This window comes from Ralstonia sp. TCR112, from assembly GCF_007997035.1.
Lineage (GTDB): Bacteria > Pseudomonadota > Gammaproteobacteria > Burkholderiales > Burkholderiaceae > Ralstonia > Ralstonia edaphi.
Window position 1 is genome coordinate 1 of the sequence record NZ_VOSS01000007.1, and the last position, 57,671, is coordinate 57,671.

Sequence of the window (57,671 nt, forward strand, 5' to 3'; positions counted from 1 at the left end):
GTGCCGGCGGCCTGGTCAATGGCGGCAGCGGCGGCGGCTCGACGAATCCGTTGGCGCCGATCACGAGCGCGCTCGGCGGCGTGGGCGGCGGCAGCAATCCGCTGGCCCCGGTCACGAGCGCACTGAGCGGCGCAGCCGGCAGCGGCAACCCCCTCGCCCCGATTACGAATGCACTGGGTGGCGTCACGAACGCCGCCGGCGCTCCGGCAGCAATCCGCTGTCACCCCTGACCGGTGCGTTGAGCGCGCATTGATCCCTGCGCCGACATCATCGATCTGCCCTCACCGATTCTTTTGACTGACAACAAGGAGACTCCACGATGCAACATACCCCCCACGCTCTCGCGCGCCTGGCTGGCGCACTGGCCCTCGCAGTGGCAGCTGGCAGCGCCTTCGCGCAAGCCACTCCCGCCGGCACCTGGAAGACCATCGACGACAACACGGGCAAACAGAAAGGCGAAGTGACGATCGTCGACAACGGCGGCACGTTCACGGGCAAGGTCACCAAGATCCTGGTGCCCGGCGACGAGAACAAGACCTGCACCAAGTGCACGGACGACCGCAAGGATCAGCCGATCAAGGGCCTGACGATCCTGACCGGTCTGAAAGCGAACGGGAACAACAACTGGGATGGCGGCCAGATCCTGGACCCGGAAAACGGCAAGGTCTACAGCGCCAAGATGTCGCTGTCGGAAGACGGTCAGAAACTGAATGTGCGCGGCTTCCTGGGCATCAGCCTGCTGGGCCGTACGCAGACCTGGATTCGCGAGCAATGATCGCCCGCCGATAGCGAAACCCAGCAGACCTCCAACGCGCGGCGCGCCCCCTCCTTGTGGGTGGGGCGCCGTCTCTTCGGGCGCCGGTGCAAGCCGGCGCCTTCTTTTTGCGGAAATCCGCACACTGCGCGCCCGGCACCTCCATTAAAGAAGACCACTCCATCGCCGTTACACCGTTGCGGAGTGGTCAAACAATAAGTGGAGAAAACGCGACATGCGACAGTGGACACTCAAAGCAAAGCTGCGCCTGGCGCTGGCCGTCATGTGGCTGGGGCTGGTCGGCGTCGGCATCTGGAGCGCGATGGAGACACGCGCGACCATGCTCGACGAACGCAAGGTCGGGCTGCAGAACCTGGTGGACGCCGCCGAGGGCATCGCCAAGCTGTATCACGGCCGCGCGCAATCAGGCGCCATGAGCGAAGCCGACGCCAAGAAAGCCGCGCTGTCGACGCTCGCCTCGATGCGCTTTGGCACCACCGGCTATCTGTTCGTGGTCGATTCGCAGTTCATCCTGCTGATGCACCCGACGCTGGCGGACATGGTCGGCAAGAGCACCGCGGGCTTCAAGGACCCGACCGGCAAACTGGTCTACCCCACCATCGTCAATGCCGCCAAAGACAAGGGCTTCGGCTTTGCCGAATACCAGGGTCGCCTGCCCGGCAGCGAGACCGCATTGCCGAAGATCGGCTACGTGAAGCACTTTGCGCCGTGGGACTGGAACCTCTCCAGCGCCGTCTTCCTGCAGGAAGTGGATGCGGCGTATCGCCATTCGCTCTTCGCCAACCTGATCGTCATTCTGCTGGTGGGCGGCGCGGTGTCGCTGGCCATGTCGATCATCATCCGCAACGTGCAGCGCGGGCTGGGCGGCGAGCCGAGCTACGCCACCGAGGTCGCACGCCGCATTGCCGGCGGCGACCTGGCCGTGCACGTGCAAACCCGCCCCGGCGACCGCGACAGCATGCTGGTCGCCATGGCGCAGATGCAGCAGCAACTGACCGGCACCATCGGTCATATCAAGACATCGGCGGACTCGATTGCGAGTGCCACCAAGCAGATCGCCGCCGGCAATGCCGACCTGTCGCAACGCACGGAAGAGCAGGCTTCCTCGCTGGAAGAAACCGCTTCGAGCATGGAAGAGCTGACGAGCATCGTGCGCCAGAACGCCGACAACGCGCGCCAGGCGAGCACGCTCGCCGTCAGCGCGTCGGACATTGCTGCCAAGGGCGGCGAGGTGGTCGGCCGGGTGATCGACACCATGGCGGGCATCAACGAAAGCAGCAAGAAGATTGCGGACATCATCGGCGTGATCGAAGGCATCGCTTTCCAGACGAACATCCTCGCCCTCAACGCCGCAGTTGAAGCGGCGCGTGCCGGCGAACAGGGCCGCGGCTTTGCCGTGGTGGCCGGCGAGGTGCGCAACCTGGCGCAACGCTCGGCGGGGGCGGCCAAGGAGATCAAGGAACTCATCGGCGATTCGGTCGGCCGCGTGGAAAACGGCACCACATTGGTGGCCGAAGCGGGCAGCGTGATCGACGAGGTGGTGGTCGCGGTCAAGCGCGTGACCGACATCATGGGTGAGATCAGCTCGGCCTCCGAAGAGCAAAGCTCCGGCATCGAGCAGGTCAACCAGGCGGTGAACCAGATGGACGAGGTGACGCAGCAGAACGCCGCGCTGGTCGAGCAGGCTGCCGCGGCTGCGCTGTCGCTGGAAGAACAGGCACAGGTGCTGCGCGACGCTGTGGCGTCGTTCCGCACCGCCTGATCGCCGAGATTTCACGTCCTATTCCCCAACGAGGGGAGGGACGCCGCGCCGTTCTCTGGTGTGTCGCATGGTGCTATGCTGCGCGCCAGAGAATCGATAAAACCATGTTGGAATAGCCATGCCCGAGCGCAACCGGCCGCCATTCAGGGGCCCTTTTGGCGCGATTGCCGGGTCGACCACCAGCGCCTATGCCGCAGCAGGAGACACTGCCGGCGACGCCCATGAGCCGATGTCCGGCGGCCGCTCCAGTGCCGTGCGCGATGTCGCTGCACAAGATCTGGCCAGCGACACCGCGCTGTGGCGCTTTGCGCTGGCCGCAGAGCACGGCGGCCGCGCGCCTCACCCCGACGCCGTCTTGCGCGACGATCTTTCCGTCCTGCGCATCCTGCGCCACGCAGACGGCCTGCGCCTGCTCCGGCAAGGACTGCGCAGTGCGTTCCCGGGCTCGGCCCTGCGCCTGACCACCTTCTGGCCCGAAGAACAGCCGCACGCCTATCCGGCCCGCGCCGAAGCCCGCCCGGCGGAATTCGGCGACCTGCTCGTGCTGCTGCGCCTGCGCGGCGCGGTCCCGACCCTCGATTGCCGGGCGCTGTTTCTCACCAGCCGCCGCATCGACCAGCCCGGCGATGCGCTCGACAAACACCACCCGCTGCCGCAGATCAACCTGTACGAAGGCTGGCCCGACTTCAACGTCTATGCGCGCTCGCCGATCAAGTCGCGCAACGCCACCTTCCTGGGCAAGTTCGACCTGTCCGCCGAGCTGGACCCGCTGCGCCGCGTGGGCCGCGACCAGCGCCAGTGGCGCTACCTGACACCCTGCACGGGCCTGCAGCAGCATGCGCAATGGCCCGGCGCCCGGCCGGCTTCGCCGCTGCAATGGCGCTGGCCCTCCGGCCCGCACGCCGGCGGCGCGCCCACTTCGGGTTCATTCACCGGCCTGCTGCGCCAGCTCGCACGCCCGGAAGGCCCTGGCGAGGATTGCTCCGCCGGCACCGACGTGCCGACGTGGGGCCGCCTCATCAACAAGCTGCTCGACCACAGCTGGGAAGTCGCCCCGAGCCACGCGCTCAAGAGCGGCAACATCAGTTCGCTGGCGTTCTGGACGCGGCTGCGCGGGTTCCTGACGGCGGAATACCTGCTCGGTTCGCACTCGCTGCAGAAGGGCTTTGGCGCGTCGCTGCAGTTCGAGATGGCCAACGGCCTGCAGGACATCGCCCGCGACGACTGGACGGCCACCACCGGCTTCGACCCCGAAGACCTCGACGTGCCCGGCGTGCGCGGCACGCTGCAGCGTATTGCGGCGTCCAGGCTGGCCGTCTTCGGCATGAGCGCCGAAGACCCCGCGCCGCTCGCTGCCCCGCGCCCGCAGCGCGGTGTGACGCCGCGCCCCGACGGCGAACGCGAAGGCCAGCGCGTGTTGCTGATCGACGTGATTCGCCCCAGCGCAGCCGCCCTGTAAGGCTGCCAATTCGATAAAAAGCGACGCCCGCGCCGCCGAGAACGCAACGATTTCTCGGCGGTGCACGGCTATGCTGTGGCGTTCTCTGCCGCGCCTCCGCTGTCGCTCATGTCTTCCGCTGCTTCCGCCTCCGCCACTTCCACGACGACGACCTCCCCCTGGATGCCCATCCTTGCGCTGATGGGTTCGATGGCCTCGGTGTGCCTCGGCAACTCGTTTGCCAAGACGCTGTTTCCGGTGCTGGGCGCCGCGGGCACGGTCACGTATCGGGTGACGATCGGCGCGGTGATCCTGCTGGCGTTCTGGCGGCCGTGGCGCCTGCACCTGAGCCGCGCAGATGCCGGCCGCATCGCGCTGTACGGGGTCACGCTGGCGAGCATGAACCTGCTGTTCTACCTGTCGCTGCAGCGGCTGCCGATCGGCATTGCAATCGCCATCGAATTCACGGGGCCGCTTGTGCTGGCCGTGCTGCTGTCGCGCCGCGCGCTGGATTTCGTGTGGATCGGGCTGGCGGTGGTCGGCTTGCTGATGCTGACGGTGGCCGACAAGTCGGTCGGTCAGGTTGACCACCTGGGCGCCGTTTATGCGCTGGCCGCCGGCGTGTGCTGGGCGCTCTACATCCTGACGGGCAAGAACCTCGGTGGCCTGCATGCGGGCCAGGCGACGTCGATCGGCATGGTGGTCGGTGCGCTGTTTGCGATTCCGTTTGGCGTGGCGCAGGCGGGGTCGGCGCTGCTCGCACCTTCGCTCATTCTGGCGGGACTGGGCATCGGGCTGCTGTCGAGCGCGATCCCGTATTCGCTGGAGATGGTGGCGCTCAAGCATCTGCCGGGCAAGACGTTTTCCGTGCTGCTGAGCCTCGAGCCCGCCATCGGCGCGCTCGCGGGGGCGATCGTGCTGCAGGAGCAGCTGACCGGGCGCCAGTGGGTGGCGATCCTGGCCATCATCGCTGCGTCAGCAGGCTGCGCGCTGACGGTGCGCGCGCCCAAGCCCGTCCAAAGCTAGCCGGAAAACCGCGCCACGGCTTGCAATACAGCCATGCGCGTCTGCGCGTAGACCATGCCCTTCCATTCCGGCACGTCGCAATAGAACGCATCGCGTAGCGCTTGGCGGATGCCGACCCGCTGCGCGGCGCCCTGCTCCGGATGTCGATGCAGCCAGTGGTCCGCCCGGAGCGCCTGCAGCACGGCCAGCGGCGCGAGCGTGCCGAACTCCAGCGTGACGCAGGTCTTTTCGATGCCGGGCAGCAGTTCGTAGGCGATGCCGACCAGATCGCCCTTGACCACCGAAGAGACCGAACCGGCAGCGGCAATCGGCCGGACATCGGCGCCCCACGTGCGCATGGCGCGCTCAAGTTCGGCGGGATCTGGGCTGTTGAAGATCTTCTCGCCGTGGCCGTAGTGGCCGAGCCCGGTATGCAAATCGATCCACACCAAGTGCGACAGGCCGGCCGCATGCTGCGACACGATCCCGCGCATCTGCAGCGTGCTCCAGCACGGCGCGCTGCCGCCGTAGAACATGCCGTCCGGCACACGGTATTGGCCGCTCGTTGCGGCGTCCTGCAGGGCTTTTTCGCCGCGGGTGACCATGTAGTGCTGCAGCGCAGCCTGGTCGGCCTGGCTGGGCGGCCACGTGTGCGGCAGCAGGAGCGGATCGACTTCAAGGTAGGCCGGATTGGCGGAAGCGGCCTCCGCAAAGTCGACGCTGTTGCGGTTCAGGTCAACGTTGTCTTCATTCACGCGCCGCAGGTGCGCAAACCCGTACGGATTGACCGCGTGCACCAGCACCAGCGCGACCTTGCCGGCCGCCAGCCGCGCGAAAAGCTCGTCGTCTTGCAGCAAGCCGGTCTGGCAGCCGGAGCCGCAGAACCCTTCCACGCCATGGACGCCGGAGGTGACGATCAGCAGCGCTTCAGCCTGCGCCGGGGCAAACAACGCGGTGTCGATGGAAAGCTGCTCGCCGGACGGCCCGACCGCATCCGGATGCAGATGGCGCTCGATGCGGAGCCCCCGGGCCTGCGCAGCAGCGACGAACTTGCCGCGGGCTTCATCGTAGGTCTGCGAGAAGAAGGCTTCGACCGTCATGGCGGGATCCGGTGCAGTGATTGCCGCAGCCTGCCATGGCTGACAGGCGCGGCGCAATCGCACGCACGTGAATCGATCGCCCCAAAACGCAAACAGGCGACGCGTGGTGCGTCGCCTGTCTACGTTGATGCCGGGTCGAACGAGTGTCGAGCGGCTAGCCGTTCAGTGACACATAAGTTGAGATTCCGACCACAATAAAAACAAGGGGTTAGAAAAATCTCGGACAACTCGTGGGGATGATCATGACAGAAGAGATGAGATTCCTCGACGCCTGTGACACATGGTGTGAGATTCTGCGCAGACGCCAATTTCACGGGGAATCTCATCTCATCCGTCACAGTTCCCACCCCAAGCCGGCTAGCAGATGTATACATATAGAGCAGCGCGGTTCTGTTGAGACGACGAGCGGGGAACCTACAATCGTGTGGAGTCGCCCGTAGCGGAAGAGGTCATGCGCAAGTCCTGACCCAAAAGGGCAATGCGCGGCCGCCTTTAGCCAGTTGCACAGGAAGGCTCTCGCGCCAGACGTAAAAACCATGACTCCCTGGGTTGACGGAAAACGTATCCATGTGGCCTCCGTCCCCGTCTTCATCGCGCTAGGCCCCCGATACGCTCGGAACCGTCATGCGGCTCGACGATAGAGCACATGAGCAACCGCCAACATCACTCGTAATCGGACCCTTTGGACGGGCGGCACCTCGGTACGACGGCAATATGGCCAGAAGGGCTAGCCGTTATCCCTATGCACAACCCGGATTTGGAGGACTTCATGCGTGAATATCGAACCCGCACTATCAGCGAAGTGGTTGCAAGTACCTGCAATCGGTGTCAGCGTCGTCTGAGCTCAGATGAACCCGGTGAGTGGCAGGAACGACTGTCGTTTGACCACTTCTGCGGCTTCGATTCCGTGTTCGGCGACGGCAGTATGGTCAGCATCGATCTTTGCCAGCACTGTGTGCAGGAGGTACTAGGCCAGTGGTTGCGAATCACAAAGTAAGCCGACATCGGTGGAACCGATACGCTCGCACAGGTGCTAATGAACATGCCAAATGTCGGAAAAGATGCCGACTTTGTGCGCAACCCGCGCGATATGCCGCGCGAACCTAAGACGAAATACGAAACCCCTATCAAACCGGTAGATGCAGCGCAGAAGGCCCGCAAAGGGAAACAGAAGGCTCATGATTCCACAGATTTCGCGATGTTTTAGGCCCTGCGTCCACATCGGCCGCAGATATCCTTTAAGTCCCGGCTGGGCGGCGCCGCCCCGAAAGCTACCTCGATGCAGGCTGTGGGAGCAGGCGATCTGCCTTTTCGACGCTAATTCTGCAGCCGTCACAAAGGCCGCGTCTGGTTCGATCACTTGGCCTACTTTCGTTCAATCTTCCAGTCCGGGGGGGCCTGTAACTCGCCTGCCTCATGAAATTCTAGTTCTCCAGGCCTAGCACCCTGAACCGACCGGACACAGACACGAGCGCAACAACATCTGGTCGGGCCGGGACAGTGAAGTTGTCCGACAAAACAGGGGTCATTAAGGCCCAACCTGCGGAGCCGGAGATGTGGGCGAGGCCGAATGCGTGGCCTAGTTCGTTCGTGAGTATTGGAAGCAAGTTGATGCAACGCTCATCTCGGAGGAGGAGCTGTGCCGGATCTTTCACTACTCCTCTGAACCATCGTCCACTTCGACTTGCTGGGCGACCGTCGCGGCGTCGATCTTTGTCTTGATCGGGGTATAGAGGTCCGCATCCAGCTGCTCGCCCACCTCCAAGGATAGAACCAGCGCGTAGCGCACCTCGGTATCCCATTGACCTGCTTCCTTCCAATCCTTCCACCATCCACCGACCGGGAAAACTGCGATCTGCCCTTTCGAAGCCAATTCAGCAGCGGTCCCCGTCCAGACATCCAGATGAATCGACCCTTTGGTGCGCAGCTTCGGTCCGAACGTCCAGCCTTGAAGATCGGGATCCCCATGAGCGCGTTCATCATCATCGTCACGCTCTAGCGCGTTGACGCGCTCAACAAACTCCTGATCTGTTTCGGTTGCCCCCTTCAGCGCAAATCTGAGACCAAAAGAGCCGTAACGAAACTTGCTTTGCCACCCTCGCCGACTCGGGTTCGGCTCGACGAAATACGACAACGTCACTCGCAAGGAAACCTCAGTCTCCGCTAGATCTTGTAGCTCCTCGTCGGGCCAGGGCAATTCATGGAGCAGCATTTGGCCAAGCTTCGCGCTGCCATTAACCTCTCGATACGGAGTGATGGTCTCCTGGAGAACCACCGTGGACCGATAAGCCTCAGAAAAAGCGGAAATATTCGGCTGAATCAAGCCAAATCCATAGGTGCGCAGTAGGTTGTACTTGTCCTGCATCGTTGGTTGTACACGTAGCGAGCTTCGCATCGCACGCGTATAGCGAGCTCCATGCACGACAAGGGCACGTATGGTTTCGGGCCAAAAGTCGGGATACTTGTGTGAAAGTTGTCCGCACAAACGAGCCACCTCAGCTGTGGCCGCGCTTGTATCTCCCGTTTCAGCCAACAGCGTGCGAGGAATATTGTTTGACGTGGTGAGCATGCGAAGAGACTCGGGCCCAACTGTAACGTTGGCCGCAGTGTCCAGCGAGCCATTGCCACCTTCTGCGACCACGTCAGGTTTGTGAGGCCATTCTTTTTTCCACAAGATGGCTGTCCGCGAAGCAGGAGCCAACGCCCCTCTACGAGCGATGACACTCTGCCCCGGATACTCTGTAGCATCAATCTCCGTGAGATTCGTGCTCGCCCCAACTGCCAACGCATTCCATGCTTGGCTCGGATTCTCCGCGGGCGCCAACGCATTGATCGCCGGATAGCTAGCCCAATCCGGCCAAGCAACGTTTCCGGCGGCCAAAACGTACAGCCTCGGCGTGGCCTCTCCTCGATCGTCCTGATCATCGACACCGATCTCCAGTGCCGGCAAGCCGTACGCAAGCTGATCAATCGTTGCCGACCATTCGGAAGGCTCTCCATTGATACCGCCACGGGACGTCGTCATCATCGCAAAGACGCGACGCACCCGCGGAGCAGTCGCTTCGACCCGATATGCGGACTCCGCAGTAATGGCTCCATATATACGAGGTGGATTCTCGCCGTCCGGCGGCAAGATCTTGACAGATTCCAGTCGATGCGTCAGGTGGACGCGCTCGTTGTTTGCCAGGGGCGAAGTTAGATTTCCATACAACAGGAGGCCAGCCATTTCGCTGCCATGACCGTCGTGATCCGCTGCCCCCCACGTCGGGTCATACGTATGCATGTCTTCTTCCGCCAGGCCTGCTGCAAGTAGCGGATGGCCATTGTTCACACCAGTATCCAATAGCGTGATCCGATTTCTCCTCGACCCTTGCACATAGACTGAGCGCTCAACAAGCGAATCTACCCATTCGTTTTGTTCGTATGGTTTCAACTCCGACAGGAAGAACTCTGCCGTATCGGCAACCCCGCGAATCTCCGCAACCATGTCGAGTAGTTCAACTGCTTGTTGAATTGACTGTCGTGTTGCGCGTACGGCTACAACGACCCGCCCCGGGAACGTGACAAATCCCCTCTCAACTTCGAGACCGAGGCGCTCACCTAGCTCCTCGAATGCGTCGCGAACTACCTTCCCTCTGCGCCCATCGGCTCGCAACCAAACCTGGAACCACCTTTCATCCAGATCCTCAGGCGGGGAGTCCTCGTCTGTCCAAAAATCGTCGAACGCTGCTCGTCGGATGTTTTCTATAGCATTAACCAACGCAAGATTTTGCGGCTTCCCCGATTTCGCGTTCTTCTCCAGATAGGCTTGGATACGCTTTTCGAGAGCACCGATGTGACCATCGGGGACGTGGAGTACGACAATCTCTGAATCTGGATGCTCTATCGCGGAGAGCACCTCGAATCCGTCGTTCTTCCACTCAAGCCCCTTGAAATCGAGGGCACCTTTCGGTTTGATTTCAAGTGCGACAGCAATGCCTGCGCGTTCTGGCAGGCCATACTCCTGCCGGACCGCCACGATATCTGGGAGTTCTCGTACGAGCCGTCTAAGTTGCCGAATAAGCTTCGTGCCATGAGCCACGCGCGGCCGGGGAATACTTGGCCGGCGGCCTCCCCCATTATTTGGCGACTGGTACGGTGCCTCCCAGGTAAATCCACTAACAAGGAGGTGTGGCAGCTTCTGTTCTGGCATTTCAGGACTCCAAGTGACCTGCCGCCAAACTCTACTGCCTTTCAATTACTCCGTTTACCCCCTATTAGCACGGGCCCGTTCTTCCAAATGCTGGATAACGGCCTCCGAACTCACCTGACCCACTCCATCCATAACCGCATCCTTAATGGCGTCGACACAGGCACGCGATATCTCAGCATGGGATTGACCCTGCGCAGCCTTCACCAAACTTTCATACCGAAAACCCTTCGGCACGAAAGCACTCAATCTATTTTTGAGTAGGATCTTCACTTGCTCCAGCCCTGGAGCGTCGTAGCGAATTACGTCGTCAAATCGACGAAATAGGGCGACATCTAAGTCCTTGGCATGATTGGTTGCAGCCACGATCAAACTGTCCGAATGATCTTGGTCGAGCAGTTGCAAGAACATGTTGAGTGTTCTGCGCATTTCCGCCACGTCGTGCTGGCTGCCGCGCTGCAACCCCAACGAGTCGAATTCGTCGAAAAAATAGACGCCGCGATTGCTCTTTAGTGCGTCAAAGACAAGACGGAGCTTGGACGAGCTTTCGCCCATGAATTTCGTGATGAGGCTATCAAATCGCACAGTAAAGAGTGGGAGCTTGAGTTCCCCGGCGAGAACCGCAGCCGTCATCGTCTTGCCGGTGCCAGGCGGCCCCACAAGAAGTAGCTTGCGGCGAGGCGACAAGTCATGCGCACGCAGTCGATCTGCCTGGCGCTGCTCACGCAACACGCGACCGAGCTTGGCCTCCACATCATCGGACAACACCATTTCTGCCAAGTGCTCGTCCGGATAGCGAACGGTAAGCAGGTCGCTCAACTCACCTTTTGGCTGCATCAGCGGCACGGGCTTAGCTTGCCGTGTCCGACTTGCTTCAACTTTCGTCGAATCGATCAGATCACGCAGCTCAGCGGCCAACTTGGCGTGCCCCTGACGCGCCTCATCCGCCGCCAGCTGCATAGCTACGGCATAGAAGTGCTCAGCATCTTGGTTCGCATGAGCACGCAACAGCGCTTTGAGTCGATCAGATCTGGCCATGATTTTTCCATCCAGTCGCAATAGTAGTGGCGCCTTGACCAACCACCAAAAATATGATGCTATTATAGCATCATCTTGCTATTAATACATCAAAAAGCATGACACGCTTCCCGCGTTCTCAGGGCGAGCTACTTAGAATGGCTCGCGGCGACCTAAGTCAGAGAGCGTTCGCTGAACTGCTTCGCGTTGATAAGAGCTGCCTGTCCAGATACGAAGGTGGAAAGCTCGGTGCGCCGGTCTCAGTGATTAGTCAGTGCTTAACGATCGTCGCTGACGCTCAGGCCTCGGGAGGGGAGCTCGATATAGGCAGGGCATTGCAACACGTGAAGACAGCAGCGGATCTGCTAGAGGGAAAGACTCGGTAGCCTGAAGGAATGCGACAGCCCTCACAGGCACCCGCCGACCAAGAACCGCGCGTGTTGGGGCCTTGTGTAGCCAGCAACGCTCGTTGCCCTAGTTGCAACAGTTGCACCTATGGTTGGATGCCCCGCCCCCTCAGGATCGAAGACGAATGCCGGCGGCAAATCGAGCTCAACCTATCAATCACCAGGGGACCAGAGCTCGCGGATACCCGCACCAAAACGGTGAAAAAGCGATCCTCATGTAACGCCCAGCCCGGCCTCCGGACAGCTCACGCCCTAGCGCCGTTGCTGCATTGCAACTGGCAACGAGAAAGGATTGGCTCACCTTGACAAAGGAGTATCCGGAACCTAAATAAGAGGGCGAACACTGTATAAAAAGACAGCCCCGAAGGGGCGTCATGATCGCTTGGCGCACACGGGGAATCTGTGTACCATCGCGCGAACTCAAGGGGAAACAATGGAATCGAACCTGATTGCTTTGCAGCTCTTCTTAGATGAGCTCGGGCAGACAGCAAAGATCGATACCGTCGACGATCGAATGAGCCTGCAGAAGGTCATTTATCTCGGTCAAATCTTTGGTGCGGACCTAGGCTATCGCTATTCTTGGTACGTACGCGGCCCCTACTCACCAAGCCTTACCCAGGACTACTACGCGCTCTCAGGCGCGCTCGCGGCGGGTGATCGCACGTATCAGGCGCGCGCTCTCAATGACCGCCTGCGAGAGTGCCTCGTTCGCGCGAAGAACTTGCTGCAGAAGCCCCAATCGGTAACGCTTGCAACACCTCAGTGGTACGAATTGCTTGCTTCGCTCGATTATCTGAAGCGCGTGTCGAAGCGCAATGACGCCGACGCGGCTGCCATCATCAGGGCACAAAAACCTCATCTAGCGAACTGGATTGATGCTGGACTTCGGCACCTTAGCGCTTACGCTCCGCAGTACTAATCCGACAAAAAATTTAAGATAGGCCCGCATTGCGGGCCTTTTTCCTATGAGCGAGTTGAAGTTCGAAAAAACCATCACCGATCCGGTTCATGGGACGATCGGTCTGACCCGACTTGAGGCCGATATCATTTCCACGCCGACGTTCCAACGTCTGCACAACGTCCGGCAACTGGGATTAGCTCATCTGGTCTTTCCAGGCGCCAATTATTCGCGTTTTTCGCACTCTGTTGGCGCTTGCCATAACGCCGGAAGAATTCTGCAGTCGATCGAGAGAAATACTCCCGATAAGACATTTACCGCGAAGCAACATCAGGCTTGTAGATTGGCTGGCCTTCTGCATGACATTGGCCACTATCCCTTCTCCCATGCCACTGAGCACATCATCAAGTCGGTTTACTCTGACAAGAACCTGCTCGCACCCACAAGCGATAGCTCCAGTTCCCCGGAAGCAGTAGACCTCAGTTTGCCCCCTTACCTCGATCACGAGACGGTCGGGCGCCAAGTTATCGACAACGATCCCTACCTGCTTCAGGTGTTCGAGCGGCACCAATGGGAGCCGGCGTCGATCAAGGAGATTTTTAGCAAGGAATCGCCGGAGAACAGCTTTGTGCAGGTGATCAGTTCTGACTTGGACTGTGATCGGTTGGACTATCTGCGTCGGACAGCACACACCAGTGGGCTTCCGTATGGGACTGTTGATATCGATTATTTGATCGATCAGGCATGCCTAGATCCGCAGGGCTACTATTGCTTTTCGTTTAAGGCATTGCGTGCAGCTGATCATCTCCTGGTCTCGAGATACTACGACTATTTGCAGGTGCCGTTTCATAAGACAGTGGTAGCGCTAGAGTGGTCGCTCGTAACCTGCATTGCTGCTCTGATTGAGCGCGGAATGATCCACTGCTCATCCGCAGATATCGTCGAGAAAATCAAAAGCGGCGATTGGGCACTATTTGACGATAACTACTTCTTTGCCCTGTTTCGGCAACTTCGCGATTCCCTCAGCGCCTCTAATCCAGATGACGCAGTTCTTTCCGCGCACCTTGAGGCGTTGCTGATGCGTAAGGCCGCGAAGCTGGTCCATTCCAACGAAATTGTCGAAAGCAAGGGGACGCCCGACCATGCCAGCCGCGTGCTGGAAGCACGAAAAGCAATCTCGGCGATCTCGTCCAGTCTCGGTATCCCTGAGAATTTCTTCTACGTTTGGGAGCACCGCCTCGAGCTCACAAAGGCAGGCTCAAAGTTCGCCGACGCGGAGTTTGAAGGTGCGGTCAACATTTTGCATCAGAACAAAGCGACGCCTTTGATGCACTTCCCCCAAGCGTTGATGCAAACGCTGGCCAAGTACCAGTTCTCCGGTGTGCGCATCTTCATGATCGACCATGAGTCACGCTATCACGAAGCGAAGACCATGTTCGAAGTCGCCTTGCCGCCCAAATTGGCCGACTTGCCAACGCCGGCCGCCGGCATTGAAGCCCTCGCCCCAGACCTTCCGGAGAGCGAACAGGAGTAACTCGCTCCCATTGAGATCAGCCCGCACGACAAAGAGCGCTCGCCTCTCTATGTCTGTAGCTTGCGAATGTCAGCGAGCGCGTAGAACTTAACGCTACGATCTTTCGCGAATGAGATCGGCCTGATTTCACCGCGCGCCTCCAGGTTGGGGAGGTGGCTTCGATGGCTGCCGAGCAACTTACCCGCCTCCTCAGCGGTAACATAGTTCGCCCGCATTTCTTGCAACCGTGCGATGTCCACACGGCGAACGCGTCGTGACACGGTCAAATCCATTACCGGAAGAAGCCCAGACTGGACGTACGTCACCTCCAGAGCTCTATTGCCCACGCCAAGGATTGCTGGGACAGCTTCTATGGGTACGAACTCTGGGTCGCCCAGCGTCCTCTTGAAACGCTGCACAGAGCCCCTTGTCACCAGCACAACCCTGGACAGACTCTTCACCTTCCGCAAATGACGGTCTGTCACCAGCCGCTTGGCGCTTTGGACACTGACACCGAGAAGCTCCGCTGCCTCCGCGAGGGGCATTTCTAAGCTCTCCCTCTTGGTCGCATTGCCGGTTGGCTTACGTCCGGTAACGGTCGGGTATCCCCTCATGGTCCGTAGCGTTGTCAGATCAATGCGATCGACGAGGTCCCGCTCGAACATATATACGAGGCTGCCATCAATCTTTGGACCTGCAACGGCGGGCACGCCAAGCGCCATCAGCCTTTCCGCAGTGCTCGTTACACCGCTGTTGGCACGCTTTGCAATCTCACCAGCGAAAACATATTTGCGAGCAAAGCGTTCTGCCACCCCTCGGTCCATCACCAGCCGTTTCCGATTGACATGATCTCTGTCCCGACATTTAAACCACCCCGCCCGTGCGAGAAAGCGAACGACCTCGGGATACGTGCCCAGAATTTCGGCAACCTCTTCCACGCCGACTTCGTCAGGCCTTTCTGACTCGGGATTCGGGGGTATTGAGCAGGCCGACCGAATGCTACTGATGCCTAAGGCCAGGTCAAAACCTGCCGTCACTTCACGTCCTTCAGCTATCGCCTTTACTACCGATGCAACGCTGCGTGTGACGGCCCGAGGGGAACAAACCACTTCCCTCTCACCCACGGTTAGGTCGTATAGCATCTCGCTCACCGACCGCGCACTGAACCAGCCATCACCTGCGTCTAGTCGATACGTAGCTGGGACACCATCTCTCAGCAGGTTGTTCATCTGAAAAGCGCTCACCCCCAAAGCAAGCTCGGCCTGCCTGCGCGTTAGCTTGCGCTCGGGCAAGGCCGCATTTAGCGATCTCTTGCCGGGTGTCAAACGAAGTATTTCCTGCGCAAGCGCTTGCACCGTGGCGGAGGATGATTGAAGCAGGGGAAGAAGCGCAACGCGAGGATGCGACTGCGCCCCGCTCACCAAGGACAGAAGCTCCGTTGAAACCACTCTCTGCTCAATCCACTGCCGCGCGCCGCTCAGCAGCTCTAAAGAAGCGTCGGAATTGCCGACCGCAAAAAGAGCGGCCAAGCAAGCCGAAGCATCGCTGCCCCGCCGCCCTCCGACATCCATCTCGCTCATCCACCAGTCGACCGGCGCACCGTCTGCCACAATCTGCGGCCCGTACGCCAGATCCGCCCCACATTTGCATGTGCAAAGGGAACCACGAAGAGGGGACAACTGCTCCTTACATGCGTAGCAATCTCGCAGCAGGCGAACTGAATGTGTCTGGCATACCGCGTACGGCTTGAGCGACCAGTGTTTGCGAAAATAGCGCCGTTCAGCAAGGCAGATTGGGCAGTATGCTCCGCACTCCTCGGAGAAGAACTGCTCCGCATATGGAACGCCGTCAACCAGTCGTGGGGACTCAGCCGTTGGGCCTGACCGATCAAAACTCAGCAAAATGGCGTTCGAATTGTTGATGCCGAGCAGCCCCAGGATCTCCGCGTAGCGCTCTGCCCGCGTATATGCAGCAATGATCCAACCCTCGTCGGCCACTCCGATGCACAGGCCATCCACCATGGCAGTCACACTCGGAAAGCCGTTACCCTCAGCGACCCGGATCAAATAGCCTGCCGGCGATTCGCCAGGAAACGGGATGGGGCGAACCGGAAGTTTTCGTCCCATATGTCACCCTCTGAACGCGGCAGCCAACGCATTGCCGGTCATTGTGAAGGGATTTTGAACCGTGATCGATTGCGCCGAAAAGATCCCGGTATTCCAAACATTGGCCAGGTCCGGCAAGGTCATGACATCGCGGCCCGCGAGCAAGGCATGGCGCGCGGCAACCTTCAACAGGGTTGAGACATAGTCGACATTTCCCCGCGTCGCCGCAAATACCCTCAGCGCCAAGTTATAGCTCGTGAAGTTAGGAGTGGACTTAACCGACGTTCTTTTTACGATATCGCTGGAAAGTGTGTGGAGAAAGCGCTGCAAGTCACCAGGCTCTTCGCTTGTCCCAGGTAGCAGTGGCGCCAAGATGAACTTGCTCTTGTAACGGCGCGACATCTGCGTATCGTGATCGAAGATCGTCTTGCACTCATTGGTTCCGACTAGGCAGATGACCGGTCCCTCGGCATTAAAGAGCTCCTTGAGCCAGTTGCTGATTCGCTGACCGGCAAGCGCATCCTTCTTACGAATCAGCGATAAGTTGTGCAACTCATCGATAAACACGATGGCAGTCTTGCAACGTCTAAGCAGGGTGTTAATCCGCTTGGATTGCGATCCTGCTGTTCCGGCGGATGGGCAGACGTCGTTCAGAAGCGTCAGCATCTCCTCGGTCAAGCCACTCAGTCTGCCCTCAGGTGGCAGACTCATATAGAAGGCCGGCACGGTATCGATCTCACAATCGTTCTCGACGATTGTCTGTGACGGCATGCTCTTCATGATCAATCTCGCGATGGTGGTCTTACCCATACCACCATCACCAAGCAACATGCAGCACTCTGGGCTGCGCGAAGCGATCGACGCCTTGATGCAGCCCCTGATACCGGTGACCGCTTCTGACAACGCCGGGTGCGAAACCACAATACGGTCTAGTTCGGACACTTCTTTGTATGCGTTCTGTTCGGCTTGCGATTCGAAGATTGCGTCTGAGGGGAGAAATGAAAGCATGGGCGTGCTCCTTAGTCGAGAATGAATGTTTCCAGAGAGAAATCACCAACAATCGGCTTGGTTTGGTTTGATCTTTTTGGCTCACTCGCGTCAACCGGAAGAACCTCGCCCGTATCAGGATCCACGTGCTTGAGTGAAGGCACGCCGCCTGCGATGACATCGATGCGGGAGCTCAACACGACAGGCTCCATGGCGAAAGCCACCTCACCGACCTTCTTCACTCGCTTGTCGAGCTCTTTCTTACTTTCCTTCAGCCGCTTCATCTGCTTGGTGGCGAATGCCGATTCCTTCTGAATCCGCTGCATCAGCATGTAGAGGCTGTACAGGGGGGCGTTTTCGCCGAGCTCTCGTCGATCACGCTCGCTTAGTTGGCTCAACATACGCTTTGCTTCACGATGCCCCCACTTGGTCAACCCGCGCGTGTATTCGGGTTTCGTAGACATGGCAGTGATGATTACGCCCGGCTCCAATGGGTGTTCGATGTACACCTTGTCCAGATCCAGTTCATCGATAAGAACAGCGACTTGCCCCTTGTACTGATGCTCCAGTGTGCGAAGTGCGTGGCTGTACCAAGCCAGCCCATCATGTCGGACTCGCCCGCCGTTGGGCGTGCAGCGGAAAGCCGTCCGCGCAATGACGTTCACCTCCTCTTCTGTCATCGTCAAAGGTCTGCATTTCCCCGGGGCGGTCTCCTCCTTCCACATCATGATTGGCGCCCTACCGGTGCCGGTGTGAATTTGCTTGTGATAGATCTCCTCAATCCATTCGTCTACGTAGGAGTGCACTTGTTCAAGGGTGAGGCAGGCGCGCCCGTTCGAGTCGTACGAACCGCGCTCTGCCGGGTTAGAAAACGTCGTGCCGGGAAGCGTTTGAACGAGGCTTCTTGTAAGCGTCCGAAAGAAGGACTCCACATGAGGCTTGTGGTTAGGCTCCCGCACAGCCGCCGGTTCAATGATGACGTTAGCTTTTAATAGCAGGCGCATGACGGCAGAGTTCTTGAACTCCGACCCGTTGTCAGGAATGAGGTGCACACAGATACCACCGGGCAGTCCGCGCAAGGGCCGTGTGAACATGTCCTTCACAACAGCGAGCGTGGCCACCGTTGACGGCGGATGCATGCTCAAATGCCAGCCAACAATGCAACGGGTCCGTACGTCTATCGCTAGAACAAGCGTTGGTCGCCCCATCACTTCGCGGGTCGCCTCGTCGACGACAAGCACATCCAGCACATGGGAATCAATCTGCACGAAGTACATTGGCATATGGACCTGGTGCGATCTGCCGCCGGCCTTTGCAGCACGTTCTGCTGCGATGGGTCCATCCTTGACCCGCATGAGCAAGAACGGATCGATTTTTTTGATGCGCCGCCGAATGGTTCGCTGCGATGGCGCGCTCGCTCCAGTCATGTTGTTCTCCAGCAGGTATCCATGCACATGCGCCAGTACATTCTTTGAAGACCGTCTCTCAGCCCGCATGAAATCAGCGATTCCCTGCTGAATGCCTGCCTCAACCCCAACCGAGAAGCGCAAGAGACTGTTTCCTTTACGTCTGGGCTTACTGAGGAAATATGCCTCCCCAAAGTCGCGAAGCGACTTGACCCAGCGGGCGACGGAGCTGACGCCGGGCACGTGCGGATCGGACAACCTTTCGGCATAGTGTTTGATCCACTCAAAGAGCGCCGAATGTGAAGTGGGCTTTTCAAGTTCAGCGATCGCGCCTTGGGCATATCGGAGTTGCCGCGTTCGTTCCTGAAGATCTGCCGCACTGAGGGTTAGGTACGGAGACTCCTGTATTGTTTTGGATGCGGCCGTCAGGACGATCGCGCCGCTCCGCACTTCTTCTTGGAGACGGGCGATCGGAATCCGGTGACTTTGACCGCCAGCCACCGCGTTATAGCGAACCTCGCGATAGGCAACATGAGCGATCTCGAATTCGCTCCCGCGATAGCAAAAGCGCATGCCGACCTGGGGACTAAATTCGGGCGGGACGCTCGGCAGGCCTTGTTCAAAATCGCTCATGTCTTACCTCCACTTGGGTGGCACCACGACCGCGCCCAACCTTGGCCTCGGCCGTGCAGATAAAAATCTTGGTAGCTGGGGAAAGCTGACATCGACAGTTCAATTCACTGCCTACCCTCCAGTCGCCTAGCCGAACGAGATGGCTACATGGATTAGCGCCAAAGATCGTCACTTCCATACCTTCGCCTCCATGTTGAAAAGGTCCCAATCAACATCGAGTGCGCCGACGAACACCAGATGCTTAGCAACATCGCCCAAGGCCTCGACTAGTGCGTAGTAACTGCACGGCAGAAGCGATGGAATCAATTTGAGGGCGTGGTCGATTTCCATCCTTGTAGGAATGCGCCTGTAGCTGTGATGGACAGCCGTCAGATGCCGGAGCGCTACGTCAGGTGGCAGCTCACTGCGATCGACCAGCGCATAGTCAACGCCGACGCGCGCCAGAAAACCGGCGACCCAATCAACCTTCTGCCGATAGGCATCGCTGAGGTGATCTCTGTTGTGCTTTAGCTCTCGCACAAAAACCCGTCCCTCGTCGTCCCTGATCAGGAAATCCGGCACATGAGAACGCCCCCCGGGGATATCAATGCAGACGGCTTGGGTACGATATGCAACGACACTGGGATGACGCTCCAGGCATAACGCGTACGCTTGCTCGAGCCGGCTCTCAACGGGTACATAAGCGGAGAAGTGCCCCGGCGGTGCGTTCTTTTTGCTGGGAAAAAGCGACGAACGGGATTGACCGCGCTTTCCCAGCTGTACCTTGCGGACGCCGTGCAACCGCACAGCCAGATCTGGTTGTCGGGAGAATGCGCACCGAACACTTTTAAGGAAGTCCTCTCGAAGGCCCCACTCTTCCGTTCCTCGGATACGGAATGCGGCGTCAATCCTTGCTAAGGGATTTCTTGATGTGAAATCGAGCTCAATGGCTTGCATGATCTGAACTACAATTCAGTAGTCTTTGGTCGAGCCTGTTCATGGCTGGACCACCAATTGGGCGCCTGCCCATCTGGCTCATCTTTTTGGAATGAGCGAAACCATCCAGCGCTTTCATGAACGCTGGCCCGGTGCCAGGTTTAGTGCAAATTCACAGGCAAAACCTCTCCCCTCCCGGCTACTTTCAGGATTGGGGCGGTTTAATGCTGCTCGTGCACTGGCCGGCTATTTAATTGCGGCAGCCGCTAGGCTTCTCTCTTAAATCATTACTCCTCCTTCCTGCGCGTAGCTCTAGCGCTTAGCGAATAGACTTAGTTCTTCACAAGCACAATCAGTGATCGTGACGTCATCGCACCAACTGCGTGACGACCGATGTCTTGGAAAGAACACACTACGCGATCTTTCCGGCGTTTCTAGCCCCCACGAAGGTTGGTAGCTGATTTCAATTTCTCCCTTTGTGCTACTGAAGAAAATCGAAAGCGAACGCTAACATCGAGCTAACAACGACAATCTCCGCGTAAAAATATTTCTATTGAACAACGATAGCCGATAGCACCATCGGCAGAGACATGACGCTGACCGCTCCACACGCTGACTCTGTCAGGGCGCAGCCAGACCCCCAACTCTTGGTGTCGTAGGGCTTGAACTAGGGGGATCGCATTCTCGAGAAGCGACCGGTGCGAACGGCGTGTCGCGTGCGGTCGATCAAAGACATGAGGTGCCGGCATGACCCCTCCCACGGATGTAGGACGCGGAGCCGGTATGGGTGGCTTCTGAACTGATGTTTCAGGCGAGACAAGTAGTATGTGTTTTTACGTGCCGCCTACTTCCTAGTTATAGCTAGCCATCCCGATGATGCAAGGGCTTTCTTCATATACCAGCCCGTAAAAAATGAAGTAGCATGTATAAATACTCACCATTGACTACGTCACGGAGAGAGACGGGAACGGTATGCGCACAAACGGACTGGCCTCACCGCACAAGCGCGAGTCACGCCTCTTCGCAGGCACGGTCCTTTTGCGCTGAAGGAATGCTGGAAAGGTGGCTTGCTCTGTCCGAAAGTTGTCTACAAATTTCGGACCGGACATCAAAAGTGAAGTCATGCCAGCAGGACTCCGAGTGAAGACGTGTGGCATACGGTGCATTTCTGGCCCTGGTTTGTTTTGCTGTACAGCAAAACCAGCGATATTCGCTAAGCCACTTTCGCAGAACGGCAAAAAGCCCTCGCGGCATAGGAAGGGAGCATGTCGAACCGCATACCTACCGACTTCCCCCGCGAATCGCCATTCGGATCCGCGCCGGGTGCACAGCCAAAGCTGTTGGTACGGCTTGTCGACGGCCGGTACGTCACCGGGCTAACCGAAGAGGAGCGGCTGGAGCGATACGAAGTCTGTGAGGACCTGGCGCAACAATTCGTCAGCTACTGCTCGCGCAAGATTGCTGAGAATCGATCATTGACTCACGAGATGTGCCTAGCTCGCGCACGTAAGGGATTCGCGCTGAAGGTGCAGCAAGGCGAATGGGACTTCTCGCCGGCAGAGCAAGATTGGGTGATGAACCGGGCTCGGCGAATTCTTGGCTGGTGATCAGACCGAAACGGCAACACCGAAGCCGCTGCTTACAGCGGTCTCCACGTACTCACCAACCGCTATTTAATCAGGAAGCGGTCGCGATTCTTGCCAATCCAGGCAGGTGCACGACCACGACCAGACCAGGTTGCGCCGGTCTTGGGATCCATGTACTTGGGCGCAACGATCGTGCCCTTACGTTTCTTCCCTTTGGTCGCAAGGCCAAGGTCTTCTGCAGTCAAACCGTACTCTTGGACGATGTGACGAACTTGCTGAATTGCTGCCGCAAGCTCGATCTGTCGTGCGGCCTCAAGCTGCTCTTCAAGCTTTGCCTTCTGGGCGAGCAAGTCTTTATAGGTTGCCATTAATTCCTCCGAAGTATTATTGCCGGGCAAGGATATCGGAAGTTCTCAATCACTCACAGTAATTCCATTGTGTCGAAATATTTTTGCCAAACGGCTTGCCTATTTTTTTCTGGCAATCAGATACGGTCACTCGCAAGCTGCGGCCTACTACTCTCCGGCGCCAGTTGCCAGGACCCGAGCGGCATACCAGCAAAGCTCGTGTACGCGCCCCGGTGAGCAGCAAGGACACTCCACCGCCAACCACCAGCTCAAGCCCACTTTGTGTGCCGATCAACCAACGTCGCATCATCTCTGATACGAGCAAAGGGTGTGATGACCTCTCTGATCATGATCCGATCCGAATCGGACAACCAGGCGTCGGTGTCATCAAGCAATTCGAGCATCGCTCGAAACACATTGTCCGCGACGGCGCAGTTTGCGACCACCCGGCCCTGCATAACATGCCGGTGAATCGCGTTGATGAGATCAGCGTGGTCTGCGAAATTGCCGTCGAGCCCAAGCTTCGAACCCGCGTAACCGACGTATCCCCGCCCGCCTTGCGCAAGTACAGCGGTAGCGTGGTAGAGCGCCTCGATCTCGTGCTGCTGGATATATGGCTCAGGCGCTCCAACAGCATGAAAGAAAGACTGCAGTGCCTGTATAGAATCATGAATGCCCCGCGACCAGTGCCCATCCTGGTACAACGCGGGCTGGCGCAGATCACGAGCGACAAACAATTCATCGAGGCGCTCAGCGAACGCCCGCGCCTCCCCTGCATGGAGTATGCGTTTCAAGCGTTTTCCGAATTGACGCTCGTAAACACGTCTCTTTACCTCAGGAAGCAGACGCTCGCGCAACCATTGATATGCGGTTTCACACGACCACCAACCACGTGGTGAGAACGTCTGCTCCGGTTGCAAGTCGTTCGGTTGCCACAGCAGCACAACTTCGCGATCGAATGAGAGCCCTTCAATCTCGGTAGCGTAGAACACACCGTGATAGCCGACGTCGAAGTGCTTGCCTCCCGTTTCGTGATAAGGCTTTAGAACTTGCCGATTGCCATCGAACATGTGCCATTCCGTGGTGCCATTCGAAACGTCGTGTTCCTCCGCAAATCGCCCTATCTCGTGCCAGACATTCGCATTGATGGCAGCGAGAGCAACCTTCTTGCCCCCGGACATCACGAACGGAAAACCTGCTGCTGACCATGTGTCCTCGAGTGCACGAAGAGAACTGCGCATCGTTTCAGTCAGTATGTCAGCCACTGCCGCAATTTCCCGAACGCCGTCCTCTTGAAGTGAAAGGCGGCAATTCGGTAGGTCGACGACAAAGTTGTTGCGATTGTGGGGCATCGCCCCAACAATGAATCCGCGATTCTGGTACGTCAGTGGAGCCCCCGATCTGAACAAGAACCGCTCGAGCAACCAGTTGTGATCAACCGTGAGTGTAATTCCCTCCATATCCGGTCGATTAAACGTAATTGCTGCAGAACCACGGGTGAAACGCCTATCTGGAAGAATTACGCTCAGAGAGAACCACGGTCCATTGAAATGCCAGCTGTTACCGTACTGGTCGATTTTTCGATAGGTTCCGTCGATAACAAGCGTTGATCCTACTGTCCCAGAGCCCACGCTCCGATGACGCTGAGACACATCGTTAGACTCAGTATGATCTTTCGAGTCGTCCGCAGTCGGACTGGCATCATCACCTAAGGTGGATCGGGCAACTAGCATACGTGCCCAGTTCGCTACACGTTCTCGCGGATCGAAAAATGCCTTGCTAACCACCTCGTAGAAGGCGACCCGTTCCATCCATTGATTGGCGAAAAACGCAACGCTAGGCCAAGGAAAAAACTTAGACAGGATGTCGGGGTAGAGTTGAACCTTCAGCGTAAGATTGTGCGCTGTCCATAGATCACCATCTATTCCGGCTTTCTTTAGCCGCTCTTTTTCAGTCTTCCAGCGCTGCGCCAAAGCGGCCCCGATGTCCTGCTGCGCAAGAATGATCGTAAATTTTTCGGCGGAAGCCGCCCAATCGCCCGTGAGGAAAGCATCCACCGCTTCCGTTAGTTTCGTCGAGCTGAATTCCCCCCAGGCCTTGCACTCGAATACACTCAGTTTGCTTGACTGTTTCTCACCAAAGGCAAAAAGATCAATCCCCCCCTGCGCTGTTCCGTTACCACCAAGGCGTTTGCAGCCGACCAGAGTCTGATCTTTTTTAAGCAGCCACCAGCAAAACTGCTCAAACGTTGACGCAGGCATTGCAGAAAAATCCAGAAGGGGTTCTCCCACTGGCGACACCTTGTTGACAGCAGAAACCGCTGCATCTGACCGCAGGTGCTCTGGCCACTCCTGAGGGACATCATGAGGGTGCTTACTCATCGATCTCAACCTAAAAATATTCGGTCAGTTAGACCAAGCTACGGTTACTTGGGCCGGTCCGTTGACTGCCAGTCGTACCTCGAACGCCACTCCGATCCAATCTTCGGCGTAGTTGAAAGCGCACTGTCGATGCGTATAACTCATGTTCGAGAAACGAATATCCGCGCTATGCCGATAGTGCCAGCACTTGGTCGGGATGCACTGTAGTGGCATCGCGCGCCCCGCATAGTCCACGATGCCTGACGATCTACTGTTTCCACCACGCGCGGTGCCCCGCATCGGCCTGCTTTCGCGAAAGTACAATTCAGCAACTCGCACCCCATACGGGTTCCGCGGATGTCAGAACTTCCATCGATATGCGGTTGGTATCCACGTGTGCTCAGGACCTTACTATTTCGCAAGCTGTCGAAATTGGTTCACTGAAGATTCGCGAGCCCCAGCACTCCGGCCGTTGCCATCAACCGTAGGCGTGCCGAGCGCCATTCCGACACGCACCTCACTCTCTCCTGCAGTGCATCCGAAAGAGCAGATTGCGTCGATAGCAGTTCCAGAATGTCTGCCGCGCCTTTTGCATATCGCCTCTCCGACGACACGAGTGCTGCCTGCGCCGACTTCAGTAGGGTGTCTGAGGCCTCCAAGTTACTGAGCGCAGAGACTGCATCCGCATGCGTCTTGACCACGTCCGAGAGTATTTGGTGCTCGGTATCCTCGTACTGAGCAGCGCTTTGTTCCACTTGCGCGGCAGCACCTTGGACCTTATACGTCCGAGCGAAGCCTTCGAATAATGGGACCGTCAGCGTGACACCGACGGTCGTGACCGTCGAGCGTGTCCCTTGTAGCCCTTGATTCGGGTAGCCGTTCTGGTACACATTGCCAGTCAGATCGATGGTGGGTAGACCTTCGTCCCGGACTTGGCGCACCTTGGCCCGCGCCGCATCCAGTTGCGCCCGTGCCGCCGCGATGGCCGGATGTCGCGTCATGGCATCATCCAGCCAGCCCTGCAGATCACCGACCCCGTCGGTGGATGACACATCGCGCGTCTCTGCCAGTTGAATCGGGGCGCCAGGTTTCAGGCCCACTGCATAGACCAGCACGGCGACAGCCTTGTTGTCGTCCGCACGCGCCCGCTGCTCTGCAAGCTGCGCCTTGGCAAGCGCCGTGCGTGCCTGCAGCGTGTCGCTCTGGCCTGCGGCACCTTTCTTCTCTCGTCGTTCGGTTGCATCCAGCGTGTCTTGCGCGAGTTTGGTGGCCTCAGCTCGGGCAGACACCGCCGCGTGTGACGTCAACACATCGAAATAGGCGCCCACCACAGCGGCAAGCGTCTTTTGCAGTGCTGCATCGTGAGATGTCATCGCGGCGACTAGCAAGGCGTTCGCTGCCTCACGATTCGCTGCTCGCGTACCGAAATCGAAGATGCGCCAGTTCAGACCTGCATACAGCGTATGCCCATCCGTCGAGTTGTTGGCCTCCGGACGACCAGGAAACTCGTTGCGCGTATGCAACTGCGACAGCGTTGATGTCACCGTCGGCAAGTAGGCGGCACGCGCCTCGCCCACGGCCCCCGCTTGAATCTTGATCGCAGCCCAAGCGGCCTTAATCTGCGGATTGTTGCATAGCGCCAGATCGACGGCCTCACTGAGCGTAAGCGGGTGCTCCATCGCTGTGCCCGATGGGCACACGATGGGCTGCCCATCGCCAGGTAGTACCGCACCCCGGTCCAACACCGGAGGGCGTGCGTAGAGTGGATCGTCAAGACGTGCAGGCCAACTCCATGCCGATGCTGGATTTCCGTACAACGACATGAACCCGCAGGCGACTCCGTACAACAGCGCTTTAGTAGCGCGTTCTCCCACCTTACCGCTCATGCAAACTTTCCTGTCCGTGCTGGATCAGCGGAGAAAGCACGTACTCGATGACGCGCCGCGTTCCAGTCTTGATATCTACTGTCGCACTCATGCCTGGAGTCAGCGCGACTTGCCTACCATCGACATCCAGCGTGTTCTTGTCGAGGGCAACCTTGACCGAGTAGATCAGGCCCTTTTTTTCGTCCTCGATTGCGTCGCGCGACACGTGGGTGACGTGTGCCGGCACCGTGCCGTACTTCGTGTATTCGAAGGTGTCGATCTTGACTTGGGCTTCCTGCCCCTCCTGGACGAAGCCGACGTCCTTGTTCTCCATGAACGCCTCAACTTCGACCACGCTCTGCTGCGGCACGATTTGCATCAGCGGTTGTGCGGCCGGAACGACACCCCCGACCGTGTGAACGGTCAGCTGCTGAACCGTGCCGTCTACAGGTGCAACCAGCTTGAGCAGTTCACTGTGCACACCAGCACGCTTGGCATCCTCTGAAGACTGCCCCAACACCTTCTTGGCCTCGTTCAGGCTGTCTTGTGCAACCCGCCGTGTTTCCGCCGTCAGCGCGGCTTTCTGGTTGCGGGCGTCGATGAGTTGGCCCTCAAGATCCACGCGCGCCTGCTCCTTCTCTAGGTAGGCGTGGCGGGAAACATCGTGACTGCCGGCGAGGTCGGCGTAATCCCGGGCCCGCTGAGTCGCGAGCGGCAGTGCTTCTGCATATCGGCGGATTTCACCGTCCAAACGTGTGAGCTTGGCGGTGTAATCGCGCCATTGGTCTTGCAGGTATTGCTGCGCCTCGCGCCAGCGCTCGATTGGTACCTCGTCTATCGGTGGCAAGACCGGCGCCTTTGCGCGATCAATGGCGTCCAGCAGCGCACGGGAACGTGCGGCCTGCAAGCGCGCCAGCTGCGCATCGCCGACTGCCTTGTCGCGTTCGCTGTCACTCGCGCGGGCATCGAGTTCGACGAGCAGGTCGCCAGCTTTTACCACCTGCCCCTCTTGGACGTGAAGAGCATGCACGCTGGCGATTTCCACCGAGGCGATCGTCTTGGTCCGTCCTGACGGCACGATCTTGCCCTGTGCGTTCACGATGATGTCGATCTTGCCCACGATGGACCATACGAGCAGCACAAGGATGAGCAGCATCAGAATCCTGGCAACCCAGCGTCCAGCCGGAGAGACCGGCCGCGCCTGCAGCGATAGCGCCGATGGCAGGAATTCCGCCTCATGCGGCATGAACTTCGGCATCGTGATGGCATGTCGATGCTGCCAGGCGTGGCGGAAGGCAGCACCATAGCGCCGCCACAGGTCTCCCCACGCTTGCATGCGATGGCGCACACTCATACCGCACCTCCTTGCTGGAGGTTGTAGAGGTGGGTATAGATGCCCTGCGGGTTTTTCAGTAATTCCGCGTGGCTACCCATTTCGGCGACCTGGCCTCGCTCCATCACAATGATGCGGTTGGCTTCTCGCACGGCAGACAGGCGGTGCGCAATGATCAAAACCGTGCGCCCTTGGCAAATGCGGCGCATGTTGTCCTGGATGATCTTCTCTGACTCGTAGTCCAGCGCACTGGTCGCTTCGTCGAAGATCAGGATGCGAGGGTTGGTGATCAACGCGCGTGCAATGGCGATGCGTTGGCGCTGCCCACCGGACAGCCCCGTACCGTGTTCGCCGACGACCGTGTCGTAGCCTTCCGGCAGTTCGCAGATGAAATCGTGGGCACCAGCCAGCTTCGCCGCTTCGATAATCACTTCGAGCGGAGCGGCCGGATTGGTCAGCGCAATGTTGTCGCGAATTGACCGGCTGAAGAGGGTGTTCTCCTGCAGCACCACGCCGATCTGCTGGCGCAGCGATGCGGTATCGATAATCGCGATGTCCTGACCGTCGATCAGAACACGGCCACGCTCCGGCACATACAAGCGCTGCACAAGCTTAGTCAGCGTGCTCTTGCCAGAGCCAGACCGGCCAACAATGCCGATTACTTCACCGGGTGCGATCGCCAGGGAGATCCCACGAATCACGTCGGGTGCGTCGGGCCGGTAGCGAAACGCCACCTGATCGAAGCCAATGGCGCCAGCCAGCTTGGGCAGGCGGGACTTCTGACCAACGACTTCGGTACGTGCGTTTAGGATGTCACCCAACCGGCTCATGGAGATGCCGACTTGCTGGAAATCATTCCAGAGCTGCGCGAGACGCAGAATCGGGGATGAGACTTGGCCCGCGAGCATGTTGAACGCCACCAGTTCACCCACCGACATCTTGTGGTCGATGACGAGGCTGGCACCCCACCACATGATGCCGGCCGTCACCAGCTTGCTGATGAGGGTCACACCTCCGCTGGCAATCGTCGCCACGTTAGTGACGGCGAGGCCTGCCGTCACATAGGCCGCCAGTTGCTGGTCCCACTTCTGGGTCCAGCGGGGCTCGACTGCCATTGCCTTGACGGTATCAATGCCGCTGATGGTCTCGACAAGGAAGGATTGGTTCTCCGAGTTCCGGTTGAACTTGACGTTCAGCCGGGCGCGGATGATGGGCGTGAAGATGGCCGACAGCGCGATGTACAGCGGAATCGAGATCACCACGATCAACGTCAGCCAAGCGCTGTACCACAGCATCACCGCCAGAAAGATGAAGGAAAATAGCAAGTCCAGCACGACCGTCATGGCGTTGCCGGTCAGAAAACTGCGGATGTTCTCCAATTCCCGCACGCGGGCCACCGAGTCACCCACACGCCGCGCCTGGAAGTAAGCCAGGGGCAAGCTCAGCAGATGACGGAACAGACGCGCTCCCAGCTCGACGTCGATCTTGCTACTGGTGTGGGCAAACACCCAGGTCCGGATGCTGGTGAGCGTGACTTCAAACAGGACCGCGCAGATTAAGCCAATGGCGATCACGTTCAGCGTCTTCATGGCGTGATTGACCAACACCTTGTCCATCACGACTTGGAAGAACATGGGTGTAACCAGGCCGATGATCTGCAGAGCGAGGGAAACCAAAAGAACTTCGCCCAGCAGCTTGCGGTATTTGACGACCGCCGGCACGAACCATGTGAAATCAAACTTGGCCATGTCGCCGGCAAAACTTGCCTTGCTGGTACACAGGATCAGTTCACCGCTCCATGTGGCGAGAAAGTCCTGCAGCGACAGCACGCTGGGCGGGTTACCTGGGCGTTGAATCAGCACACGCGAGGAGTCTCCGGCCGCGTCGTACTTACCGAGGATGAAATATCGACCTGCTTGGTCAATTCCGATCGCGGGTAGCGGCGCGCGGTCCAGCCGATCGGCAGACTGCCTGACCAACTTGGCAGTCAGGCCCAATTGTTTCGCGGCCAGCAGCACGAGTTGTGAATCGAATCGACGATGGCCGAATTCATGGCGGAGTTGTGCCTCGTCCGCCGCGACGCCGTGCAGACTGGCCATGATCAGAACGCACGCAAGGGCGGTGTCAATGTCAGGCGGCGAGCCACTATCCGGGGTTGTGGATGTGGGATGAATGTTGGTTTGAGTCATGTACGTCTCACCGAACGCAAGACAAAAGCTTGGCGCGGTACATCGGTCGCAAATCGGAGCAAAGAAGAAGGCGGCCCTATAAGCCCGCAGTAGGAGTGGGCGGGGCGTCTTCAAAGAAAAGCCAGACACACAGCGGCACTGATTCAGCCCGCTATGCGTAGATCACAGACCTCCCCAACCAGCAGCTTGCAACCGGACAAACCGGCTGCAGTGCTTCATGTAATTTTTCTAACGACACTCGACACCAACGACTGAATAGAACACAGGGCAAAAAGCTCGACCACCCCACGAAGGAACGGTCGAGCATTTTCACCACTTAACGCCAGCTGGCAGCAATTACCGGCATCAAGTTGTCCTGCTGGGGCTGGGACAACGTCGTCTGCCCGACCGGCGGCGGGGAGAACTGCGCCATCGCCTGCACGAGCGAGTTCACCTGACTGTCGATCAACTGGTGCCCATCGCCCGCGACCAAGGTCGCATGCGTCGCGCCATTGAACCAGTCGGCCAGGCGCAGGTTCGACAGCGTCCCGTCCACGGTGACTAGCAGGTCATTGCCATCCTGAGCAAACCAGAGCTGATCGTCTTGCACTGTGGAGGCGAAGTTGACCGTATCCTGCCCACCATAGTTGGTGAGCGTGACCTGGCCGGAGCCAAGCTGGATCGTGTTGACACCGTTTCCGGTCTGAATAGCGTCCGCCCCATTGCCAACTCGGATGTCGTTGGTGCCAGCAGCCACCGCAATGCTGTTGGTACCGTCGCCGACTTGAATGGTGTTGTGGCTGTCGCTACCGCTACCGACTCCAACGGAATTGTTGCCGTTGCCGACGACAATCTGGTTGTTGCCTGTCCCCAACCAGATGGTGTTGTTGCCAGCGCCGGCATTCAACACGTTGGCGCCATTTCCACCGTTGATCGTGTTGTTACCCAAGCCCAATGTGATCTGGTTGTTGCCGTTACCGACATAAACAGCGCTATCACCGTTACCAAGATGAACAGCGTTTGCACCATCACCGACGGTCACGACATTGCGGCCATCCGTCGCCGTGATGATGTTGTTTCCAGCGCCACGACCCGCGTAGATGGTGTTGTCCCCGGCACCGGCGTCGACGGTGTTGTCGCCCACACCCAGACCGATCGTGTCGTTGCCATCACCCAACTGGATGTGGTTTGCACCGTCACCGGCGTAGACCGCGTCACCACCGTTGCCGCCGATGACCGTGTTGGAACCAGCGCCGACATTCACGGTGTTCTGGCCACCGCCAACGGTAATCCGGTTGTCGCCGGTACCGGCCGACACGTGGCTTGCGCCGTCGCCGGTTGTCACCACGTTGGCGCCATCACCGAGGCCGATCGTGTCGTCACCGTTGCCTACCGTGATGGCGTTGTTACCGTTGCCACCCCAAATCGTGCTATTGCCGCCGCCTCCCGTGATGGTATTGGCTCCATCGCCGACCGTAACGACATTGACCCCATCGCCGAACGTGATGGTGTTGGTTCCGGCACCATGACCGGCATAGAGGGTGTTATTGCCACTCCCGACCGTGATCGTGTTGTTCCCTGTGCCAACGCCTACCGTGTTGTTGCCATTACCGACGCGAACGAAGTTGCTACCGCCGCCCAGATAAATCTCGTTGTCACCATTGCCAGCATTTTCGGTATGTTGCAGGAGATTGACCGCGACGACATTGTTACCGTCGCCAAGAATCACATCATTGTTCCCCGCGCCAACGTAGACCGTGACGTTGCTGTTCTGGCCCGACACGGTGTTATTGCCGTCACCCAAAACTAGCTCGGGACTGGCAGATGCCGCACCTGTAACGGCAAACGAATCGTTGGCTTGATTGCCGACTACGCGCTGGTATCCATTGCCCGTCAGGACAATTTGGTTGACGTTATCAGGCACGGTGAAGTTGATGGACGTCTTCACTACGGCATTCGAACCACCCGCAGGTTCCTGGATCGTCGCGCCAAAATGATCGACGATAAAGGTATCGTTCACGCCGCTACCGACGAGGTTCTGGTAGGACCAAGTCGTCTGGTATGTATGCGTGACGTTGCCTTGCCCATCATCGGTAATTACTGTGTGGCCGGTCCAGTTCGAATCACTCGTGTGGACGCTGGAACCGTTGGCGGAGAACGTGTCGGTGCCGTTGGTGCCATTGGTTTTGCTCCACTCGTCGCGCAGGCGCGTACCGTCGGCTGAGTAGAACGTCGTGGTTCGATTACCGTCCATGTCTTGGACGGTGGTCTGCCAGCTCCCGTCCTCGTTGTACTCCGTACTGATACGGTCGCCCGCCACATTCAGCGTGAAGTTTCGAACCGATTGGTCCCCCGTCGAATCGGTCGCCACGACGCGAAGCTGATAGTAGGCGGCGCCATGTGGTGTTTGCCCCGACAACGTCGCGGTTTCTGGGTCGAACTGTAGCCAAGCGGGGAGCGGGCTACCGTCTGCGAGCGTCACGGCAAGCGCTACGTTGGTCGTACCGGCTTGCATAAATAGATCGCTCGGAATCGACATCGAAAACTCGTCGTCCTGAACGGCCCACTGGTAGTCGTCGAAATCCGACGACCAGTTGACGACCGGCCCATAGTGTTGGGTAGACGGCTGAATGGCCGAGAGCAACTGGGCAAGCGTGAGCGTCTGTCCGGAGTCAAACTGGTAGAGCTCGATACCCACTTGACCAGGCGCCGACTGCTTGAGCATGTCGTACGTGACGTCAACGTGCTGCGAATCATTGATAAAGATTCGCAGAATTGTCCCTTGCTTATCCTGACGCTCAAGCAGCGCATAGCTAAGGTCGCTCAGTGCAATGCCGGGCCCGAAATCGAGAACATCGCTTGGGAACACCCCGCCATATGCATTGGCTTCGTCCAAGAAGTCCGAAGAGACATATCCTTCGTCGTCGATGACGTCGGCGTCGCCTGCATTCCGGCCGATCCAGTAGGTGTCGGCACCCATACCGCCTTTGAGCGTGTCGTTACCAGCACCGCCCACGAGGAAGTCCTTGCCTTCGGTGCCAACGATGAGGTCGTTGCCCTCGCCACCGTCCACGAAGGCGCCATAGCCAACGTCTACGGCATTCGGGCTATCGCTGTGCGGACCCGACCACCAATCCTGGTTGTTCACCTGAGTAGCAGAAAGGTCAATCACATCATCACCACCGCCAGCCGAGATGGAACCGCGGAAGTCGCGCGACCCCTTGTTTCCGTACTCGTCAGCTGGATTCAGAACGAACGTCTCGGCGCCATCCGTCCCTGTCAGGTTTTGCAGGGTGACCGTATGATCGAAGACTTGAACGGTCGACGTGTTGGTCCACGCTTGCGTGACGTTGCCGAAGAATCGCATTTCATAGTGCGAGGCCTCGGTCACCATTAAATGGCGCGAACCATCCGGATTGGTCTGCCAGAAAGAGCTTGCGCCTGCGGGGAGCGAATAACCGGTCTGACCATAGTACTGGGGGATCTCATAGGTCCGTCCCGCACCTGCACGTAACGAATGTCTGCGTACGTGCTGACCCCTGAGGTTGTGATTTCAGTAGTGCCCTTATCAGCGTATGCCTCGCTACCAGTTGGGTTAGCGACCGCCTCATCCAGCGAACGATCCTCCAACACAACTAAGCCATTCACTACGCCCGGATGGCCGGAGTACTGCCAGCCCGGCTGTCGTCCACTGATTTGGCTCCGCTCATAGCCGTCGACGCCGCCGTAGTCAGCAAGGCGCTTCTTCATATCGAAGAACTGGCGGTCTTCAAAGGCTTGGCGCAAGCGCTCGACTTCGGTCACGGGTGCTGCCAGTGCCCCCTGCAGGTCGAAGGCTACGCCGGAGGCAGTGACGTTCCAGGTCTTCTGGGTATTAGCGAAGTAGTCGCGAATGAGCGCACCGGTCGCACGATCCTTCGTACCAATGTAAAGGTCAATCCCAACTTGGCGGACAATCAGATCCGTCGCCTGAACACCATCGACGAACTGAATCGACTCCTGGTCTGTGCCGGAGTCAATGATCGTATCGATACCCGCACCAGCGTGGATGCGATAGGTATCGCTGCCCGCTCCGCCGATCAACGTATCGCCGCCCGTACCGCCATCGAGCAGGTCATCAGTGCCACCGCCGATCAGAGTGTCGGAGCCAGCAGTTGCTTGGCCTTGCACACCCTGCATACGAGCCAGGATGTCACTCGACGTAAGCAGCGTTCCATCGCCAAATTGGATACCCGAGAACGTTGTGGTGGGTGTTTTTCCGTCCAGGAGCATCACACCGTTGGCAACGCGCACGCTATCGCCATTCCCATAGTTGACGATCAAATCCCAGCCATTGGTGCTCGGCTCCAGAGAGAAGCTGGCAGCAGATGCAACGACCGTGGCGTCAAACTTCAGAATGCTGGCAGCGCTGATTGCGGCGATCTGATCGGAACCGTCTCCTGCGGAGAACTGGAAGATATTGGCGCCATACCGGTCCGACAGCCAATCGTTCCCAGTGCCGCCAATCAGCACATCGTCGCCTTGGCCACCGTCCAGATAGTCATCACCCTCGCCACCTGATAGGGTATCCGCCAGATTGCCACCCTGCAGGTAATCGCTTCCGGCACCACCCTGAATGTCGTACCCAAAGGCAAGCTGCGTGTTTGCGATTAGAGTATCGTCCCCGTCGCTTCCCGTGAGCACCTGTCGATAGCTCGAAAGGAACGTATCGAATGAAGCGCTCGATCCATCGCCAAACTGCAGCATCGTTGGCCGCAGCTCGGCACGACTTGCCGCGCCCGCAATACGTAGCGAGTCGCCGCCCTGGTCTTGGAACGTCAGTACCAGAGCATCGCCGTCCACAGCGACTACGAGGTCATTCGCGGTCAGGTTCGATCCAAACTTGATCGCGTACTGTCCACCGGCCGGTTGGATGAGGTCTGCGCCGTCGCCTACTTGGTAGACGACGGTATTTCCTGCTCCGCTCAGATTGATCAGGTCGTCTCCCTTTCCGCCTGACACCGTCGCTCCGCCGGTCGCCACCAACCTGTCAGCCACCGCGGATCCGTCAAGCACCTGATTGCTCCCAGATATATCCAGAGCAGTAGAGAGGTAGTTGTTTAGGAAATCACCTCGGCTCAATACGGTGCCATCGGCAAAAGCCACCGAACCCAGCGCGTCTGGGCCCTGACGCAAGGCGAATGCGCCGTCGGTACCAAACTGCACGACGAGTTGGCCGTCTGGCGTTACAGACGCCTGGATGGTCGCGGGATCGACGCTCGCGTCGAATTCAATTCGGCTATCGGTGTCGGAGTCGTCGATGACAGTGTGGATCTGCAACACGCCGTCCTGCACCTCACTTTGGGCTGTGCCATCCGCAAACACATAGCGATCCATACCACTGCCGCCGGCGAGGAGATCGTTACCCTCACTGGCGTAGAGAGTATCGTCGCCGTCGTCACCGTACAGCGTGTCGTCGCCGTCACCACCGTCCAGGATGTCATTTCCGATGCCGCCATGCAGCACGTCGTTACCTGTGCCGCCAAGCAGAGTATCGTTACCTAGCTGTCCGTCGAGATAGTCATCTCCGGCGCCGCCATCCAGATAGTCATCGTTATTAGCCGTGAGAATGGCATCGCCTGTTTCGTTGGCGTCGCCAATCAGGATGTCGTTGCCATCGCCACCCAACAGCGTGTCTGAACCACCGCCACCGCGCAGCTCATCATTACCGGCCCCACCATCCAGATAGTCATTGCCTTGGTAGCTAGCTACCTCATACTGGCTATCACCGACTAGGTAATCATTTCCATCCCCGCCCAAGATATAGTCGTTTCCACCACCAGCGATTACCCGGTCGTCTCCGCTACCGGCATCGATGTAATCGTTCCCTGCATAGGCGCCGATCGCGACCACGTCATCGCCGAAGATGATGTCGTTGCCGTCACCGCCCAAAATGTAATCGCTACCCCCACCCCCAAAGATCTGGTCGTTGCCCGCTCCGCCGATCAAAGTGTCGGAGCCGTGTTGCGAGGGGTCCAGAGTGTTGGTCGTCGATACCTCATGACCATAGACCGTAGTAGTGACGGTCGACGGGCCGTTGGCGGAGGAAAGGTAGTCGCCATAGAGAATGTCATCACCATCCCCACCATCAATAAAGTCATCGCCCTGGTAACCTGCAACGATATCGTTGCCTGTTCCGCCGTAGACGATGTCGTTGCCTCGACCAGCATTCACGACGTCGTCGCCGGCGCCTGCATAGATGAGGTCATCACCCGTGCCGGCGTTGGTACTCAGAGCACCAGAGTGATACTGGCTAAAGCCGACGTAATTCTGATGTCCCGGCTCGGCTGCAGCAATGTCATCTCCGCTCAGACTCATCAATGAGGAAAAGTCGGTGGAAACGAGTGGGTTAAGCAAGAAACTGCGATAGAGAGTCGTCTCAATTGTGCCGCCCACGGAATCGCGCTGGCCCGTGTAGCTACCCAGGCGGGTCGTAAAGTTGAAACCAGGTACTTGCCCGGTAGACACGTCCACTGCACCAGAGATCCAAGAACCGTCGGAGGACGAACCGGTAAACATGCCGACATCACCAATGTCGCCATCACCGAAAATGATGTCGTTGCCCGCGCCGCCAACAATGGTGTCAGAACCGTCACCGCCAAACATAACGTCATTGCCAGCCCCCCCAATGAGCTGGTCATCACCGCCGCCGCCCGAAAGAAGTAGCTGGCTATTTCCCCTGGGCACATCGGACTCACCCTGCGCAATGGCGTCGCCCAAACTGAGTTCGGCGCCAGCGTAGAGGCGATCGTTGCCAGCCCCGCCGTGGAGAGCCGTAAGCAGCGGGAGAGGAACGTCTCCGCCAACAATAATGTCGTTACCGTTCTGACCTTGGATTAGTGTTGTGCCAAAGTTGTCGTGCCGAGCATTGTCGATACGAACATCTTGATTCGGGTCGAGTTGCGTATACGCCAATGCGCCCGCCTGAGTAGACAGGTCCACAACTGTGCTCGAGTTCGCGGATGGCGAAAAGCTAACAGTGAACGTATTGCTGGGAGTGGCAGTGTCCTCTGCGTCCGGATTGACTAATGCAGCAGTCAGTTGCGCGGTCGCGCCGGCGGAAGTGCCGGTATAAACCAGGCCAAGTGAAACGCTATCCGCCCCTGGTGGAATCGTTACTGTAAGAGCGCCTGCTGAGAAATCCAGTAAGCTGGTCCCGGAGAGAATCTTGAATAGCGACGAATCTCCGAGCAATGCCAGTGTGATTTGCTGCGCAGTAGCGCTAGTTGCCGAAGCGTAGAGCGTTAGCGTCTGTAGCATCCCCTCCGCTGCTGCAGCCACATCCGACAAGGAATATATCCCGTTGGAAAAAGGATCGCTGTTGTGATTAGTACCTGCGGCTACAGCAACCTTCTCTTTGAACTTGATACCAAGGTACCCGCTTGGGTCCGTCTGGGCGCGATTCAGATCGAAGTTGTTGATGACGATCGGACCAGCGCCAACCGTACCGCCTGTGATAGTGAGTGTCCCAATATGGCTGCCACTCGAGGAGGGGTCAAATTTATATTGTTCGCCGCTTGCGGCGCCGACCCAAGTGTACAAGCTAGCGGTGCCTTCTCCGCCTTGGAGTTGCTGCGTCGTACCATTACTATCCTGAGTCAGAACAGACCCGCGTCCATCCGAGTCGACGATAGTATCTGCTTCCGCACTGGAACTATGGATGTATTTGTCGTTACCAGCACCACCCTGCAAAGTGTTCTTACCACCGCCACCAGCAATAACATCATCACCTCGCCCGCCCATCAATGTGTCGTTAGCAGAGCCTCCGACTATAAGAGTCGATACATTCACATTTGATTTATTTATCGAACTTCCTGCCTCCTCAGCAACAAAGACGTTCAATTCTGAAAAAGAATTTCCCGCACCATATTTTGCAACCAAGAAACTTTCAGCATCGTGAAGTGATGCTACTAGCGAGTCTGCCGTGGCCAATCCGGCCAACTTTGCGTTGGCCTGTGCCAAATCTGCCGTATGTGCACTCTCAAATGCGACCATAGCCTGGGAGTGACGGGTATACATTCGATAGGTCGCACGCGCCACGTCTTCACTCATAGCTTGGCCCGACGTGTAGAGACCAAACATGGCCGCCTCCATGTAGGATCGCCACCCTTGCCTGGTATTCGGGGCTAGATAACGTACGTCATACCAAGCTTCCGCTCGAGCATCATTCTTGTTCGCTAAGCTCAATGCCGCAATTAGCGGCGTACGGATTGCAACCCCCATATTTCCCTGATATGTCATTGAAAACAGGGCGATTCGCTCATTCGAATCGGACGGGGCAACCCCACCGAGAAAAGAATTGAGACGAGAATCAAAGGTCGGTTTTATAGCAAGGAAGGCCTCTGCAATCTGACTGTCCGAGGAAAACCTAAAAGAAGTCTTCGGGCTGCCAATTAAAGCCTTGTCTGCTTCCGTATAGTTAGCGGATATATATGCTGCACGCTCAGCAAGTACTGCATTCAAAGCCGACACCAGTTGAACGGATGACCCTAAGTGCTGTATGGTGTTGTCCGGCGACCAATATTGGTTTAGGACGGCAGTTAGCCTGTCCTGGTAATACTTCTCCTTGTCCCTATCCGCCTTCTGTGCGGCATACTGCGGAGCGCTATGATCCAGCGGAACCACAATACGACTCGGGTCGATGCCGAGCACAGTCGTATAAATGAAGTTTCGCCCCGCTTGCACGGCATGGGCATTGTTCAATGCGAAACCCCATCCAATTGTTGGCACCCCGGGATTAGCGGTGTCCACATAGGGGGAATATTCACTTCCCTCCACCGCCCGCATAAACGTCTTTAGCCGCACCTTATAGGTTTCAGAGTCGAGACCAGCGGAATAAATAATTGTCATAGTCAATATTATTTAATTATTTTCTCGAATTTCGCACTAACCATACGGCACCAGGGAATTATGCGAAACAAAAACATGATTCGTCAGATTAAATCACAACAGCCAATGTGTGATTGGCGCCTAAAACCCCGAGACTTCCAGATCAGAAATTCTTCTTTTGATGAGATCTATCTTACATTGGGAATAAGCTCGCGCCCGCCCGGAACCCAGGTTTGAATCCGAAGAAAATCGGCAGGCGGCCTCCACATATGTCTTCCAGTGCTTTTGCGCCTCTAGAAAATCATGGCGAGCCTTTCGTTTGAGTTCAGAAGAAATTTCCAGCGAACTTGGAAGATTATTCAGCTGCCGAAGCTTGTCAGAAAACAATTTTTCCTCCTGACTCTCCAGTCGCAGCGATTCCTGAGCATAGCAATACATGTCATCATTCGGGTGCCCTTTCATCGCCTGTTGGACACAATTTTCCAGCTCATCCGAAAATGCCGACAACGAAATTACAGCAATCGCAAACGCCACAAAAGCATGTTTTTTCATATTTGTTTCAGTAGGGATCAATTAAAAATGTTCCGGCGCCTTCCTGGGATCCGCTCAATAATTTCTTACCAAATGAATTTGGCTATATGGATTCGCCGTAGGTGAAGTGGAAACGATTGGAAAATGGAGACCAGCAGACGGAGCACCACAGCGATACGAAACTGGCCTTCGAATCAAGGCGATGATCGTGTAGAGACGCACTCTGGGTACTCGTAACCCCCCTTATGCTTGGGATTGGTACTACCCATTCCCTTTTCCGTTTTCTTTGGGGAAGACGGTACCAGACACCTTTCAAAAAGACACTCGTCTTGTAGTGGGGTAAGCTCTCAAGTAAATATTTATAAATTCTGATTTTTGTGAAATTGAATTCTCGACCATGAAGCGAGTACTGTTTGTATGGGAATTGGGAGCAAACCTAGGACATTTGGCCCGAGATCTCCCTGTGGCTCAGCGGCTTCGCGAGCTGGGCTGTAAGGTGACATTCGCGGTACGAGATCTCCGTATCGCGCAACAGGTGCTGGCGTCTCGCAACTTCCAGTTCTTCCAAGCACCACGCCTAAGCACGAGCAGCGATCGCGGGCGTCCTCCGGTGAACTACTCCGGCGTCCTTTTGGCGAGCGGCTACGATGATGAAGTGAGCTTGGCAGGTGGCCTTTCCGGTTGGATGACCTTGCTTGAGGCCCTCCAGCCGAATGTTGTTGTCATCAACCATGCACCCACCGCGGTCCTCGCTGCCCGAGTTTTGTCAATTCCGGCTGTTATGACATGCATCGGCTTTGAACTTCCACCTAGCGTTGACCCGCTCCCGAGCATCCGACCGTGGGATAGAAGCTCGATAAGCGAGTTACGCGAGATCGATGCAACTGTCCTGAGGAACGTCAACACCGTTCTTCGGCAATACTCGAAGTCACCCCTACACCGTGTCGCTGACCTGTTCAGTGGATTACCTGCGGTGCTTACGACTTTCCCCGAGCTGGACCACTACGGCGACCGGCCAAATGCGCGCTATGTCGGGCCGTTGTCTGCCTTGCCCGCAACAGCAGAAGGTGAATGGCCTTCAGGCGAGGGGAAGCGGGTATTCGCCTATTTGCGTCCATCTGTACCTGGCTTCGAACATCTCATAACCGCCCTACAAGAAAGCGGGGCAAGCGTTCTATGTGTGGCTCCTGGGGTTTCCGAAGAGGCTGTTCGGCACGTTTCATCGCCGAGGTTCAAGCTATTGACTCACCCCGTATCGTTAGACAAGGGACTTCGCCAAGCCGATTTGGCTGTTGTCTATGGGAGCGGAACTATGTCAGATGCGTTGCTTGCTGGCGTGCCTTTGCTGATGGTCCCGCAAGTTGTCGAACAACTGCTAGTTACACGGCGAATCGAAGAGTTGGGGGCCGGATTGTTGTGGCGAGCTCCGCGGACAATCGATAGTGCGAGGGCGATCGTCAGGAAGGCGTTAGATAACCCAGACCTTTTAACGGCGGCCCGTGCATTTGCATTGCGGTATCAAGGCTTTAGTCCGGAAGCAGCAGCCAATAGCGTGATCGAAGTGATTTACGGCGCGATCGCTAGATCATGATGAAACGAGAGGCTCACTCGTGGCCCCATTCCATGGCGCAACGGCTAGCGCCTGAGCCTGAACATCCCGTGGTGCGTGCCCTTTCCGGCCTCGGCAATTCCACTGCGGACGAGAGCCCAGCACGCGGACAACACAGCCCACGGGATTTGATTCAGTTGATCAGCGATGTAGATGTAAGGGACAAACTCTTCGGTGAGAAAAGCTTGAGTTTGGGCTTCCAGCTCCTCTGTTGGCCCATCTAGCGGGTCCTGCCAATCACACCAGAAAATCTTGGATCGCCAGACTATGAAATGGCTCTTGCAGCCTGTGTCGCGCCAGACTGACGGATACAGCGTCAATTTTGTGTCGTCAATATAGTGACGCCAAGCCGGCCCAGCCCGCGAGTCCAGATTGATGGTCAACGTCTCCCCACAGCCATCGGGACAGGCCATTGCCATCGAGCGTGGAAGACCTCTGTGTACTAGCACGACATCGCCAGGTTCTTTCAAATGGGCGTCGGCTTCGTGTCGGTGAGCGACTTGGCCCTTCCAAGAGATTATTCGTGCCCGTTGTTTCAAGCCGCCTCCAATCCCGCTGTTTCCCATGTACACAGCCACGTGACGATCCTGTTAGCGAGCCAATAGGCATAAGCCCGGCGTGTCGTATCGTCATCGGACGTGCCCTTATAGCTTGCGTGGCGCAACAAGTAGACCGCCAGAACGCGGTGGTACTCGAAGGTGGACATTGCAGCCCGCTCAGCCAAAGCTCGAATTTCCTGCAAACATGGTACGAGCCAAGGCTGGGCCGCAGACGCAACGCCCTCAATCGACAGAAGACCATCCGGTGAATACAGGAGGTCCATGTCTTTCCGCCAAACCGGCTCGTCGATCTGAATTCCCGATGGGATTGCAAACGCTAGAAAGACCTCCAAGCTAGCAAGGTCTGCGCACATCGGGCCTTTTGCTGCATGGGCGAAATCGATGATGATGGCGTCGGACTTGCGAACTTGTACATTATTGGCGTGCAGATCTCCGTGCAGGGCGCATTGACGCCATTGCTCAAGCGGCAAATTCAAGAGCTTGCGCCACAGCTGTGCCGGCTCGTGGACGTCACCACCATACTGCTTGGCAAGGTTTACATGGTGCACAGGCAAGCGCTGATGGTCGAAATACTCGTGTAGTGGACCAACAACTGACCCCGCAATTTCCGGGTCAACAACTTCGGTATGCTTCCGTAATACACCGAGCGTGTCCTGAAACAGCGACCGGATGTGTAACTGGGCCTCGCCTGCCTGGGCGACATCCCAAAGGGATTTCGAGCCTTCGACAAAGCTACCAACTAGGATGCCGTGTCCAACCCCGTAGATACAACGCTCGGCTAAGAAGTTCGGCCGCAGATACCACGCCACGTGGTGCTCGGCGTACTCCTTAAACCTGTCCATTTCATCACGGAGCTTCGTGGCTTTGCCCAGCTTGGCAAAGAACGGACGAGGCGTGACGCCTGCATTCGAAGCATTTAAGGTTGCCTCTACGTAGAAAGTCAGTGCGCCAGACAGGCCCCCACCAATCGGTTCGAGCTTGATGGCGGAGCAATCATAAAACGCCCGCTGCAGCAGCAAGCGCTGATCATCGCTGAGCTCAACGCCCCCTGCCTCCACACGCAGGCTCGTATTGGCGGGAGGGCCCGGGAGGTGCATTAACGCGGCTTGAGGGGCCTCATGCGCCCCTGCCGGCGAGGTCGAATGGCTTGTACGAACACGGTAGGCCCCATAGCTCTCACCCTGCGGGTACAGCTTCGCGAGCAACCGGTTCACTTCGTTCAATCGGTCAGGGACGTCGACAATGATGTAAAGGTACAAGCCATGGTCGACCGCGCCGATCAAGTATTTCTCGAGTGCTGAAACAGCCTGTTCGAAACAGCTGCCAGTTGCGCAAAATACCGCGCCTCGGGCATGGACTAAGTCGGGCCCGACTCCAAAATGGACCTCCTCCAGCACAAGCTGACGATTCTCTGCCTCGGCCTTGTCCGCATCGCCAGGGGATCGGCCGAACCACAAAAGCTTAGGGCGCTTAAGCATGGTCGCCACCTTGTCGCGTTGGCAACTGCCAAGTCGAGCCACGGGCCAAGGAGCCCTCGTCAGAGCAGACGATGCAATTCGGTCGTGCGGGGCCAGCCGCCGGGCGAAGCGAGCCGCGGATTCCGTCGTAGATCAGCATTCGCGCGTCTGACCTCAAGCCCGTCACAGCGGCAAGGAACATGGTCACCGCCGCCGACGAGATAGTGCTATTCAGCGAAATTACTGCAGGCTGCGGAACCGACGCGCCAGTAATGTAGGGGTCCGACCGACGCTGCTCTTCCGAAAGCATTTCGATGCGGACCTGGTTTGCGTCCAGCTTGTCCATACACAGAAGGCATGGCAAGCCGGGCGCCAGCATTTGCGTGCGGCCCGTGATGTACTGCACTTGACCTTCATGCACGAACACACCAACACCAATGTCGATAAAAGGAACCAGGTACTGATACGCAAACTGGTTCAATACAGCGCGACTGGAGACGGAATCTGTGCAGCCGAAGATGAAATCAACTTCAGTCAGCATTCGGGCTGTACTGTCATGGGTAACGTCACCAACCACGCTAGTGACCGCCGCTGCCGGATTGATGGAGGAGACCAGTTTCGCCGCCACATCGACCTTGCGCTGACCAACGTCAGTAGGTGTTGCGCCAACTAGCCGATTCAGATTGGTTAGCTCGACAGCGTCGTAGTCAATCAGCAAGAAAGCGCCAACGCCTAAATGCGCGAGCATTTGGACCAAGACAGAACCGGTTCCCCCAAGGCCGACCACGGCTACGCGCAAAGTGGAAAGATGACGTTGCCCCTCCTCGCCGAGCGCCCGTACCTGCCGGTCGTAGGCCTCCATGTCGGCAGATGTGTTTTCGCCGAACCCCGTAACCATCCGACCTACACACCTTGCAAGTACTGGCCGAGATGGCCCCATGTGTCGAGCGAATATGTGTCGCGATGTAACGACCGCAGCAAAATGATCCGCTGCAGGCAATCGGTGGCGGAAATAGTCAGCTAAGGCACGCTCGCCATCGTCGTCTACAGCAGAGAAACCCTGAAGCGCATCAACCCCAGGGTGCGTGTGAGCTATAAACACCCCGGCTTCAGCGGCTCGAGCCCGATTATTAATCTCGATACAGTAGTCGGGTTTCAGCGTGGCCGCCGTGGCAGTCCGGACCGCGTACGCTGCCTCGGGGACCTCGACCAAATCGCGTACTACGTGTGAAGTGGTTCCCCCGTAGCTGCCAGCTGGGTACACAAGCCCAACTGCGCACGTTTCCACGATCCGTTCCCGCGCCGCCTGATGCAATACCTCCGCCTCTGAAAGAGATATTTTCAGCATGGATCACACTAGCCGCGAGAGGCGGTCCTTGATAGATGCAATCCAGGTCAACAAGTCGTCGCGGTTGGCATTCCAGTGGTCCGTGTGCCACGAAAACCAGAGACCGCTACGCCCCAGGCCGGGCATCGGGTTGTTGGACTGGGCATTCTGAGGCATTGCGCCGTTGGCCAGCCTCAGATCATCGTCTGCCCAAAAGCAGTCAGGCTTTGCGAAGGGATAGCCCTGTGGAGCCAAGAAATAGATAGCTGTGTTCGGCTTACTCCATCCTGCAGGAAGCGCGAGCGTCGGTAGCGACACCATTGTGCCGCTACCCCCGACTTCATGAACTTCAGCGCCAGGCTCGCGGCCGAGCAAGCGCTGGATGTGGATCTGAAGCGGCCCCATGAAAGCCTGCTTCAGCCGAAGTTGGCCGGTGGCACGACGGTAAATCGACGCGGACCGCCGTTTTCGTGGCCGATCGCCAACGAGACGGTATCGTTGTCTCCAAAGGGCAAGTCGGGCTCATTTCCCTCGCCGTCTAGCTGCAAACCCGAGCCAGGCGGCAGATTCGGGATACGCGATTTCACATATGCGCCGTTGACCGTTTCAAGCTCTGTTTCGTACTTTTCGCTGCCGACGAAGTAGAAATAGGTCTTATTGTGCTCGGAGTGTGTCACGTCAGATCTCCCCGCCCCAGCGTAGAAGGGCGATTATGCAAGCTACCCGTTCAACGTACAGATCCCTGCGACCGCAGGCTTGCCTCCGCTAGATCGCAGTCGTCCACAAACCGCTCGAACCCTAGAATCCGGTCCACACTTGCCAATTGGAGAAGCAAAACAAACTGGAAACTACCCGCAGTGATCTGCTCCTCTAGCACTCCGTAAGACACACTGACGCCTACAGTCGCTAGCTTTTTACCAAACATATCGACATCGAGGTTTCGAGCGGACAATTCGCGAAGAAGAATATGCTTCGCGTGAATTTCATCGCCGCCGGTCGATGCCAATATCGGCCGCCAGTGTTCGGGATATTCAGCACCTAGTGAAGTCAGCAGCCTCAAAAAGAAGCTGGCCTTGTAGGTGCCGCGATTGATCTTTCCTTCTACGCCGCGGACCGACTCCTCAATCCCCGACGCACGCATTAGATCGCACACGTGCCGGTAACTAGCCCCTTTCCGCACCAACAACGCACGGCCTGTGCGAGATGCTAGCTCTGTCCAAGGAGTGTCGACGTGGCTCAAAAAGAAAACGTCCCGTATTTATGCATCGCAGGATTCAACGCAGCCTGAATAGCGGAATCCGTAAAGTCCGGCTTTCATTACCTATCAAATGGCGCTTCTTTTACAGCACAAGTGAGGCGACAGATTTCCCATGACTTCTGTCGCCTCCGGTCGCGACCCACCCAACAAACACGTTGCCCCCGAAATCTCGGGATATGTGTCCGAAAATCTCAACTTATGCGTCCGAAATCTCAACTTATGTGTCCGTGAGCGCTAGCTCAGATCACTCCCAGGACAGCGCGCCGCCGGTCTGGTACTCGATCACGCGCGTCTCGAAGAAGTTGCGCTCCTTCTTCAGGTCGATCATTTCGCTCATCCACGGGAACGGGTTTTCTTCGTTCGGGAACAGCGCGTCCAGGCCGATCTGCTGGCAGCGGCGGTTGCAGATGAAGCGCAGGTAGCCCTTGAACATCGGTGCGTTCAGGCCCAGCACGCCGCGCGGCATGGTGTCTTCTGCGTAGCGGTATTCCAGGTCGACGGCCTTTTTGAACAGCTCCGTGATCTCGGCCTTGAACTCCGCCGTCCACAGATGCGGGTTCTCCAGCTTGATCTGGTTGATCAGGTCGATACCGAAATTGCAGTGCAGCGACTCGTCGCGCAGGATGTACTGGTACTGCTCGGCAGCGCCGGTCATCTTGTTCTGACGGCCCATCGCCAGGATCTGCGTGAAGCCGACGTAGAAGAACAGGCCTTCCATGATGCAGGCGAAGACGATGAGCGACTTCAGCAGCTTCTGGTCGTTCTCGGGCGTGCCGGTCTTGAACGACGGATCGGTCAGCGTGTCGATGAACGGGATCAGGAACTCGTCCTTGTCACGGATCGACTGCACCTCGTGGTACGCGTTGAAGATCTCGGCCTCGTTCAGGCCCAGCGATTCAACGATGTACTGGTACGCGTGCGTGTGGATCGCCTCTTCAAACGCCTGGCGCAGCAGGTACTGGCGGCATTCCGGCGCGGTGATCTGGCGGTACGTGCCCAGCACGATGTTGTTGGCGGCCAGCGAGTCGGCCGTCACGAAAAAGCCCAGGTTGCGCTTGATGATGCGGCGCTCGTCTTCGGTCAGACCGTTCGGGTCTTTCCACAGGGCGATGTCGCGCGACATGTTGATTTCCTGCGGCATCCAGTGGTTCGCGCAGCCGGCGAGGTACTTTTCCCAGGCCCACTTGTACTTGAACGGCACCAGCTGGTTGACGTCGGTGGCGCCATTGATGACGCGCTTGTCGGCGGCATTCACCCGGCGGTTGCTCTGTGCGGCAGCGGCATTCGGATTGTTGCCCAGGATGCCCGTGCCCGCGGCCTGCGTGGCCGACGGGGGCAGCACGCCGCCCTGGTCGGCGGTGGCTGTTTGCAGTTGCGGCTGCGGTTGATACGCGGGCTGCGGTGCAGCTTGCGGTTGTGCGGCAGGTTTGACGTCGTCGTCCCAGCTCAGCATATGTGTTTCTCCTAATTCTTTGCGCGTCGCTCCCGCTCTTTCGGAGCGCGAGCCCAGTGTCGTGCAGATCACGGCGCCCCCGCTTGCGCGGGAGCAACCTCAGACACTGTTTTGACTTATTGGCAGGCTTCGCATTCCTCGAAACCGGGGTCGCCCGGGCGCATCGTGCACACGGCGCCCTCGGCTTCCGGCATCGCCTGGGCAGTGGCGGCGGCGGCATCCAGCGCGCTGGTCGGCGCAGCCGATGTCACGCCGGACGCACCCGCAGCCGACACACCGCCCACATCGCTACCCGACGACACCGCATTGAGCGTGCCGCGCGACACGGTCGACTTCTCGACGTGCGTGGCGCCGATCGTGCGCAGGTAATACGTGGTCTTCAGGCCACGCAGCCACGCCAGCTTGTACGTGTCGTCCAGCTTCTTGCCCGACGCGCCGGCCATGTAGATGTTCAGCGACTGCGCCTGGTCGATCCACTTCTGGCGGCGCGATGCAGCTTCCACCAGCCATTGCGGTTCCACCTCGAAGGCCGTTGCGTACAGGTCGCGCAGGTCTTGCGGGATGCGGTCGATGCGGGCCAGCGAGCCGTCGAAGTACTTCAGGTCGGCGACCATCACTTCGTCCCACAGGCCGCGTGCCTTCAGGTCGCGCACCAGGTAGTCGTTGACCACCGTGAACTCGCCCGACAGGTTCGACTTGACGTACAGGTTCTGGTACGTCGGCTCGATGCAAGCGGACACGCCGATGATGTTGGAGATCGTTGCCGTCGGGGCGATCGCCACGCAGTTCGAGTTGCGCATGCCGTACTGCTTGATGCGGCCGCGCAGGCTGTCCCAGTCCATCGTCGACGACATGTCAGCTTCGAGGTAGCCGCCGCGCTCTTCGGCCAGCAGCTTGAGCGAGTCTTGCGGCAGGATGCCGCGATCCCACAGCGAGCCCTTGTAGCTGCTGTAGCGGCCACGCTCTTCGGCCAGCTCGGTCGACGCCCAGTAGGCGTAGTAGCACACGGCTTCCATCGACGTGTCGGCAAACTGCACCGCTGCCTCGCTGGCGTACGGCACACGCAACACGTGCAGCGCGTCCTGGAAGCCCATGATGCCCATGCCGACCGGACGGTGGCGCAGGTTCGAGTCCCGTGCCTTCTTGACCGCGTAGTAGTTGATGTCGATCACGTTGTCGAGCATGCGCATGGCGGTGCGCACGGTCTTCTTCAGCTTCTCGTGATCGAGCACCACGCTGCCGTCGGCCTGCTTGACCAGGTGAGCGACCAGGTTGACCGAGCCCAGGTTGCACACGGCGATTTCGCTGTCGTTGGTGTTCAGCGTGATTTCCGTGCACAGGTTGGAGCTGTGCACCACGCCCACGTGCTGCTGCGGGCTGCGGATGTTGCACGGATCCTTGAACGTGATCCACGGGTGGCCGGTTTCGAACAGCATGCCCAGCATCTTGCGCCACAGCTGCAGCGCCGGCATTTTCTTGAAGAGCTTGATCTCGCCGCGCGCGACCTTGTCTTCATAGGCCAGATAGGCCTGCTCGAATGCCTTGCCGACCTTGTCGTGCAGGTCCGGGCAGGTGGACGGCGAGAACAGCGTCCACTCGCCACCTTCCATCACGCGCTTCATGAACAGGTCCGGAATCCAGTTGGCCGTGTTCATGTCGTGCGTGCGGCGGCGGTCGTCGCCGGTGTTCTTGCGCAGCTCCAGGAATTCTTCGATGTCCAGGTGCCACGTTTCCAGGTACGCGCAGACGGCGCCCTTGCGCTTGCCGCCCTGGTTCACGGCCACGGCCGTGTCGTTGACGACCTTCAGGAACGGCACCACGCCTTGCGACTTGCCGTTCGTGCCCTTGATGTGCGAGCCGAGTGCGCGCACGTTGGTCCAGTCGTTGCCCAGACCGCCGGCAAACTTGGAGAGCAGCGCGTTTTCCTTCAGCGCTTCGTAGATGCCGTCCAGGTCATCCGACACGGTGGTCAGGTAGCACGACGACAGTTGCGAGCGACGCGTGCCCGAGTTGAACAGCGTCGGCGTGCTCGACATGAAGTCGAACGACGACAGCAGCTGGTAGAACTCGATGGCGCGGGCTTCGCGGTCGATTTCGTTCAGCGCCAGGCCCATCGCCACACGCATGAAGAACGCCTGCGGCATCTCGATGCGGGTTTCGTTGATGTGCAGGAAGTAGCGGTCGTACAGCGTCTGCAGGCCGAGGTAGTTGAACTGGAAGTCGCGCGAGGCATCCAGCGCCGCGCCCAGCTTGGCCAGGTCGAACTGGGCCAGCTTGTCATCGAGCAGCTCGGCGTTGATGCCGCGCTTGATGAACTGCGGGAAGTAGTCGACGTAGCGCGTGCTCATTTCCGCTTGCGTGACTTCTTCGCCGAGGATTTCGCGACGGATCGTGTGCAGCAGGATGCGCGCCGTGACTTGGCTGTACGCCGGGTCCTTTTCGATCAGGGTACGGGAGGCCAGGATGGCCGAGTCGTACACCTGCGTCATCGGCACGCCTTCATACAGGTTCTTGACCGTTTCCTTGAGGATCGGCTCCGGATCCACCGCGTCGCCCAGACCTTCGCAGGCCGAGACGATCACGTTGCGCAGCGCTGCCATGTCCAGCGGGCGGGTGATGCCGCCGTCGGTCACGTTCAGGCCGATGAAGGCCGGCTGCTGCTGGGTTTCACCGGCTTGTGCGCGCTCCTGGGCGCGGCGCTCGCGGTACAGCACGTAGGCGCGGGCCACGTCGTGCTCGCCCGAACGCATCAGGGCCAGTTCGACCTGGTCCTGCACGTCTTCGATATGGAACGTGCCGCCGTTCGGACGGCTGCGCAGCAGTGCGCGCACGACGTTCTGCGTTTGTTGGTCAACCAGCTCGCGCACACGCGCGGAAGCAGCACCCTGCCCGCCATTCACGGCGAGGAAAGCCTTGGTCATGGCCACGGCGATCTTCGAAGGCTCGAAGCTCACCACAGCGCCGTTGCGGCGAATGATCTTGTAGTCCGCGTAGCCAGTGCTGGGGGCAGCGGCCGTGCCGCCAGCGCTTTGCGCAAATTGGGAGGGGTTGGCGGTGCCGGAGTGGATTTCTGGTTGGGCCGTCTGCATGTGGACTCCTGTTGAACCGTTCGTTTTATTGGCTCGCCGATGGGTGAAACACCTTGGCGAACCCTTGCGCCATGCGGAGAAATGAGACGGAAAAGACCCTTGCCTTTTCTCAGCCCCCAAGCGTCGGCTTGACCCGCCGTACGCCCGCCCCCGCGTGGCGCCGAAATAAGAATCCCGGAAAGTCACCACTATATCTAGTGTGTTACCCCGGGATTGGCCCTAAGTATAGTGGATCGATCAAACAAGACCAGTCTTGACAGATGGCGTTGAAGGAGGGTTTTCTCAACCCAAATGCAGTGCCGCAAACCCGCGATCCCAGGCGGCACAACGGGTCGGCGGGACTGGCGTGCGGCGTCGCAATGACCGTCTCTCCAGAATAATTCTTTCTATCGACGTCGCAAGTTCAATAGACGTCACCTCATCTACGGTAGGGGTATGTGTGCGGCGCACTGCACCGGTGCACGCGTGCCGCGCGCCGGGGCATTCCCCGACATTCCTCCGCTCAAGAAATCCGAATAGCCGCATCAGCATTCTTGCCGCGGCTGTCACTTGAGCGACAGGCCTCCACCCTACGCTTCGGTCGCATTGCAGGGAGCGCAATCACAGCGGCGAGACACCGAGCGCCGCGCACAACGACCGAGGAAATCGACATGGCTTGGAATCACCCCGCCCGGCGCCTGCTGACGGCCGCGCTGAGCACGACCGTGGCAGCGACGCTGGCGACCACATTGACCGCATGCGGTGGTGGCGACAGCAGTCCCATCGCCAACCAGGGCAGCACCGACACGCCATCCACCAACGCCAGCAAAAAGGTGCTGATGGTTGGCGTGGACGGCGCCACCTATGCGCAGGTACAGAGCACGCTCTTGCAGCGCAGCCTGCCGAACCTCGGTGCGTTGGCGGTGATGCCGGCTTCGACCGGCGGCACGCTCGGCACCACCACCGCCCAGCCGCCGCTCGACACGCCCAGCTGGGCCACCGTGCTGACCGGCGCCTGGCAAAACCGCCACGGCGTGACCGACGACACCGTCACCACCCTGGCCGCCCCAAGCGTGTTCAGCTATGCGCGCAGCGCCGCCAAGGCAGCCGGCACCACGCAACGGCTGGGCGCCGCCGTCAGCTCGGCCACACTGCCCGCGCTGCTCAAGGCGGATCAGCAAGCCGGCAATCTGGATACGCTGGTCGACTGCGCCCAGGTGGACACCTGCGTGACGCAGAACAGCGTGAAGCTCGTGCAGTCCGGCTACGACGTCGTCTTCGCGCAATACACCGCGCCGGCCGCTGCCGCGCTGGCCTCGGGCCTGCAGAGCGATGCGTACACCGCTGCGCTGGCCAACGTCGACCAGGCGATCGGCACACTGCAGGCCGCCATCGCCCAGCGCCGCACCGCCAACCCGAACGAAGACTGGCTCGTCGTCGTCACCACCAGCCACGGCCTGGACGCCACGGGTGCCACCACGTCGGCGCCGACGCTGGAAAACCGCACCGCCTTCATCGCGCTGAACAAGCCGGTCAACGCGGTGCTCGGCAAGACCGGCATGGCGGCGCCCACGTCGGAAGCCACGCTGGCCGCGCTGCCGAGCGAGGCCGACATCGTGCCGACGGTGCTGGCGCAATTGAACGCCGCCGTGCCGGCAACCACCCATAAGTTGGATGGCGCGGCGCTCACCGCCAACGCCGTCGGGGTGCGCAACCTCCAGAGCACCGTGGGTGCGTACAACGCCTCGCTGGTGCTGAACTGGCAAAACCCGACCGCTGCCAGCGGCCCGATCACCGTGCTGCGCGACGGCAAGCCCGTTGCCACGCTGCCCGCCACGGCCACGCAGTACACCGACAGCAACATCGCTGCCGCCAGCGGCATCTACCGCATCAACTACACGCTGGTGCGCAACAACGTGCCGGTGTCGATGCTCGCGCAGATCAGCTACGTTGCGCCAACGCCGCTGGCCACCTCGCTCACCAACGGCCTGGCTGCGTACTACAGCTTCGATCCGCTGCCGCCGACTGACCGAAAAGCCAGTTCGACGATCGGCCCGTGGGTGGCCGGCACCGACGGCGGCTCCGCAGCGGCCGATCCGTTTGGCGGCACGGCCCTCTCGGTCGATTCGCGCATCGACGCCTACAAGCTCACGCAGAACGGCGCCGACATCGCACAGAGCCCGCAATTCACCATCGGCTTCTGGTTCAAGTCGGATTGCACGCAGGGCAACGGCACCGGCGAGCCGATCCTCGCCAACAAGGACTACTACTCCGGCTCCAATGCGGGCATCGCCATCGGATTGTGGGGCGGCTGCGAAGTGCGCTTCAACCTCGGCAGCGGCGGCAAGCGCGACGACATCCAGGGCATGAAGTTCAGCGCCAACCAATGGGCGTATCTAGCCCTGTCGGTCGACGCGCAGGCCAAGCGGTTCAGCGCGTACATCCTTGATCCGGTGTTGGGCGTACAGAAGGTGGAAGACAAGGCCATCGCGAACACCGACGTCACGAAGCTCAATGGCCTGGCCACCAAGGTCTGGGGCCTGAACGACGACGCCACGCACAACTACGTGCCCAACAACCCGGGCTCGCTCAAGGGCGTGATGGCCTACGACGACCTCGCCATGTGGACGCGCCGGCTGACGCTGGACGAACTCAAGACGATCAACGGTTCGCACCAGCCGCTGTCGTCGCTGAACCCCTGACCTCCTCCCCCAACCCGAACGAGACCGCTCATGAAGCCCTTCATCCACCCCCTCGCGCGGCCGCACCGGCTGGCCGCCATGCTGCTGTGCGCCGCCACCTTGTCGCTGTCGGCCTGCGGCGGCGATTCGAACGATGGCACGCCCGGTACCGGCACTGGCCCCGGCGCCACTCAGCCCGATCAACCCGGCCAGCCGCCGGCCAACAAGCCGACCCTGCACTGCGCTCCGTAACGCGCGGCTTCCCATCGACTTGCGTTTGAGACCGACATGACTTCCGACACGAACCACGCCAACAACGGCAGCCGCCGCAACTTCCTCAAGATGGCCAGCACGGGGGCAATTTCCGCTGCCGCGCTCGCCGCCTTCCCGCCGTCGATCCGCCGTGCGCTGGCCATTCCCGCCAACAACGCCACCGGCACGATGCGCGACGTTGAACACGTGGTGATCCTGATGCAGGAGAACCGCTCGTTCGACAACTACTTCGGCACGCTGCAAGGCGTGCGCGGCTTTGGCGACCGCTTCCCCATCCCGCTGGCCGGCGGCCTGAACGTCTGGCAGCAGACCTACGTGCCAAGCAGCGGACCGAGCCGCACGGTGCTGCCGTATTACCTCGACAGCAGCGCCGGCAATGCGCAACGCGTGTCAGGCACGCCGCACAGCTACCCCGATGCGCAGAACGCGTGGGACCTCGGCCGCATGAGCAAGTGGCCGACCTACAAGCAGACGCAGTCGATGGGCTATTACAAGCAGGCCGAGCTGGACTTCCAGTTCGCGCTGGCCAACGCCTTCACGCTGTGCGATGCGTACCACTGCTCGTTCCACGGCGGCACCAACACCAACCGGCTGTTTCACTGGACAGGCACGAACGATCCGACCGGCGCGGCGGGCGGCCCCGTCATCGACAACAGCGGCGACCACCTCGACGCCAGCGTCACGTACAACTGGACGACCTACCCCGAGCGCCTGCAGGCGGCCGGCGTGTCGTGGAAGGTCTACCAGAACATGCCGGACAACTTCACCGACAACCCGCTCGCCGGCTTCAAGGCCTACCGCGATGCCAACGCCGCGCGCGGCAACCTGGCCGACGGCAGCCCGTTCCCGCCGTACACGCCGGCCGACGAAACCGTCAGCCCGCTCATCAAGGGCGTCGGCAACACCATGCCCGACGGCGGCTTCCTGCAGGCCTTGAAGGACGACATCGCCGCCGGCCAGCTGCCGCAGGTGTCGTGGATCGTCGCGCCGGCCACGTATTCCGAACACCCCGGTCCGTCGAGTCCCGTGCAAGGCGCGTGGTACACGCAGGAAGTGCTCAACGCGCTGACCGCCAACCCGGCCGTGTGGAGCAAGACCGTGCTGTTCATCAACTTCGATGAGAACGACGGCTTCTTCGACCACGTGCCGCCGCCCGCAGCCCCGGCCTACGACAACGGCGTGCTGGCCGGCAAGTCGACGGTGAGCACGGCCGGCGAATACCACACGGACCAACACCCCTACGGCCCCGGCCCGCGCGTGCCGATGTACATCGTTTCACCGTGGAGCCGCGGCGGCTGGGTCAACTCGCAGGCGTTCGACCACACCTCGGTGCTGCGCTTCCTGGAGCTGCGCTTCAACGTCAAGGAGCCGAACATCAGCGCATACCGCCGCGCGGTGCTGGGCGACCTGACCAGCGCCTTCAACTTCGTCAACCCGAACACCGAAACGCTGCCGACGCTGCCCAGCCGCGACAAGGCAACCGCCGACTCGATCCGCACCGCGCAAGGGTTGAAGCCGCAGGTGCCGCTGCCCTCCGTCACGGCGCAGCAGATGCCGACGCAAGCCACCGGCACCCGCCCCTCGCGCGCCTTGCCGTACGAGCTGCACGTCAGCGCGCGCGAAGACGCCACCAACCGCGCGCTCCGCCTGATCTTCAGCAACACCGGCACGGCGGCCGCCGTCTTCCACGTGTACGACCGCCTGCATCTGGACCGCGTGCCGCGTCGCTACGCGGTCGAGCCCGGCAAGATGCTCGACGACACCTGGGACGTGTTCACCGCCGACAAGGGCAAGTACGACCTGTGGGTGCTCGGCCCGAACGGCTTCCACCGCGCGTTCTCCGGCGATGTGAGCGCCGTGTCGGCAGCGGGTTCGAGCGCACCGGAAATCCGCGTGTGCTACGACCTGGCCAACGCCGAGGTCTACGTGACGATGATGAACACCGGCACCGCCGGCTGCACCTTCACCGTCAAGCCGAACGCGTACCGCAACGACGGCCCGTGGACGTTCGACATCCCGGCCGGCAAGCAGCTCGACCAGCACTGGCCGATCGCGCGCCAGGGCAACTGGTACGACTTCACGGTGACGGTGCCGCAAGGCGGCTTCACGCGGCGCTTTGCCGGCCGCATGGAAACCGGCAAGGACGGCGTGTCCGACCCGGCGATGGGCACTTGAGCCGGGTCGCGAAGTAGAAAGAGAGAAGCAGGGAAAGATGCGGGCAGCCTTCGAAAGCGGGCTGCCCGTTTCCGTTTCGGCGCTGCGTAGGGCGGGCAGCCTGCGACGTGTCGGCCTCGGAGGGTCGAGGGCCACGGTTTCACCCTCACGTTTGAGCCTCACATCCTGACGTTCGAGGCTTTTACCCGCACGCGTGGGGCTCAGACCGCCGTGTTCGGAGGTTCAACTGTTGTGCGCGAGCCTCCGACCCTGGAATCGTTCACGGATGGATCGACGAAATGACCCTCGGACGGTCGCGCTCCACGGTTTCACACTCGCACGCGAGCCTCGGACCGTGACGCTCCACGGTTTGACCGTCGCGCGTGAGCCTCAAACAGTGGACACATCGACAGTTTTACCCTCGTGCGCGACCCTCGGACTGTGGCGTTCCACGGTTTTAGGCTCGCGTGCGATGCCTGGACATTGACGTTCCAGAGTTTCACCCTCGCGCCTGAGTCTTGGAGGGTGACGCTCCACGGTTTTACCCTCGTACTTGAGCCGCAGACTGCGGGGCTTCAGAGAGTTGTCGCGTCAGAGCGCGTGCTGATACGGGAACAACGCCGCATTGAATCCGCCCAGCGCGCGCAGATGCGCCCAGTCGAAATGCGGTCCGGGGTCCGTCTTGCGGCCCGGGGCAATGTCCGAATGACCGGCAATCGCCGCAATTGGATACGCCGTGCAGATCGCACGCACAAGCGATGCCGTGGTGGCGTACTGCTCGGGCGTGAAGGGCAGATCGTCCGTGCCCTCGATTTCGATGCCGACCGAGAAATCGTTGCAGCGCGTGCGCCCGAAAAAGTCCGACGCACCGGCATGCCAGGCGCGCGCATCGCACGACGCAAATTGCACGCATTCGCCCGTGCGACGGATGAAGAAATGCGCCGACACGCGCACGCCGCGCAGCTGATCGAAGTACGGATGCGCGTCGCAGTCGAGCGTGTTGGTGAAGAAATCGAGGACGTGGTCGGTGCCGAAGTCCGCCGCGGATTGCGCAGGCGGCAGGCTGATGTTGTGCAGCACGATCAGGTCGATCGGCATGCCTTCGGGCCGTGCGTCGATATTTGGCGAGGGATGGCGGCGCGCGCCATCCACCCATCCGTCCGCGCCGATGTGCAACCGTTCAGGCATCGCCGTTCAGCCCATTTCCGGCCGTCTCGCCCACGCCGCCGGGCGGCACTTCAATGTCGCGCGGGTCACGAATGCCGAGCTGCTGCATGCGATAGCGCAACTGACGGAAGGAGAGCCCAAGCAGCTTGGCGGCGGCCGTGCGGTTGAAGCCGGTCTGGTCCAGCGCGGCGAGGATCACGTTGCGCTCGACCGACTCCAGGTAGGCCGGCAGGTCGATCGGCAGCGAAACGCTCGGCAGAGCCGGCTCCGCCGGCTGCGCAGCGGGTGCCGGCTCGGGCTGCGCCATCGGTTGCGGCACGCCCATGGGGCTTTGCACCGGCGCCGGCATGTAGACGGCATCGGGCCAGCTCGCCATCGGCGCGGGCGACATCGGGTGATGGCCGGCCGCGGCAGCCTGCGCCTCGCGCGTGCGATGGAACAGCGGCGAGCGTTCGATCTCGGCGCCCAGCGCGCCAAGGTCGTCCACGTCGATCGACTCGCCTTCCGCAAAGGCGTAGGCGCGCTCCAGCAGGTTCTCCAGCTCGCGCACGTTGCCCGGGAACGGATACGCACACAGTTGCTGCAGCGCCGGTCGCGTCAGGCGTTTTGGGCGCGGATCGCCGTAGCGGCTGGCGAGCTGCTCGAGCAGCACACCGGCCAGCACGGGCACGTCTTCGGCGCGCTCGCGCAGCGTGGGCATGCGCAGTTCCAGCACGTTCAGGCGATAGAACAAGTCTTCGCGGAAACGGCCGGCGGCCACCAGCCGCGCAAGGTTCTGGTGGCTCGCACACACGACGCGCACGTCGACGGGATCTTCACGGCTTTCGCCGATCTTGCGCACGCGGCGCTCCTGCAACGCGCGCAGCAATTTCACCTGCATCGTAAGCGGCAGGTCGGCCACCTCATCGAGCATGAGCGTGCCGCCGTTGGCGGCCTGGAAGAAGCCTTGGCGGTCGCTGTCTGCGCCGGTAAAGGCGCCCTTCACGTAGCCGAAAAACTCGGCTTCCATCAGGTTTTCGGGAATCGCGCCGCAATTGACCGCCACGAACGGCCGCGCCGCGCGCGACGACAACGCATGGATGGCGCGCGCTGCACGCTCCTTGCCGCTGCCCGATTCGCCGCTGATCACCACCGGCGCCATGCTGCGCGCCAGGCGCATCAGCGAACGGCGCACTTCCTGCATCGCGGCGGAATGGCCCGGCAGCAGATCGTTGGTGCGCTCGGCCAGATCGGCGTTGCCCGGATCGGGGTCGCGCTGCTGACGGCCCAGCGCATTCAGCACGAGGCTGCGCAGCTGGTCGAGCGAAAGCGGCTTGGCGATGTAATCGAATGCGCCGGCCTTGAGCGCTTCCACCGCGTTCTCGGCGCTGCCATAGGCCGTGATGACGGCCACGGGCGTGCGGTCGGCCGTGGCGGAAAGCTGGCGCACGAGTTCAATGCCCAGGCCATCACCCAG

General features: G+C 59.4%; 37 protein-coding genes and 1 pseudogene (1 of these 38 running past the window's edge). 13 read left to right on the plus strand and 25 right to left on the minus strand.

Annotated elements, in window-relative coordinates; all coding sequences use genetic code 11:
• The 5 genes and pseudogenes from FUT88_RS03015 to FUT88_RS03035 form a co-directional block, all read left to right on the plus strand.
• Window positions 1-253: pseudogene (locus FUT88_RS03015) on the plus strand (hemagglutinin); the annotation flags it as partial.
• Window positions 254-319: 66 nt separating this feature from the next.
• Window positions 320-775 (plus strand): DUF2147 domain-containing protein, encoded by a 456-nt coding sequence (locus FUT88_RS03020; RefSeq protein WP_147213757.1) that lies wholly within the window; start codon window positions 320-322, stop codon window positions 773-775.
• Between the two features lie 214 nt (window positions 776-989).
• Window positions 990-2,537, plus strand: a complete 1,548-nt coding sequence (locus tag FUT88_RS03025) for a methyl-accepting chemotaxis protein (protein ID WP_147213758.1) — start codon at window positions 990-992, stop codon at window positions 2,535-2,537.
• A gap of 118 nt (window positions 2,538-2,655) precedes the next feature.
• Window positions 2,656-3,996: a peroxidase gene (locus FUT88_RS03030; protein WP_147213759.1), complete on the plus strand. Its 1,341-nt coding sequence runs from the start codon at window positions 2,656-2,658 to the stop codon at window positions 3,994-3,996.
• 108 nt (window positions 3,997-4,104) lie between these two features.
• The gene (locus FUT88_RS03035) at window positions 4,105-5,001 is read left to right on the plus strand and encodes an EamA family transporter (RefSeq protein ID WP_147213760.1); all 897 of its coding nucleotides are present in this window, start codon (window positions 4,105-4,107) and stop codon (window positions 4,999-5,001) included.
• Here the strand turns inward: FUT88_RS03035 and FUT88_RS03040 are convergent.
• The 3 genes from FUT88_RS03040 to FUT88_RS03055 all read right to left on the minus strand — a co-directional run bounded on the left by FUT88_RS03040 (window position 4,998) and on the right by FUT88_RS03055 (window position 11,307).
• Window positions 4,998-6,080 (minus strand): M14 family metallopeptidase, encoded by a 1,083-nt coding sequence (locus FUT88_RS03040; RefSeq protein WP_147213761.1) that lies wholly within the window; start codon window positions 6,078-6,080, stop codon window positions 4,998-5,000. The genes FUT88_RS03035 and FUT88_RS03040 overlap by 4 nt on opposite strands.
• 1,654 nt (window positions 6,081-7,734) lie before the next feature.
• A complete protein-coding gene (locus FUT88_RS03050) occupies window positions 7,735-10,272 on the minus strand; it encodes a S8 family peptidase (RefSeq protein WP_147213762.1) in 2,538 nt (845 codons plus the stop codon).
• 54 nt (window positions 10,273-10,326) lie between these two features.
• Entirely contained in the window at window positions 10,327-11,307 is a 981-nt protein-coding gene (locus tag FUT88_RS03055) for an AAA family ATPase (RefSeq protein ID WP_147213763.1), read from the minus strand.
• 137 nt (window positions 11,308-11,444) lie between these two features.
• Here FUT88_RS03055 and FUT88_RS27125 point away from each other — a divergent pair, with 137 nt between their 5' ends.
• From FUT88_RS27125 to FUT88_RS03065, 3 genes are all read left to right on the plus strand, one after another.
• On the plus strand, window positions 11,445-11,672 hold the full coding sequence (locus FUT88_RS27125) for a transcriptional regulator (RefSeq protein WP_392397753.1): 228 nt from the start codon (window positions 11,445-11,447) through the stop codon (window positions 11,670-11,672).
• A gap of 454 nt (window positions 11,673-12,126) precedes the next feature.
• Complete coding sequence (locus FUT88_RS03060; protein ID WP_147213764.1) at window positions 12,127-12,612, plus strand: hypothetical protein; 486 nt, start codon at window positions 12,127-12,129, stop codon at window positions 12,610-12,612.
• 46 nt (window positions 12,613-12,658) lie between these two features.
• Complete coding sequence (locus FUT88_RS03065; RefSeq protein WP_147213765.1) at window positions 12,659-14,125, plus strand: HD domain-containing protein; 1,467 nt, start codon at window positions 12,659-12,661, stop codon at window positions 14,123-14,125.
• 47 nt (window positions 14,126-14,172) lie between these two features.
• Here the strand turns inward: FUT88_RS03065 and FUT88_RS03070 are convergent, their stop codons facing one another.
• The 4 genes from FUT88_RS03070 to FUT88_RS03085 form a co-directional block, all read right to left on the minus strand.
• The gene (locus FUT88_RS03070; RefSeq protein WP_147213766.1) at window positions 14,173-16,230 is read right to left on the minus strand and encodes a TniQ family protein; all 2,058 of its coding nucleotides are present in this window, start codon (window positions 16,228-16,230) and stop codon (window positions 14,173-14,175) included.
• 3 nt (window positions 16,231-16,233) lie between these two features.
• Complete coding sequence (locus FUT88_RS03075; protein ID WP_147213767.1) at window positions 16,234-17,217, minus strand: TniB family NTP-binding protein; 984 nt, start codon at window positions 17,215-17,217, stop codon at window positions 16,234-16,236.
• Window positions 17,218-17,228: 11 nt separating this feature from the next.
• Window positions 17,229-19,235: a transposase gene (locus FUT88_RS03080; RefSeq protein ID WP_261796923.1), complete on the minus strand. Its 2,007-nt coding sequence runs from the start codon at window positions 19,233-19,235 to the stop codon at window positions 17,229-17,231.
• 168 nt (window positions 19,236-19,403) lie between these two features.
• Window positions 19,404-20,171 (minus strand): hypothetical protein, encoded by a 768-nt coding sequence (locus FUT88_RS03085; protein ID WP_147213768.1) that lies wholly within the window; start codon window positions 20,169-20,171, stop codon window positions 19,404-19,406.
• A gap of 1,244 nt (window positions 20,172-21,415) precedes the next feature.
• Here FUT88_RS03085 and FUT88_RS03090 point away from each other — a divergent pair.
• Complete coding sequence (locus FUT88_RS03090) at window positions 21,416-21,757, plus strand: hypothetical protein (RefSeq protein ID WP_147213769.1); 342 nt, start codon at window positions 21,416-21,418, stop codon at window positions 21,755-21,757.
• A 62-nt stretch (window positions 21,758-21,819) separates the two neighbouring features.
• On the opposite strand, the gene FUT88_RS03100 is transcribed toward FUT88_RS03090, so the two are convergent.
• The 8 genes from FUT88_RS03100 to FUT88_RS03135 form a co-directional block, all read right to left on the minus strand.
• A complete protein-coding gene (locus FUT88_RS03100) occupies window positions 21,820-22,104 on the minus strand; it encodes an H-NS family nucleoid-associated regulatory protein (protein WP_147213770.1) in 285 nt (94 codons plus the stop codon).
• Between the two features lie 248 nt (window positions 22,105-22,352).
• The gene (locus FUT88_RS03105; RefSeq protein ID WP_147213771.1) at window positions 22,353-24,464 is read right to left on the minus strand and encodes a hypothetical protein; all 2,112 of its coding nucleotides are present in this window, start codon (window positions 24,462-24,464) and stop codon (window positions 22,353-22,355) included.
• A gap of 416 nt (window positions 24,465-24,880) precedes the next feature.
• Complete coding sequence (locus FUT88_RS03110) at window positions 24,881-26,329, minus strand: TolC family protein (protein WP_147213772.1); 1,449 nt, start codon at window positions 26,327-26,329, stop codon at window positions 24,881-24,883.
• Window positions 26,319-27,662, minus strand: a complete 1,344-nt coding sequence (locus FUT88_RS03115; protein ID WP_147213773.1) for an HlyD family type I secretion periplasmic adaptor subunit — start codon at window positions 27,660-27,662, stop codon at window positions 26,319-26,321. Before FUT88_RS03115 ends, FUT88_RS03110 begins: the two co-directional genes overlap by 11 nt.
• The gene (locus FUT88_RS03120; RefSeq protein WP_147213774.1) at window positions 27,659-29,830 is read right to left on the minus strand and encodes a type I secretion system permease/ATPase; all 2,172 of its coding nucleotides are present in this window, start codon (window positions 29,828-29,830) and stop codon (window positions 27,659-27,661) included. Before FUT88_RS03120 ends, FUT88_RS03115 begins: the two co-directional genes overlap by 4 nt.
• Before the next feature lie 316 nt (window positions 29,831-30,146).
• Window positions 30,147-33,203 carry a putative Ig domain-containing protein gene (locus FUT88_RS03125; RefSeq protein WP_186829223.1) on the minus strand — a complete coding sequence of 1,019 codons (3,057 nt, stop codon included), beginning with the start codon at window positions 33,201-33,203 and terminating at the stop codon, window positions 30,147-30,149.
• Window positions 33,203-38,698: a beta strand repeat-containing protein gene (locus FUT88_RS03130; RefSeq protein WP_147213775.1), complete on the minus strand. Its 5,496-nt coding sequence runs from the start codon at window positions 38,696-38,698 to the stop codon at window positions 33,203-33,205. Before FUT88_RS03130 ends, FUT88_RS03125 begins: the two co-directional genes overlap by 1 nt.
• A 120-nt stretch (window positions 38,699-38,818) precedes the next feature.
• Entirely contained in the window at window positions 38,819-39,229 is a 411-nt protein-coding gene (locus FUT88_RS03135) for a lysozyme inhibitor LprI family protein (protein ID WP_147213776.1), read from the minus strand.
• 376 nt (window positions 39,230-39,605) lie between these two features.
• Between FUT88_RS03135 and FUT88_RS03140 the strand changes: the two genes are divergently transcribed.
• Window positions 39,606-40,799 carry a glycosyltransferase gene (locus FUT88_RS03140; protein ID WP_147213777.1) on the plus strand — a complete coding sequence of 398 codons (1,194 nt, stop codon included), beginning with the start codon at window positions 39,606-39,608 and terminating at the stop codon, window positions 40,797-40,799.
• A 44-nt stretch (window positions 40,800-40,843) separates the two neighbouring features.
• Here FUT88_RS03140 and FUT88_RS27130 read toward each other — a convergent pair whose 3' ends face one another.
• The 8 genes from FUT88_RS27130 to FUT88_RS03175 form a co-directional block, all read right to left on the minus strand.
• Complete coding sequence (locus tag FUT88_RS27130; RefSeq protein ID WP_410003864.1) at window positions 40,844-41,383, minus strand: DUF6527 family protein; 540 nt, start codon at window positions 41,381-41,383, stop codon at window positions 40,844-40,846.
• Window positions 41,353-42,855, minus strand: a complete 1,503-nt coding sequence (locus FUT88_RS03145) for an aminoglycoside phosphotransferase family protein (protein WP_147213778.1) — start codon at window positions 42,853-42,855, stop codon at window positions 41,353-41,355. The genes FUT88_RS27130 and FUT88_RS03145 overlap by 31 nt, the downstream gene beginning before the upstream one ends.
• Entirely contained in the window at window positions 42,848-43,696 is an 849-nt protein-coding gene (locus tag FUT88_RS26070) for a HesA/MoeB/ThiF family protein (protein WP_186829224.1), read from the minus strand. The genes FUT88_RS03145 and FUT88_RS26070 overlap by 8 nt, the downstream gene beginning before the upstream one ends.
• A 489-nt stretch (window positions 43,697-44,185) precedes the next feature.
• On the minus strand, window positions 44,186-44,566 hold the full coding sequence (locus tag FUT88_RS03155) for an E2/UBC family protein (RefSeq protein WP_147213780.1): 381 nt from the start codon (window positions 44,564-44,566) through the stop codon (window positions 44,186-44,188).
• Between the two features lie 11 nt (window positions 44,567-44,577).
• Complete coding sequence (locus FUT88_RS03160) at window positions 44,578-44,838, minus strand: hypothetical protein (protein ID WP_147213781.1); 261 nt, start codon at window positions 44,836-44,838, stop codon at window positions 44,578-44,580.
• 50 nt (window positions 44,839-44,888) lie between these two features.
• Window positions 44,889-45,401 carry a DUF6471 domain-containing protein gene (locus tag FUT88_RS26385; RefSeq protein ID WP_261796926.1) on the minus strand — a complete coding sequence of 171 codons (513 nt, stop codon included), beginning with the start codon at window positions 45,399-45,401 and terminating at the stop codon, window positions 44,889-44,891.
• A 262-nt stretch (window positions 45,402-45,663) separates the two neighbouring features.
• Window positions 45,664-46,872: a ribonucleotide-diphosphate reductase subunit beta gene (locus tag FUT88_RS03170; RefSeq protein WP_147213782.1), complete on the minus strand. Its 1,209-nt coding sequence runs from the start codon at window positions 46,870-46,872 to the stop codon at window positions 45,664-45,666.
• A 116-nt stretch (window positions 46,873-46,988) separates the two neighbouring features.
• Window positions 46,989-49,961, minus strand: coding sequence for a ribonucleoside-diphosphate reductase subunit alpha (locus tag FUT88_RS03175; RefSeq protein WP_147213783.1), 2,973 nt, complete (start codon window positions 49,959-49,961; stop codon window positions 46,989-46,991).
• 650 nt (window positions 49,962-50,611) lie between these two features.
• On the opposite strand from FUT88_RS03175, the gene FUT88_RS03180 reads away from it, so the two are divergent.
• The 3 genes from FUT88_RS03180 to FUT88_RS03190 are packed head-to-tail and all read left to right on the plus strand — an operon-like array spanning window position 50,612 to window position 55,069.
• The gene (locus FUT88_RS03180) at window positions 50,612-52,642 is read left to right on the plus strand and encodes an alkaline phosphatase family protein (RefSeq protein ID WP_147213784.1); all 2,031 of its coding nucleotides are present in this window, start codon (window positions 50,612-50,614) and stop codon (window positions 52,640-52,642) included.
• A gap of 30 nt (window positions 52,643-52,672) precedes the next feature.
• The gene (locus FUT88_RS03185) at window positions 52,673-52,873 is read left to right on the plus strand and encodes a hypothetical protein (RefSeq protein WP_147213785.1); all 201 of its coding nucleotides are present in this window, start codon (window positions 52,673-52,675) and stop codon (window positions 52,871-52,873) included.
• Between the two features lie 36 nt (window positions 52,874-52,909).
• Entirely contained in the window at window positions 52,910-55,069 is a 2,160-nt protein-coding gene (locus FUT88_RS03190; protein WP_147213786.1) for a phosphocholine-specific phospholipase C, read from the plus strand.
• Window positions 55,070-55,639: 570 nt separating this feature from the next.
• On the opposite strand, the gene ampD is transcribed toward FUT88_RS03190, so the two are convergent.
• Both ampD and FUT88_RS03200 read right to left on the minus strand, forming a co-directional pair.
• Window positions 55,640-56,236 (minus strand): 1,6-anhydro-N-acetylmuramyl-L-alanine amidase AmpD, encoded by a 597-nt coding sequence (ampD, locus tag FUT88_RS03195; RefSeq protein WP_147213787.1) that lies wholly within the window; start codon window positions 56,234-56,236, stop codon window positions 55,640-55,642.
• A protein-coding gene (locus FUT88_RS03200) for a sigma-54-dependent transcriptional regulator (protein ID WP_147213788.1) crosses the window boundary here: on the minus strand, window positions 56,229-57,671 show its 3' portion. Its footprint extends 183 nt past the window's final position; 1,443 of the gene's 1,626 nt are visible here — the last part of the coding sequence; its start codon lies beyond the right edge, outside the window — the gene reads right to left on this strand; it ends in the stop codon at window positions 56,229-56,231. Before FUT88_RS03200 ends, ampD begins: the two co-directional genes overlap by 8 nt.

Bases quoted from the DNA above. Each gene is read 5' to 3' on its own strand.
- FUT88_RS03075 (WP_147213767.1), bottom strand. From the start codon at position 17,217: ATGCTTTCATTTCTCCCCTCAGACGCAATCTTCGAATCGCAAGCCGAA.
- FUT88_RS26070 (WP_186829224.1), bottom strand. From the start codon at position 43,696: ATGGAGGCCTACGACCGGCAGGTACGGGCGCTCGGCGAGGAGGGGCAA.
- FUT88_RS03105 (WP_147213771.1), bottom strand. From the start codon at position 24,464: ATGAGTAAGCACCCTCATGATGTCCCTCAGGAGTGGCCAGAGCACCTG.
- FUT88_RS03125 (WP_186829223.1), bottom strand. From the start codon at position 33,203: ATGGTGACCGAGGCCTCGCACTATGAAATGCGATTCTTCGGCAACGTC.
- FUT88_RS03140 (WP_147213777.1), top strand. From the start codon at position 39,606: ATGAAGCGAGTACTGTTTGTATGGGAATTGGGAGCAAACCTAGGACAT.
- FUT88_RS27130 (WP_410003864.1), bottom strand. From the start codon at position 41,383: ATGGGAAACAGCGGGATTGGAGGCGGCTTGAAACAACGGGCACGAATA.
- FUT88_RS03065 (WP_147213765.1), top strand. From the start codon at position 12,659: ATGAGCGAGTTGAAGTTCGAAAAAACCATCACCGATCCGGTTCATGGG.
- FUT88_RS03185 (WP_147213785.1), top strand. From the start codon at position 52,673: ATGAAGCCCTTCATCCACCCCCTCGCGCGGCCGCACCGGCTGGCCGCC.
- FUT88_RS03175 (WP_147213783.1), bottom strand. From the start codon at position 49,961: ATGCAGACGGCCCAACCAGAAATCCACTCCGGCACCGCCAACCCCTCC.
- FUT88_RS03040 (WP_147213761.1), bottom strand. From the start codon at position 6,080: ATGACGGTCGAAGCCTTCTTCTCGCAGACCTACGATGAAGCCCGCGGC.
- FUT88_RS03110 (WP_147213772.1), bottom strand. From the start codon at position 26,329: ATGAGCGGTAAGGTGGGAGAACGCGCTACTAAAGCGCTGTTGTACGGA.
- FUT88_RS03170 (WP_147213782.1), bottom strand. From the start codon at position 46,872: ATGCTGAGCTGGGACGACGACGTCAAACCTGCCGCACAACCGCAAGCT.
- FUT88_RS03055 (WP_147213763.1), bottom strand. From the start codon at position 11,307: ATGGCCAGATCTGATCGACTCAAAGCGCTGTTGCGTGCTCATGCGAAC.
- FUT88_RS03130 (WP_147213775.1), bottom strand. From the start codon at position 38,698: ATGACAATTATTTATTCCGCTGGTCTCGACTCTGAAACCTATAAGGTG.
- FUT88_RS03115 (WP_147213773.1), bottom strand. From the start codon at position 27,662: ATGAGTGTGCGCCATCGCATGCAAGCGTGGGGAGACCTGTGGCGGCGC.
- ampD (WP_147213787.1), bottom strand. From the start codon at position 56,236: ATGCCTGAACGGTTGCACATCGGCGCGGACGGATGGGTGGATGGCGCG.
- FUT88_RS03190 (WP_147213786.1), top strand. From the start codon at position 52,910: ATGACTTCCGACACGAACCACGCCAACAACGGCAGCCGCCGCAACTTC.
- FUT88_RS03030 (WP_147213759.1), top strand. From the start codon at position 2,656: ATGCCCGAGCGCAACCGGCCGCCATTCAGGGGCCCTTTTGGCGCGATT.
- FUT88_RS03145 (WP_147213778.1), bottom strand. From the start codon at position 42,855: ATGCTTAAGCGCCCTAAGCTTTTGTGGTTCGGCCGATCCCCTGGCGAT.
- FUT88_RS03135 (WP_147213776.1), bottom strand. From the start codon at position 39,229: ATGAAAAAACATGCTTTTGTGGCGTTTGCGATTGCTGTAATTTCGTTG.
- FUT88_RS03080 (WP_261796923.1), bottom strand. From the start codon at position 19,235: ATGAGCGATTTTGAACAAGGCCTGCCGAGCGTCCCGCCCGAATTTAGT.
- FUT88_RS03180 (WP_147213784.1), top strand. From the start codon at position 50,612: ATGGCTTGGAATCACCCCGCCCGGCGCCTGCTGACGGCCGCGCTGAGC.
- FUT88_RS03020 (WP_147213757.1), top strand. From the start codon at position 320: ATGCAACATACCCCCCACGCTCTCGCGCGCCTGGCTGGCGCACTGGCC.
- FUT88_RS03090 (WP_147213769.1), top strand. From the start codon at position 21,416: ATGTCGAACCGCATACCTACCGACTTCCCCCGCGAATCGCCATTCGGA.
- FUT88_RS27125 (WP_392397753.1), top strand. From the start codon at position 11,445: ATGGCTCGCGGCGACCTAAGTCAGAGAGCGTTCGCTGAACTGCTTCGC.
- FUT88_RS03060 (WP_147213764.1), top strand. From the start codon at position 12,127: ATGGAATCGAACCTGATTGCTTTGCAGCTCTTCTTAGATGAGCTCGGG.
- FUT88_RS03085 (WP_147213768.1), bottom strand. From the start codon at position 20,171: ATGCAAGCCATTGAGCTCGATTTCACATCAAGAAATCCCTTAGCAAGG.
- FUT88_RS03100 (WP_147213770.1), bottom strand. From the start codon at position 22,104: ATGGCAACCTATAAAGACTTGCTCGCCCAGAAGGCAAAGCTTGAAGAG.
- FUT88_RS03025 (WP_147213758.1), top strand. From the start codon at position 990: ATGCGACAGTGGACACTCAAAGCAAAGCTGCGCCTGGCGCTGGCCGTC.
- FUT88_RS03050 (WP_147213762.1), bottom strand. From the start codon at position 10,272: ATGCCAGAACAGAAGCTGCCACACCTCCTTGTTAGTGGATTTACCTGG.
- FUT88_RS03155 (WP_147213780.1), bottom strand. From the start codon at position 44,566: ATGGGGCCGCTTCAGATCCACATCCAGCGCTTGCTCGGCCGCGAGCCT.
- FUT88_RS03070 (WP_147213766.1), bottom strand. From the start codon at position 16,230: ATGGGACGAAAACTTCCGGTTCGCCCCATCCCGTTTCCTGGCGAATCG.
- FUT88_RS03120 (WP_147213774.1), bottom strand. From the start codon at position 29,830: ATGACTCAAACCAACATTCATCCCACATCCACAACCCCGGATAGTGGC.
- FUT88_RS03035 (WP_147213760.1), top strand. From the start codon at position 4,105: ATGTCTTCCGCTGCTTCCGCCTCCGCCACTTCCACGACGACGACCTCC.